The following is a 47,264-nucleotide window of genomic DNA, read 5'->3' as shown; positions in this document are numbered from 1 at the left end:
TATAACACCCAAGCAATTTGACTACTCGAAAGAGCATCAGATTGCGGTGTGTGAAGACGCAATGAACCGAAAGTTCGATGCTCACAAAACACCGACAGCTGTCACATACCCAATTTGCTGAAGCGAGGCCAACTGGCCGCGACTCAGTACCCGAATTTCTTGACGACCATAGAGCATTGGAACCACCTGATCCCATCCCGAACTCAGCAGTGAAACGATGCATCGCCGATGGTAGTGTGGGGTTTCCCCATGTGAGAGTAGGTCATCGTCAAGATTAAATTCCGAAACCCCATTTGCGAAAGCAGATGGGGTTTTGTTTTGCGCGGTCGAAAAGTGCCCTAAAATTTCTGGGTGATTTCATGAATGTTCTCAGCGATAAATTTGCTGCAGCCGCCTCATTTTTTCCTACTCGTAAGACGTCGGTTTCTCCAGGGCCTGCATCGCATCAATAAATGCGCTGACACGCTTCTGAATCCTGAAGAGTTCTGGCGCGGGCGCATTCGTCCATCACGTGAAGCAGTGTCCCGCTCGAAGCTCGAGCGGTGCCTTGGGTGGGCTCTTTGATAATCAGAAGGGGTGGTTGTAGCGGCTTTGCAAGGCCTCTGAGTGGGCTCGCTGGACTTTATAGTGGGTAGGGAGGCGGATGGTGCTAACTCGCTCTCTGGGCGCCGTTGCGGCCTCAGGGCGCTTTTCTACAGGCGAAAAAAAAGACCTTGAAATTCAAGGTCTTTCTTTAAGATGGTGCCCCGAGGGAGACTCGAACTCCCACTCCTTTCGAAAACGGATTTTGAATCCGCCGCGTCTACCAATTCCGCCATCAGGGCTCAATGGCGGCGAAGTATAGAGATGAGATTACCGTTGGTCAATCACGTTTCATGGTCTATTTTCACTATTTCCGCTAGACTTCCCGGCCCTGCTAGACGAACCCCATCATGCGCGTTGCTGACTTTACTTTTGAACTCCCTGATTCGCTGATTGCTCGCCACCCTTTGGCCGAGCGTCGCGCCAGTCGACTGCTGACCCTGGACGGGGCCAGCGGTACCCTCGCACACCGTCAATTCACTGATTTGCTTGAGCATTTGCGTCCGGGCGATCTGATGGTGTTCAACAATACCCGGGTAATCCCGGCGCGCCTGTTTGGCCAGAAAGCATCCGGCGGCAAGTTGGAAATTCTGGTGGAGCGAGTGTTGGACAGCCATCGTGTGCTGGCCCACGTACGCTCCAGCAAGTCGCCGAAACCGGGTTCGAGCATCCTTATCGAGGGTGGCGGTGAAGCCGAGATGGTGGCGCGTCATGATGCGCTGTTCGAACTCCGGTTCGCCGAAGAGGTTTTGCCGTTGCTGGAGCGCGTCGGCCATATGCCGTTGCCTCCTTATATCGACCGCCCGGACGAAGACTCGGACCGTGAACGCTATCAAACGGTCTACTCCCAGCGCCTCGGTGCGGTTGCCGCGCCGACTGCCGGGCTGCATTTTGACCAGTTGCTGCTGGATGCGATCACTGCCAAAGGCGTCGAGACAGCCTATGTGACCCTGCACGTGGGGGCCGGCACGTTTCAGCCGGTGCGTGTGGATAACATCGAAGACCACCATATGCACAGCGAATGGCTGGAAGTCAGCCAGGACGTCGTGGACGCGGTTAACGCCTGCAAGGCGCGCGGCGGGCGGGTGGTTGCGGTGGGCACCACCAGCGTGCGCTCCCTTGAGAGCGCGGCGCGTGATGGCGTGCTCAAACCGTTCAGTGGCGACACCGATATCTTTATTTATCCAGGCCGGCCGTTCCATGTGGTCGATTGCCTGGTCACCAACTTCCATTTGCCCGAATCCACGCTCTTGATGCTGGTGTCGGCCTTCGCGGGTTATCCCGAAACAATGGCGGCGTATAAAGCAGCCATCGACAATGGATACCGTTTTTTCAGCTACGGTGATGCGATGTTTATCACCCGTAATCCGGCGCCGCGCGGCCCAGAGGAACAACTATGAGTCGTATGTCGTTTGAATTGCTCGCCACCGACGGCAAAGCCCGTCGCGGCCGCCTGACGTTTCCGCGCGGTACGGTAGAGACCCCGGCATTCATGCCGGTGGGCACCTACGGCACCGTCAAAGGCATGCTGCCGCGTGACATCGTCGCCACCGGTGCCGAGATCATCCTCGGCAACACCTTTCACCTGTGGCTGCGCCCGGGCACAGAGGTGATCAAGAAGCATGGCGACCTGCATGACTTCATGAAGTGGCAAGGCCCGATCCTTACGGACTCGGGTGGTTTCCAGGTGTTCAGCCTGGGTGCCATGCGCAAGATCAAGGAGGAGGGCGTGACCTTCGCCTCACCCGTGGACGGTTCCAAAGTGTTCATGGGCCCGGAAGAGTCGATGCAGGTGCAACGCGACCTGGGTTCTGACATCGTGATGATTTTCGACGAGTGCACACCGTACCCTGCTGATGAGGACGTTGCGCGGATTTCCATGGAGCTGTCGCTGCGTTGGGCCCAGCGCTCGAAGAACGCACACGGTGATAACACCGCTGCGCTGTTCGGTATCGTGCAGGGCGGCATGCATGAAAACCTGCGCAAACGCTCGCTGGAAGGCCTCGACAAAATCGGCTTTGACGGCCTGGCCATCGGCGGTTTGTCGGTGGGCGAACCCAAGCACGAGATGATCAAGGTACTGGACTACCTGCCAGGCCTGATGCCCGCTGACAAACCTCGTTACCTTATGGGCGTTGGCAAACCCGAAGATCTCGTAGAGGGTGTGCGCCGCGGTGTGGACATGTTCGATTGCGTGATGCCAACCCGTAATGCCCGCAATGGGCATCTGTTCATCGATACAGGCGTGCTCAAGATCCGTAACGCGTTCCATCGCCATGATGATTCGCCGCTGGATCCCACCTGTGATTGCTACACCTGCCAGAACTTCTCCCGTGCTTATCTGCACCATCTGGACAAATGCGGGGAAATGCTGGGTAGCATGTTGAATACCATCCACAATTTGCGTCACTACCAAGTCCTGATGGCTGGTTTGCGCGAGGCTATTCAACAGGGTACATTGGCCGCCTTCGTCGATGCCTTCTATGCCAAGCGCGGGCTCCCTGTGCCGCCCTTGGACTAAGTTTTCCGACCCTAAGATTCACTATTTGCAACTGGAGTGCTAAATGAGCTTTTTTATCTCTAACGCCATGGCTGACGCCGCTGCGCCTGCTGCTGCCGGCCCTATGGGCGGTGGTTTCGAGTGGATTTTCCTGGTCGGCTTCCTGGTCATCTTCTACCTGATGATCTGGCGTCCACAGGCCAAGCGTGCCAAAGAGCAGAAGAACCTGCTGGGCAGCCTGCAGAAAGGTGACGAAGTTGTGACCACCGGCGGTATCGCGGGCAAGATCACCAAGGTTTCCGATGCTTTCGTGGTTCTGGAAGTCTCCGACACCGTGGAAATGAAGTTCCAGAAGGGCGCCATCGCCGCCACGCTGCCAAAAGGCACGCTCAAAGCGATCTAAGTTCCAACCTTTACCAATCGACGGGGCGCGCAAGGCGCCCCGCGTTATAAGCGGGCGGCGTGATGCTGAACAAATACCCTCTGTGGAAATACCTACTGATCCTGGCGGTGCTGGCGATCGGTTTTATTTATTCCGCTCCCAATCTTTACCCTGATGACCCGGCGATCCAGATCACTGGCGCCAGCACTTCCCTGCAGGTCAACCAGGCTGATCTGGAACGCGCGAGCAAGGCACTGACCGACGCGGGTATCCAGGTTAAAGCGGCAACATTGGCAGCTGGTGCGAAGGGCGGGTTGTTGCGCCTGACCAAGCAAGAAGACCAATTGCCGGCAAAAGATGTCGTACGCAAGGCCATGGGTGACGACTATGTCGTTGCGCTGAACCTGGCGCAGACCACCCCACAGTGGTTGCGCAACATTGGCGCGCATCCGATGAAGCTGGGTCTGGACTTGTCCGGTGGTGTGCACTTCCTGCTGGAAGTCGACATGGACAAAGCTCTCGATGCTCGCCTGAAAGTCTACGAAGGCGACGTGAAGAGCTTGCTGCGTAAAGAGAAGCTGCGCTATCGCAGTCTGCCGCAGCTCAACGGTGCCATCCAGCTTGGCTTCTCTGACGAAGCCACCCGCGAACAGGCCCGTGCGCTGATCCGCAAGAACTTCAACGATTTCGACATCGTACCGGCCGACCTGAATGGTCAGGCTGTACTGCGTCTGGCGATGAGCCCGGCCAAAATCGCAGAAATCCGCGAATATTCCATCAAGCAGAACTTGACCACGGTACGTAACCGCGTCAACGAGTTGGGTGTGGCCGAGCCGATCGTTCAGCGTCAGGGCGCCAACCGCATCGTGGTTGAGCTGCCGGGCGTGCAGGACACCGCTGAAGCCAAGCGTATCCTGGGTAAAACCGCCAACCTGGAATTCCGTCTCGCGGCTGAGCCGGGTGCTTCCCGTGCGACTTCCGAAGAGTTTGAGTTCCGTGAAGGCAACCGTCCTCCAGCGCTGATCGAGCGTGGCTTGATCATCACCGGTGACCAGGTAACTGACGCCAAGGCTGGTTTCGACTCGCAGCACGGTAGCCCTGAAGTGAACATCCGTCTGGATGGCCATGGTGGCGAACTGATGAGCCGCGCCACGCGCAGCAACGTTGGTCGCAGCATGGCGGTGATCTTCATCGAGCAGCGCCCGGTGACCACCTACACCAAGCAAATGGTCAACGGCGTCGAGAAAGACGTACCGGTGCAGACCTTCAAGGAAGAGAAGAAGATCATCAGCCTGGCGACCATCCAGTCGCCGCTGGGTGCTCAATTCCGCATCACCGGCCTGAACGGCCAGGGCGAATCCTCGGAGCTGGCTCTGTTGCTGCGTGCCGGTGGCCTGGCCGCGCCGATGTACTTCGCTGAAGAGCGTACCATCGGCCCGAGCCTGGGTGCCGACAACATCACCAAGGGTATCGACGCGGCGTTGTGGGGCATGCTGTTCGTGTCGCTGTTCATCATCGCCATCTACCGCTTCTTCGGCATCATTGCCACCGTGGCCCTGGCGGGCAACATGGTGATGCTGCTGGCCCTGATGTCGCTGCTGGGCGCTACGCTGACCCTGCCAGGTATCGCCGGTATTGTACTCACCATGGGTATGGCGGTAGACGCCAACGTGCTGATCTTCTCGCGGATTCGTGAAGAGATCGCAGCCGGCATGACCGTGCAGCGTGCAATCAACGAAGGCTTCGGCCGGGCATTTACCGCGATTCTCGACTCCAACCTGACCACATTGCTGGTCGGCGGGATTCTCTTTGCCATGGGCACCGGCCCTGTCAAAGGTTTTGCGGTAACCATGTCCCTCGGTATCTTTACCTCGATGTTCACGGCCATCATGGTGACCCGCGCAATGGTCAACCTGATCTTTGGCGGGCGTGACTTCAAGAAGTTGTGGATTTAAGGGGCTGCCATGTTACGTACAATCAACTTCATGGGCGTTCGCAACATTGCGTTCGGCGTCACCGTGCTCCTTACCGTTCTGGCGTTGTTCAGCTGGTTCCATAAGGGCCTGAACTACGGTCTGGACTTCACCGGCGGTACGCTCATTGAGCTGACCTACGAGAAGCCGGCCGACGTCACCCTGGTGCGCACAGAGCTGGTCAAGGCTGGCTATCACGAAGCCATCGTGCAGAGCTTCGGTGCGACCACCGACCTGCTGGTGCGCATGCCTGGCGAAGACCCGCAACTGGGTCACCAGGTAGCTGAAGCCTTGCAGAAGGTGGGGGGCGACAACCCGGCGTCAGTTAAGCGCGTCGAGTTCGTGGGCCCGCAAGTGGGTGAAGAGCTGCGCGACCAGGGCGGCCTCGGCATGCTGATGGCGCTGGTCGGCATCATGATCTACCTGGCTTTCCGCTTTCAGTGGAAGTTCGGTGTCGGCGCCATTGTGTCGCTGATCCACGACGTGATCGTGACCGTGGGTATCCTGGCGTTCTTCCAGATCACCTTCGACCTGACCGTACTGGCGGCCGTGCTGGCGATCATTGGTTACTCCCTCAACGACACCATTGTGGTATTCGACCGGGTTCGTGAGAACTTCCGCGTGCTGCGCAAGGCGTCGCTGATCGAGAACATCAACATCTCCACCACCCAGACCCTGCTGCGGACCATGGCGACGTCGATCTCCACCTTGCTGGCGATCGCGGCACTGATGATCTTCGGTGGTGACAACCTGTGGGGCTTCTCCCTGGCACTGTTCATCGGCGTCCTGGCGGGTACCTACTCGTCGATCTACATCGCCAACGTGGTGCTGATCTGGCTGAACCTCAACAGCGAAGACTTGATCCCTCCTGCTGCTACCGGCAAGGAGGTCGACGACCGCCCTTGATGGACGCTTGTTGATCTGCTGTTACAAAGAAGGCACGAGTATTGAACTCGTGCCTTTTTTTTTGCTCCAAGGCTGGGTATAGCGCGGATCTTTCGGTCCGTTTGTGATGGTCAGGAGGTTCAACGTGAACAAGTCGTTACTGGTTGGTGCGGTATTGGGTGCTGTCGGTGTGACTGCCGGGGGTGCTGTTGCCACCTACAGCCTGGTAAAAAGCGGCCCTGAGTATGCGCAAGTGCTGGCGGTGCAGCCGGTGAAAACCCAGATTAAAACGCCTCGCGAGGTCTGCAAGGACGTCGCTGTAACCCGGCAGAAGCCGGTGCAGGATCAGCATCAGATCGTTGGTACCGTGGTTGGTGCACTTGCTGGTGGCCTGTTGGGTAACCAGGTCGGTGGCGGTAACGGCAAGAAGTTGGCCACCGTAGCCGGTGCGGTCGGTGGTGGTTACGCCGGTAACAAGGTTCAGGAAGGTATGCAGAACCGTGATACCTACACCACCACCCAGACTCGCTGTAACACCGTCAATGACATCAGCGACAAGGTAGTCGGCTACGACGTGCGTTACACCTTGGATGGCAAGGAAGGTTCGGTGCGCATGGATCGTGATCCGGGCGGCCAGATTCCAGTCGACAAGGAAGGGCGTCTCGTTCTGGGCCAGAACCAGCCGTAATTCCAAGGCCTGGTTCAATTCAAAGTGTGGGATGGGGCTTGCTGGTATTTAAGCCCGCATGAAATCCCAGGCATAAAAAAGCACCCCTAAGGGTGCTTTTTTTGCTCGCTCGCTTAACGCTTCAGCGAAGCCGGCAGGTGCGGCTGGATCGCCGTCAGTACTGCCTTGAAGCATTTGGTGTTGCCGGCAACTACGTGGCCTTTTTCCAGGAAATCATGACCGCCGGTGAAGTCGCTCACCAGGCCGCCTGCTTCCTGGATCAACAGGGCGCCCGCAGCCATGTCCCACTCGGACAGGCCCGACTCCCAGAACGCATCAAAACGACCGGCAGCTACGTAAGCCAGGTCCAGGCTTGCTGCGCCAGCGCGACGAATGCCGGCGGTCTGGCCAACCAGGGCGCGGAACATGCCCAGGTAGTTTTCCAGGTTGTCCATCTGGTCGTCACGGAACGGGAAGCCGGTACCCAGCAGGGCGCCGTCCAGGCTGGTGCGACCGCTGACGCGCAGGCGACGACCGTTCAGTTGGGCGCCACGGCCACGGCTGGCGGTGAATTCTTCCTGGCGAACCGGGTCCAGTACAACGGCGTGTTCCAGGCGGCCACGGTATTTGCAGGCAATGCTGACAGCAAAGTGTGGGATGCCACGCAGGAAGTTGGTGGTGCCGTCCAGTGGGTCGATGATCCACAGGTAGTCTTCGCCTTCGCCGCTGCCTTTGTGCAGGCCGGTTTCTTCTCCGAGGATGCCGTGGGTAGGGTAGGCCTTGCGCAGCGCGTCGATGATTTTCTGTTCGGCGGCGCGATCCACCTCGGATACATAATCCTTGGCGTCTTTTTCGTCGACCTTGATGGTATCCAGGCGCTCGATGGAGCGGAAGATCAATTCACTGGCGCTGCGGGCGGCGCGCAGCGCGATATTCAGCATGGGCTGCATGGATGTGTCACCTAAGGTTGTTAAAGAAAGCCGAGCATTCTAGCAGAAACTTTCTTCAGGTGAAGGACGACGTTAGCTTTCATGGCATAACCTTAGGCTGTTCTGTAAGATTTGCTCCCTTTTCCCATGTCCGAGAGCGCCTCCCTTGCTGCAAAACATTCGTGTCGTCTTGGTCAATACCAGTCATCCCGGCAATATCGGCGGGGTGGCGCGAGCCATGAAAAACATGGGGCTGACGCGCCTGGTGCTGGTCGAGCCGCGCGTGTTCCCGCACCACGAGGCCGATGCCCGGGCGTCCGGTGCCAATGACATCCTCGAAAAAGCCCAGGTCGTCGCCACTCTGGAGGACGCCTTGGTCGGCTGCAACCTGGTGCTTGGCACCAGTGCCCGTGACCGCCGCATCCCCTGGCCGCTGCTGGATCCGCGTGAGTGCGGTACCAAAGTAGTGGAGGAGGCGGCAGGAGGCGCTGAAATCGCCTTGGTGTTTGGCCGTGAAGATTCCGGCCTGACCAACGAAGAGCTGCAGCGATGTCATTACCACGTGCACATTCCATCAGACCCTGAGTTCAGCTCGCTGAACCTCGGGGCAGCGGTGCAGGTGTTGAGTTACGAAGTACGCATGGCCTGGCTGGCCGCTGAAGGTCAGCCGAGCAAGGTAGAGAAGGATGAAGTGGCGTCGACCAAAAGTGGTGAGTTGGCCACCATGGACGAGCTGGAGCGGTTCTATGAGCACCTGGAGCAAACCCTGGTGGCCATCGAATTCCTCGATCCGGAAAAACCGCGGCACTTGATGGCGCGCCTGCGCCGCCTGTACGGGCGCAGCTCGGTCAGCCGGGCGGAAATGAATATATTGCGTGGCATCCTCACGGAAACCCAGAAAGCGGCCCGTGGCGAGCTTCTTAAGCGGAAGGATTAAAAATGTTCGAGCGTTTGCGAGAAGATATCCAGAGTGTTTTCCATCGTGACCCGGCGGCGCGCAACGCCTTTGAAGTGCTGACCTGCTACCCGGGCATGCATGCGATCTGGATCCATCGCCTGTCTGGTGCCTTGTGGAATATGGGCTGGAAATGGCTGGCGCGGCTGGTGTCGAACTTCGGTCGCTGGTTGACCGGGATCGAGATTCATCCGGGTGCCAAGGTGGGGCGTCGCTTCTTTATCGATCACGGCATGGGCATCGTCATTGGCGAGACTGCCGAAATTGGTGATGACGTGACCCTGTACCAGGGTGTGACCCTGGGTGGTACCAGCTGGAACAAGGGGAAGCGCCACCCGACGCTGGAGAATGGCGTGGTGGTGGGCGCGGGTGCCAAGGTGCTTGGTCCGTTCACGGTAGGCGCTGGCGCCAAAGTCGGCTCCAACGCCGTGGTGACCAAGGCCGTGCCGGCCGGCGCCACCGTGGTGGGTATTCCGGGGCGGATCATCGTCAAGCCGGAAGTGGGCGATGAGCAGGAAGCCAAGCGCAAGGCCATGGCCGAGAAAATCGGCTTCGATGCCTACGGTGTCAGCGAAGACATGCCCGACCCTGTGGCGCGCGCCATCGGCCAGTTGCTTGACCACCTGCAGGCGGTGGATGGCAAGTTGGACGGTATGTGCGGCGCGCTGAAGGAGCTGGGCAGCAGCTACTGTGCGAAAGATTTGCCTGAGCTGCGCGAAGAGGACTTTGCCGAGATCAAGAGTGAGCCCGCCACCAAAGCTGGCTGAGATCTTACATTCGCTGCAAAGCCCATGTGGAAGGGGAGTTGCCCCCCGATGGCCATCTGTCAGTCACCCAATATATTGACTGATCCACCGTTATCGGAGGCAAGCCCCCTCCCACATTTTGATCTCCATTGGTCTCGGAATTTCTGCTCGGCCTTGTTCCCGCTGTTCGTCCCCACCCCATCCTGCTATGATTCGCGCGCCCTTTTTGCGGGTAATCCTGACTAAAGTACTAGGTCTTATAGTTGACTTAAATACTCGGGAATCGCATACTTGCTCCCATTCTGAAACACCTTGGTACTTGTCCATGAGACTGACTACAAAAGGCCGATACGCGGTGACCGCCATGCTTGACCTGGCCTTGCACGCGCAAACTGGGCCGGTGTCCCTGGCCGATATCTCCGAGCGCCAAGGCATTTCCCTGTCCTACCTTGAGCAGTTGTTCGCCAAATTGCGCCGCAGCAATCTGGTCTCCAGCGTACGTGGGCCAGGCGGCGGCTATCAGCTGTCCCGCGACATGCAGGGCATCCAGGTAGCCCAGGTGATCGACGCGGTCAACGAGTCCGTCGATGCGACCAAATGCCAGGGCCTGGGTGATTGCCACGCTGGCGACACCTGCCTGACGCACCACTTGTGGTGTGACTTGAGCCTGCAGATCCATGAGTTTTTGAGTGGTATCAGCTTGGCTGATCTTGTGACTCGCCGTGAGGTGCAAGAAGTAGCCCAGCGTCAGGACCAGCGCCGTTGCAATACCAAGGCGCCGCGTCTGGACAAGATCGAAGCGTCCGCCGTCGAGTGACAGCCGAAGAGCTAACGGCACGCCAGCCAGCCTGATTTAGGAGAAAGTCCATGAAATTGCCGATTTACCTTGATTACTCAGCGACCACCCCGGTTGATCCGCGTGTCGCGCAAAAGATGAGCGAATGCCTGTTGGTCGACGGAAACTTCGGCAACCCGGCCTCCCGTTCCCATGTGTTCGGCTGGAAAGCCGAGGAAGCGGTCGAGAACGCTCGTCGCCAGGTCGCTGACCTGGTTGGCGCTGACCCGCGTGAAATCGTCTGGACTTCCGGTGCTACCGAATCCGACAACCTGGCTATCAAGGGCGCGGCGCATTTCTACGCGACCAAAGGCAAGCACCTGATCACCACCAAGATTGAGCACAAGGCTGTCCTCGACACCATGCGCCAACTGGAGCGTGAAGGTTTCGAGGTCACTTACCTCGAGCCAACCACCGACGGTATCGTCACCCCGGCCATGATCGAAGCCGCGTTGCGTGAAGACACCATCCTGGTTTCCGTGATCCACGTGAACAACGAAATCGGCACCATCAACGACATCGCGGCCATCGGCGAGCTGACTCGCTCCAAGGGTATCCTGCTGCACGTCGACGCTGCTCAGTCCACCGGCAAGGTTGATATCGACCTGTCGAAACTGAAAGTCGACCTGATGTCGTTCTCGGCCCACAAGACCTACGGCCCTAAAGGCATCGGCGCCCTGTACGTGAGCCGCAAGCCACGTGTGCGCATCGAAGCGACCATGCACGGCGGCGGTCACGAGCGCGGCATGCGTTCGGGCACCCTGGCGACTCACCAGATCGTCGGCATGGGCGAAGCCTTCCGCGTAGCCAAGGAAGACATGGCTGCCGAAAACGTACGTATCAAGGCCCTGAGCGATCGCTTCTACAAGCAGGTCGAGAACCTTGAAGAGCTGTACATCAACGGCAGCATGACCGCCCGTGTACCGCACAACCTGAATTTGAGCTTCAACTACGTCGAAGGCGAGTCGCTGATCATGGCGCTCAAGGACCTGGCGGTTTCGTCCGGTTCGGCCTGCACCTCGGCATCCCTTGAGCCTTCGTATGTACTGCGCGCCCTGGGCCGCAACGACGAACTGGCGCACAGCTCGATCCGCTTTACGTTCGGCCGCTTCACCACCGAAGAGCAAGTCGACTACGCCGCGCAGAAAGTCTGCGAAGCCGTCAACAAGCTGCGCGTCCTGTCGCCGCTGTGGGACATGTACAAAGACGGTGTCGATATTTCCAAGATCGAGTGGGCGGCACACTAACTATAGAAGCCGCCACCCAAGCTCTGTAGGAACGTGGCGGAAAACGCAGGCGTTTCTACAGGGTTCCAGAGCGGCCCTGATGAGTGAGGATTCAGTACCATGGCTTACAGCGAAAAGGTCATCGACCACTACGAAAACCCGCGCAACGTCGGCAAGATGGACGCGGAAGACCCTGATGTCGGCACCGGCATGGTTGGCGCTCCGGCGTGCGGCGATGTGATGCGCCTGCAGATCAAGGTCAACGACGCTGGCGTTATCGAAGACGCCAAGTTCAAGACTTACGGCTGCGGTTCGGCCATCGCCTCCAGCTCCCTGGCGACCGAATGGATGAAAGGCAAGACCCTGGATGAGGCTGTGACTATCAGCAACACCCAACTGGCCGAAGAACTGGCCCTGCCGCCAGTGAAAATCCACTGCTCCGTGCTTGCTGAAGACGCCATCAAGGCGGCCGTTCGCGACTACAAGCAGAAGAAAGGCTTGATCTAAGCATTTGGCGACGAGTAAGGAGTCAACGATGGCTATCAGCATGACAGAAGCGGCTGCGCGGCACGTGCGACGCTCCCTGGATGGGCGCGGTAAAGGTGAGGGGATTCGTCTGGGTGTTCGCACCACGGGCTGTTCCGGCCTTGCCTATGTGCTGGAGTTCGTCGACGAGGTGGTTGAGGAAGATCAGGTGTTCGAAAGTCACGGCGAGAAAGTGATCATCGACCCTAAAAGCCTGACCTACCTGGACGGCACCGAGCTTGATTTCGTCAAGGAAGGGTTGAACGAAGGCTTCAAGTTCAACAACCCCAACGTACGCGGTGAATGTGGCTGCGGCGAAAGCTTCAACATCTGAGGCTATTTGTGGGCACTCCTTGTCATTTCGCTTTATTCGAGCTGCAGCCGAGCTTTCGGCTGGACCTCGAGCAGCTTGCCACGCGCTATCGAGAATTGGCGCGTGGGGTGCATCCGGACCGCTTCGCTGACGCTTCCGAGCGTGAGCAACGCCTGGCGCTGGAGCAATCGGCCAGCCTCAACGAAGCCTATCAGACGCTCAAGAGTCCTCCTAAACGCGCGCGTTACTTGCTCGCGATGAATGGTGGCGAGTTGCCGCTGGAAGTGACCGTGCACGACCCGGACTTCCTGATGCAGCAGATGCAGTGGCGTGAAGAGCTAGAAGACTTGCAGGACGAAGCCGATGTGGCGGGTGTCGCGGTCTTCAAGCATCGTCTGAAAGTTGCCCAGGATGAGCTCAACGAAAGCTTCGCAGCCTGTTGGGATGATGCAGCGCAACGTGAACAGGCCGAACGCCTGATGCGGCGCATGCAGTTCCTCGACAAGCTCACCTACGAAGTGCGCCAGCTAGAAGAGCGCCTCGACGATTAACCCAGTGCTGTCCGTGATGCACGCCTGATAGACAGATAAGACCTGATTACCATGGCCCTACTGCAAATCGCCGAACCCGGTCTAAGCCCTCAACCGCACCAGCGTCGCCTGGCGGTGGGGATTGACTTGGGCACCACCAATTCCCTGGTTGCTGCCTTGCGCAGCGGCCTGTCCGAGCCGCTGCCCGACGCTGATGGCCAGGTGATCCTGCCGTCCGCCGTGCGCTATCACGCTGATCGCACCGAAGTGGGCGAGTCGGCCAAGCTGGCGGCGTCTACCGACCCTTTGAACACCGTGCTGTCAGTCAAGCGCTTGATGGGGCGTGGTCTGTCCGACGTCAAGCAATTGGGCGACCAACTGCCGTACCGCTTTGTCGGTGGCGAATCCCATATGCCGTTCATCGACACCGTCCAGGGTCTGAAAAGCCCGGTGGAAGTGTCGGCGGATATCCTCAAGGTGTTGCGCCAGCGCGCGGAAACCACGTTAGGCGGCGAGCTGGTCGGTGCGGTGATTACGGTTCCGGCCTATTTCGACGATGCGCAGCGCCAAGCCACCAAGGACGCGGCGAAGCTCGCTGGCCTGAATGTATTGCGCCTGCTCAACGAGCCGACTGCTGCGGCCGTGGCCTATGGCCTGGACCAGCACGCTGAAGGCCTGGTCGCTATTTACGACCTGGGTGGTGGCACTTTTGATATTTCGATTCTGCGCCTGACTGGCGGTGTGTTCGAAGTACTCGCAACCGGTGGCGATACAGCACTGGGTGGCGATGACTTCGACCACGCCATCGCGGGTTGGATCATCAGTAGCGCCGGCTTGTCCGCTGACCTGGATCCGGGCGAGCAGCGAAACTTGCTGCAAACTGCCTGTGCCGCTAAAGAGGCGCTGACTGATGCTGCTTCTGTTGACGTTTCCTACGGCAGTTGGTGCGCCAGGCTGACTCGCGAAGCCTTCGATTCGTTGATCGAACCGATGGTCGCTCGCAGCTTGAAAGCCTGCCGTCGCGCCGTGCGTGACTCCGGTATCGAGCTGGAAGATGTCGGTGCCGTGGTCATGGTCGGCGGTTCCACCCGTGTGCCAAGGGTTCGCGAAGCCGTTGCCGAAGCCTTTGGCCGCCAGCCGCTGACAGAGATCGACCCGGACCAGGTGGTTGCCATTGGTGCCGCCATCCAGGCCGATACCCTGGCCGGCAATAAGCGCGATGGCGGCGAACTGCTGCTGCTTGACGTGATCCCGCTGTCCCTGGGGCTGGAAACCATGGGCGGGCTGATGGAGAAGGTGATTCCACGGAACACCACCATCCCCGTCGCCCGTGCCCAGGACTTCACCACCTACAAAGATGGCCAGACGGCCATGATGATTCATGTGCTGCAAGGCGAGCGCGAACTGATCAGCGACTGCCGCTCCCTGGCACGCTTTGAATTGCGCGGCATCCCGGCCATGGTTGCGGGTGCGGCGAAGATTCGCGTGACCTTCCAGGTCGATGCCGACGGCCTGCTCAGCGTAGCCGCGCGTGAGTTGGGTTCGGGCGTTGAAGCGAGCATCCAGGTCAAGCCGTCCTACGGCCTGACTGACGGCGAAATCGCCAAGATGCTCAAGGACTCGTTCCAATACGCCGGTGACGACAAGGTCGCGCGCGTACTGCGTGAGCAACAAGTGGATGCCCAACGCCTGCTCGAAGCAGTGCAGGGCGCCCTTGACGCCGACGGTGAGCGCCTGCTGGATGCCGAAGAGCGCATGGTCATCGACCTGCAGATGCAGGAACTGGCCGAACTGATGAAAGGCAACGATGGTTACGCCATCGAGCAACAGACCAAGCGCTTGTCGCAGGTCACTGACGCCTTTGCCGCCCGCCGCATGGATCAGACGGTGAAAGCCGCACTGGCCGGGCGCAACCTGAATGAAATCGAGGAATAATTAATGCCGCAGGTCATTTTTCTGCCACACGCCGAGCATTGCCCGGACGGTATGGTTGTTGAGGCTGAGACCGGCAAGTCCATCCTCGAAGTAGCTCATGACAACCACATCGAGATCGAAAGTGCCTGTGGTGGTGTGTGCGCCTGCACCACCTGCCACTGCATCATTCGCGAAGGCTTCAATAGCCTGGAAGAGGCCGATGAGCTGGAAGAGGACTTTCTTGATCGCGCCTGGGGCCTGGAAGCCACTTCTCGCCTAAGCTGTCAGGCTAAGGTTGGGACTGAAGACATCACCGTCGAAATTCCGAAATATTCGCTCAATCATGCTGCCGAAGCGCCGCACTGATTCAAGGAAGTGTCATGAGTCTTAAATGGGTTGATGTACAAGAGATCGCTATCCTGTTGGCCGACGGCAACCCGGATATGGATCCCTATTCCCTGAATTTTGTTGCTTTGCGTGACATGGTCATGGCCTTGCCAGGCTTTGATGATGAGCGCGATCGCGGTGGCGAAAAGGTTCTGGAAGCTATCCAGACGGCCTGGAAAGAAGAACAGGACTGACGCCTCCCTTACGCAGTTAGGCAATACCTAAGAACCCGCGTATAATTCGCGGGTTTAATTTTTCGTAAATTACCGTTTCTGGAGTTACACCATGGCTGTTCAACGTACTTTCTCCATCATCAAGCCTGACGCTGTTGCAAAAAACGTCATCGGCGAGATCACCACTCGTTTCGAAAAAGCCGGCCTGAAGGTTGTAGCTTCGAAACTCAAGCAACTGTCCAAGGCAGAAGCCGAAGGCTTCTACGCTGAGCACAGCGCTCGTGGTTTCTTCGGCGACCTGGTTGCCTTCATGATCTCCGGTCCTGTTGTTGTTCAGGTTCTGGAAGGCGAAAACGCCATCGCTCTGAACCGTGAGCTGATGGGCGCTACCAACCCTAAAGAAGCAGCTGCCGGCACCATCCGTGCTGATTTCGCTGACTCCATCGACGCCAACGCTGTACACGGTTCGGACTCCGAAGCCGCTGCTGCTCGCGAAATCTCGTACTTCTTCGCAGCTACTGAAGTAACCACTCGCTAAGCATCGGCTTAAAGAGTGAGGGTGAATCCATGACGACATCGACTGTAAAAACCAACCTGCTGGGTCTGACTCAACAGGAAATGGAAAAATTCTTCGACTCAATCGGGGAGAAGCGTTTCCGTGCCGGTCAGGTAATGAAATGGATTCACCACTTTGGCGTCGACGATTTCGACGCCATGACGAACGTCAGCAAGGCCCTGCGCGACAAGCTCAAGACCATTGCTGAAGTGCGTGGCCCCGAAGTGGTCAGCGAGGACATCTCCAGCGACGGCACCCGTAAATGGGTGGTGCGCGTGGCGTCCGGCAGCTGCGTCGAGACCGTGTATATTCCCCAGGGCAAGCGCGGCACCTTGTGCGTTTCGTCCCAGGCAGGTTGTGCCCTGGATTGCAGTTTCTGCTCCACCGGCAAGCAAGGCTTCAATAGCAACCTCACCGCCGCCGAAGTGATCGGCCAGGTGTGGATTGCCAACAAATCCTTTGGCAGCGTCCCGGCGACCGTCGACCGTGCCATCACCAACGTGGTGATGATGGGCATGGGTGAGCCGCTGCTGAACTTCGACAACGTCATTTCGGCCATGCACCTGATGATGGACGACCTGGGCTACGGCATCTCCAAGCGCCGCGTGACCTTGTCGACCTCCGGCGTGGTACCGATGATCGATGAGCTGGCCAAGCACATCGACGTCTCCCTGGCGTTGTCGCTGCACGCACCCAATGACGCATTGCGTAACCAATTGGTGCCGATCAACAAGAAGTATCCGCTTAAGATGCTGCTCGAATCTTGCCAGCGTTATATGGCGACCTTGGGCGAGAAGCGCGTTCTGACCATTGAGTACACCATGCTCAAGGACATCAACGACAAGGTCGAGCACGCGGTCGAGATGATCGAACTGCTCAAGAACACCCCGTGCAAGATCAACCTGATTCCGTTCAACCCGTTTCCACATTCTGGTTACGAGCGGCCGAGCAACAACGCCATCCGCCGTTTCCAGGATCAACTGCACCAGGCTGGCTACAACGTGACCGTTCGCACCACCCGTGGTGAAGACATCGACGCCGCCTGTGGCCAATTGGTAGGACAGGTGCTGGACCGCACCCGTCGCAGCGAACGTTATATTGCGGTGCGCGAACTGAGCGCTGCCGACGATATGCCGCAAAGCGCTGTGAATCGAACCTGAGAGAGGATCTCTATGCCCTTGCGCCTTGCGCTGCTTCTGCTTGTTACCGGTCTCGTGGCCGGTTGTGTTTCATCGGGCCATGACAGCCCGTTGCAAACCGGCAAGGGCCGTGACGAGGCGCGAGTTGCCTATGTGCAACTGGGGTTGGGTTACCTGCGACAAGGCATGAGCGAACAGGCCAAGGTGCCGTTGAAAAAGGCCCTTGAGCTGGACAGCGACGATGCCGATGCCAATGCCGCACTGGCCCTGGTGTTCCAGGCCCAGGCCGAGCCTCAACTGGCTGACCGGTATTTCAACAAAGCCCTGGCCGCAAGGCCTGCCGACCCGCGGCTGCTGAACAATTACGGCAGCTTCCTGTTCGAGCAAAAGCGGTATGACCAGGCAGCCCTTTATTTCCAGCAAGCCAGTACTGATACCCTCTATCCTGAGCGCTCGCGGGTGTTCGAGAACCTTGGGGTGACCTCAATGCGCCTCGGCCAGCGCGACAGCGCACGCCAGCAGTTGAAAAAAGCCCTGCACTTGAACGGCCATCAGCCACGAGCGCTGCTCGAAATGGCTGAGTTGTCTTACGAAGACAGGCATTATGTGCCGGCACGTGACTATTACGAGCGTTTTAGCCTGCTCAGCGGGCAAAATGCACGTAGTCTATTGCTCGGTGTGCGCCTGGCGACGGTTCATGAAGAACGCGACACGGCCGCACGTTTTGGCCAGCAACTCGAACGACTCTATCCCGGTACGCCGGAATATCAGCAATACCTGTCGGAGCAATGATGAAAGCGGCGCACCCGGAAGTTGTAGCAGCTAATCGCGTAAACCCAGGCGACACTTTGCGTCAGGCCCGCGAAAGCAATGGTTGGTCGCTGGCGGAAGTGGCCCTCAAGCTCAATTTGACCACCACCTCCCTGGGGAACCTTGAGGCCGGCGCATTCGACAAGCTGCCTGGGCATACCTTCGCCCGCGGCTATATCCGCGCCTATGCCAAGCTGTTGGGCATTGACCAGGCCGTATTGGTCCAGCAATTCGATCAATTCACCGGTACCGACTCCCAGGGCAGCAATGTGCATGGCTTGGGTCGCATCGAAGAGCCGGTGCGGGTTTCCCACACGATTTTGCGAATTGTCAGCCTGTTGTTGCTGATCGCCGTGATCGGCGGCGGTTTTGTCTGGTGGCAAGACCAGGCGTCCCAACGCAGCAAAGACATGACCAGCAACGCCATGGAGCACGTCGAAGTCGAGAGCGCCGACGGCACCACCCAGATTCATCCGCTGGATGAGCCGGAAGACCAGGCCGTTGCCCAAGGCCAGGCTGCCCCTGAAACCCCGGCCACCGTCGAGCAGTCCGAACCGGAAACTGCCCAGGCCCCGACAGTTGCCGTACCGACCCCAGTCACACCGGCCGAGCCAGCTCACACGCCAGCAGCCCCGGTTGCCCAGGCCCATACACCGGCCGCTCCAGCCCAGGCGCCAGCGACTACGGCGCCAGCCGCTCCGGCAGCCCCGGCGATTTCACCACCCACCACCCCAGCGTTGATCGCCGGTGACGGGCGTGTACAAATTACCTTCGTTGCTGACTGCTGGACGCAAGTCACCGACGGCAATGGCAAAGTGCTGGCCAGTGGTCTCAAGCGTAAGGGAGATACGCTCGACCTTGGCGGCAAGCCTCCTTTGACGCTGCGTCTGGGCTTTGCCCGTGGCGCGCAAGTGGCCTACAACGGCCAGCCTGTAGACGTAGCGCCGTTCACCACTGGCGAGACCGCTCGCCTGAAGTTGGGACAATAGTCATGCACGGCGAATCTCCAATCAAACGTCGCGTATCGCGCAAGATCTGGGTTGGCTCGGTGCCAGTGGGTGGCGATGCCCCCATCGCGGTACAGAGCATGACCAACAGCGACACCAATGATGTTGCCGCCACCGTTGCCCAGATCAACCGTCTGGAAGCGGCCGGGGTAGACATCGTGCGGGTATCCGTCCCGGACATGGACGCTGCCGAGGCGTTCGGTCGCATCAAGCAGCTGGTCAAGGTGCCGCTGGTTGCCGACATTCACTTCGACTACAAGATCGCCCTGCGCGTGGCCGAGTTGGGCGTCGATTGCCTGCGCATCAACCCGGGCAACATCGGTCGTGAAGACCGCGTGCGCGCCGTGGTGGACGCTGCCCGTGATCGCGGGATCCCGATCCGCATCGGCGTCAACGCCGGCTCCCTGGAAAAAGACCTGCAAAAGAAGTACGGCGAGCCCACCCCTGCAGCGCTGGTCGAGTCTGCACTGCGCCACGTTGAACACCTGGAACGCCTGAACTTCCAGGACTTCAAGGTCAGCGTAAAGGCCTCCGACGTGTTCATGGCGGTCGAAGCCTATCGCCTGCTGGCCAAGGAAATCGTGCAACCGTTGCACCTGGGCATCACCGAAGCCGGCGGTTTGCGCTCAGGCACAGTGAAATCTGCGGTGGGTCTCGGTATGCTGCTCGCCGAAGGGATTGGCGATACTATCCGCATCTCGTTGGCGGCAGACCCGGTAGAGGAAGTGAAAGTCGGCTACGACATTCTCAAATCCCTGCGTTTGCGTTCCCGCGGCATCAACTTCATTGCCTGCCCGAGCTGCTCGCGGCAGAACTTCGACGTGGTGAAAACCATGAACGACCTGGAGTTGCGCCTCGAAGACCTGCTGGTCCCGCTGGATGTTGCAGTGATCGGTTGTGTGGTCAACGGCCCGGGTGAAGCCAAGGAAGCCCATGTGGGCTTGACCGGCGGCACACCGAACCTGATTTACATCGACGGCAAGCCGTCGCAGAAGTTAACGAATGACAATCTGGTGGATCAGCTGGAAAAGTTGATCCGCGAGAAAGCGGCCGAAAAGGTCGCCGCTGACGCAGCGCTGATCGCACGCGGCTAAGAACGAATTTAAGGATTTGATGTGAGCAAGTCTCTGCAAGCCATTCGTGGCATGAACGACATCCTGCCGGAGCAAACGCCGCTGTGGCGCTACTTCGAGAGCACTGTCGCGCGCCTGCTGGATAACTACGGTTACAAGCAGATCCGCATGCCGATCGTTGAGTTCACCGAGCTGTTCAAGCGCTCCATCGGTGAAGTGACCGACATCGTCGAAAAAGAGATGTACACCTTTGAAGACCGTAACGGCGACTCCCTGACTTTGCGTCCGGAAGGTACCGCCGCGTGCGTGCGCGCCGTGCTCGAACATGGCCTCACCGGTGGCGGCCAGCCGCAGAAGCTGTGGTACATCGGTCCGATGTTCCGCCACGAGCGCCCACAGAAAGGCCGTTATCGCCAGTTCCACCAGATCGGCCTGGAAGTCTTCAATCTCGACGGCCCGGACATCGATGCCGAGCTGATCGTGCTGACCTGGCGCCTGTGGGGCATGCTGGGTATCCGCGATGCGGTCAAGCTTGAGCTCAACAGCCTGGGCACCAGCGAATCCCGGGGCCGCTACCGCGAAGCCCTGGTGGAATTCCTGTCCGCCCACCTGGACAAGTTGGACGAAGACAGCCAGCGCCGTCTGAAAACCAACCCGTTGCGTGTGTTGGACACCAAGAACGCCGACACGCAAGCCGTACTGGTCGACGCGCCGAAAATGGCCGACTACCTGGACGACGAGTCCCGCACGCACTTCGAGGGCCTCAAGGCTCGTCTGGATGCGGCCGGTATTCCCTACGTGATCAACCCGAAGCTGGTGCGTGGCCTCGATTACTACAGCAAGACCGTGTTCGAGTGGGTCACCGACAAGCTCGGCGCCCAGGGCACCGTGTGTGCGGGCGGCCGTTATGACGGCCTGGTCGAGCAGATGGGCGGCAAGCCGACCACCGGCGTAGGTTTTGCCATGGGCATCGAGCGGCTGATCCTGCTGCTGGAAACCCTGGAACAGGTTCCGGAAGAAATATCCCGACAGGTGGACGTGTACCTGTGCGCCTTTGGCGAGGCCGCCGAACTGGCCGCCCTGGCCTTGAGCGAAAAAGTACGTGACCAGTTGCCGAACCTGCGCCTGCAGATCAATGCCGGCGCCGGCAGCTTCAAGAGCCAGTTCAAGAAGGCCGACAAGAGCGGTGCACTGTACGCACTGATCCTTGGCGATGACGAGTTGGCCCAGCAAGTGATAGGTTTCAAACCCCTGCGTGGCCAGGGCGAGCAACAGAACATTGCCTTTGATGCGCTCGCCGCGCACTTGGCCACCTGCGTCGTGCAGGGTTGAAGCTGTCGAACAGCCGAATTTAGCGATTAAGGAGTATTGGGGTGTCGAGTACTGATGATGAGCAGTTGGCCGAGTTCAAGGACTGGTGGCAGCGTAACGGCAAGCCCCTGGTTACTGGCGGTCTGCTGGCTTTAGTGGTGGTGTTCGGCTGGCAAGCCTGGACAAAGTATCAGGCCAACCAATCCCAGGGCGCCTCGATCCTCTATCAGCAATTGCTGGAAACCACCCTGACGCCGGACGGCAAGCCCGACCCAGCGCAAGTGGCGGACCTGGCCGGCAAGCTGAAGAGCGAATTCGGCGGTAGCACCTACGCCCAATACGGCAGCCTGTTCGTCGCGAAAGTCGCGGTCGACACCGGCAAGCTGGATGACGCCGCCGCAGAACTCAAGGCCATCGCCGACAAGCCGACCAACCCGACCCTGGGTGAAATCGCACGTCAGCGCCTGGCCCAGGTATTGGCGGCACAGAACAAGGCTGACGAAGCACTCAAACTGCTCGACGGCGATGCGGACAAGGCATTTGTAGCCACTCGCGAAGAGCTCAAGGGCGACCTGTTGGTCCAATTGGGTCGTACCGACGAAGCCAATGCTGCGTACAAGAAAGCCAAGGCGGCGCTGTCTGATGAAGCGGCGGTCGGTGGCTTACAAATCAAGCTGGACGACTTGGCCAAAGGGGATGCGTGACGTGATCCGTTGGAAACATGCAGCATTGCTGGCTCTGGCCGTTCTGGCCGCGGGTTGCAGCAGCAACAGTAAAAAAGAACTGCCTCCGGCCGAGCTGACCAGCTTCAAGGAAGAAGTCGTCCTGCAAAAGCAATGGAGCCGCTCCATCGGTGACGGCCAGGGCGAGACCTACAACATGCTGGTGCCGGCAATCGACGGTGACAACATTGTGGCCGCTGACGTGACCGGCGTGGTGATCTCCATGGATCGCATGAACGGCGACGTGAAGTGGAAGAAAGACCTCGAATTGCCCGTGTCCGGCGCCGTAGGCGTGGGTTACGGCATGGTCATGCTCGGCACGCTCAAGGGCGAAGTCGTGGCGCTGGACTCCAGCACCGGTGAAGAGAAATGGCGCGCTCGCGTGACCAGTGAAGTCCTCGCACCGCCTGCCACCAACGGCGATATCGTCGTGGTGCAAACCCAGGACGACCGTGTGATCGGCCTGGACGCCAGCACCGGCGAGCAGCGTTGGCTGTACGACAGCACCCCGGCGGTGTTGACCCTTCGCGGTACCAGTGGTCCGGTTGTGACCAACAATCTGGCCGTTGCAGGCCTGTCGACCGGTAAAGTAGTCGCCCTGGACACCAGGAACGGCGTGCCGGCCTGGGAAACCCGCGTGGCCATCCCCCAAGGTCGTTCCGAGCTGGATCGCGTAGTGGACATCGACGGTGGCTTGCTGCTGTCGGGTGAAACCCTCTACGTTGCCACTTACCAGGGCCGCGTTGCCGCGCTGGACCTGCAGAGCGGCCGTGTTAACTGGCAGCGTGATGCTTCCAGCTACGCCGGTGTCGCCCAGGGGTTTGGCAGCGTCTACGTAAGCCTGTCGTCCGGCACCGTTGAAAGTGTCGACGAGCGTTCCACCACTGCACTGTGGAGCAATGACTCCCTGGCCCGTCGTCAACTGTCGGCCCCGGAAGTGTTCTCCAGCTACGTAGCGGTCGGCGACTTCGAAGGCTACCTGCACCTGCTTAGCCAGGTGGATGGTCGTTTTGTAGGTCGTGAGCGTATCGACAGCGATGGCCTGCGTGCCCGTCCGCTGGTCGTGGGCAACATGCTTTATGTGTTTGGTAACAGCGGCAAGCTGGAAGCCCTGACCATCAAGTAAAGGTTTGACTATGCTTGGGGTAAAACCCAGGCGGCCCCGCTTCGGCGGGGCATGCGGCATTTGAATATGCTGCCCCGAGCACCAGCCGCTGCCTTGCAGCGGCTTTTGTATTTTCTGAAATAACGAAGTGGAGAGCCGCATGGTTCCCGTAATCGCCCTGGTGGGCCGACCTAACGTCGGCAAGTCCACCTTGTTCAACCGCCTGACCAGGACTCGTGACGCCATCGTCGGCGACTTGTCCGGTCTGACCCGTGATCGCCAATACGGTGAGGCAAAGTGGCAAGGGCGCTCCTACATTATTGTCGACACCGGTGGTATCTCCGGTGATGAGCATGGCATGGACGAAAAGATGGCCGAGCAGTCGCTGCTGGCCATTGAAGAAGCCGATGTCGTGTTGTTCCTGGTGGACGCCCGCGCGGGCTACACCGCTGCCGACCAGATGATTGGCGAGCACCTGCGCAAGCGCAATAAGCGTTCCTATCTGGTCGCCAACAAGATCGATAACATCGATCCTGAGGCGGCCCGTGCCGAATTCAGTCCGATGGGCCTTGGCGACGCGATCCCGGTCGCCGGTGCCCACGGTCGTGGTATCACCCAGATGCTGGAAATCGCCCTGCGCGACTTCCCCAAGGATGACGCCGAGGAAGAAGAAGGCGAGGAAGAGATCGTTGCCGAAGGCGAGGAAGCCAAGCGCATCCCTGGCCCAAGCGAAAAAGACGGTATCAAGATTGCGATCATCGGTCGCCCGAACGTGGGCAAGTCGACCCTGGTCAACCGCATGCTCGGTGAAGACCGGGTAATCGTCTACGACCAGCCCGGCACCACCCGCGACAGTATCTACATCCCGTTCGAGCGTAACGACGAGAAGTACACGCTGATCGACACCGCCGGTGTGCGTAAGCGCGGCAAGATCCACGAGGAAGTTGAAAAGTTCTCCGTGGTGAAAACCCTGCAGGCAATCAAAGACGCCAACGTGGTGATCTTCGTGATGGACGCCCGCGAAGGCGTGGTAGACCACGACCTCAACCTGCTGGGCTTTGCCCTTGAAGCCGGTCGGGCCTTGGTCATCGCGATCAACAAGTGGGACGGCATGACGCCGAGCGAGCGCGATTTCGTCAAGATCGAGCTGCAGCGCCGCCTGTTCTTCGTCGAGTTCGCCGATATTCACTTCATCTCGGCCCTGCACGGCACGGGTGTGGGTAACCTCTACGCTTCCGTACAGAACTCGTTCAAGTCCGCGGTCACCCGCTGGCCGACCAACCGTCTGACCCAGATCCTCGAAGACGCAGTCGGCGAGCACGCACCGCCGATGGTCAACAACCGCCGGATCAAACTGCGTTACGCCCACTTGGGTGGTGCCAACCCGCCGATTATCGTGATCCACGGTAACCAGATCGAGAAGGTGCCCAAGTCCTACGTGCGTTACCTGGAAAACACCTATCGCCGTGTCTTGAAACTGGTCGGTACGCCGATCCGTATCGAGTTCAAGGGTGGCGAGAACCCATACGAAGGCAACAAGAACACACTGACTGACCGTCAGGTGAACAAGAAGCGTCGTTTGATGACTCACCACAAGAAGGCCGACAAGAAGCGCCGCGACAAGAAATAGCCGCCGCTTCACGTTGTAAGCTACAGGCTGCAAGAGAGGGCTCCTTTGGAGCCCTTTTTTGTGCCTGGCGGTTTGTCGCTTGACCTGCTTGCAGCTTGCAGCTTAAAACTTGCAGCTCACCCGAAGGGGGCTCCCATGATCACCAGCAAGCTGCCAAACGTCGGCACGACCATTTTCACCACCATGTCGCAACTCGCTGCCGAAACCGGCGCAATTAACCTGTCCCAGGGGTTTCCCGACTTTAATGGGCCTCAGGGCTTGCTTGATGGGGTGGGCAAACATATCGCCCTCGGTCATAACCAATATGCGCCGATGACCGGCCTGCCCGTGCTGCGTCAGCAAGTGGCGGCTAAGATCGCTCGCAGTTATGGCGCCACGGTGAATGCCGACAGCGAAGTGACCATCACTCCTGGTGCCACAGAGGCGATCTTCTGCGCGATCCAGGCAGTGATTCGCAATGGTGATGAAGTCATTGTGTTTGACCCCTGCTACGACAGCTATGAGCCCTCGGTCGAGTTGGCCGGTGGCCGCTGCGTGCATGTGCAATTGAGCCTGCAAGGCTTTGCATTGGACTTCGAGAAGATCAAGGCCGCGCTGTCGCCACGCACGCGCATGATCATCCTTAACACCCCGCACAACCCCACCGGCGCGCTGATCAGCCGTGCCGAGCTGGACCAGTTGGCCGAACTGATCCGTGACCGCGATATCTACCTGGTCAGCGACGAGGTCTACGAACACCTGGTATTCGACGGCGTGCCCCACGTCAGCGTGCTGGCCCATGAAGAGCTCTACCCGCGTGCGTTCGTGGTCAGCTCCTTTGGCAAGACCTACCACGTCACCGGCTGGAAAACCGGCTACGTGGTCGCGCCACCGGCCCTGACGGCTGAATTGCGCAAGGTGCATCAATACGTCAACTTCTGTGGCGTAACCCCGTTGCAGTTCGCCTTGGCCGATTTCATGGCCGAACACCCGGAGCACGTCGACGAACTGCCGGCGTTCTACCAGGCCAAGCGCGATCTGTTCTGCGACCTGCTTGCGCCGTCGCGCTTCAGCTTTACCCGGGTGGCCGGAACCTACTTCCAGTTGGTGGATTACTCACAAATACGCCCGGACCTGGATGACGTCGCCATGTCCCTGTGGATGACCCGCGAACACGGGGTGGCGACCATCCCTGTCTCGGTGTTCTACCAGAGCCCACCGCAAGGCCAGCGCCTGGTGCGCCTGTGTTTTGCCAAGCGCGAGGAGACGCTGCGACAAGCGGCTGAAAAACTATGCGTGATCTGACTGCATTGCCTGACTTGAATATCGCCCTGGTCCAGACCACCCTAGCCTGGCACGACCGCCAAGCCAATCTCGAGCATTTCGAGGGGCTGCTGGAGCAGGCCCGCGGCGCCGACCTGATCGTGCTCCCGGAGATGTTCACCACCGGTTTCTCCATGGACTCGCAAACCCTCGCCGAGCCGGAAAACGGCCCGACCCATCATTGGCTCCAGGCCCAGGCTGCGAAGTACAACGCGGTGATCACCGGCAGCGTGATCATCCAGGCCGCCGACGGCAGCCACCGCAACCGCCTGTTGTGGGCGCGGCCGGATGGCGAGGTGTTGCACTACGACAAGCGTCATCTTTTTCGTATGGCCGGTGAACACAATCACTACACCCCCGGCGAGCGCCAGGTGCAGTTCGAGTTGAAAGGCTGGCGTGTTCGGCCGCTGATTTGCTACGACCTGCGCTTTCCGGTGTGGAGTCGGGATGCCCAGGACACTGACTTGCTGCTGTACACCGCCAATTGGCCGGGGGCGCGGCGCCAGCATTGGAACCGGTTATTGCCGGCGCGGGCTATCGAGAATCTGTGCTACGTGGCTGCAGTGAATCGAGTAGGCACCGACGGCAAGGGCTTTGCCTACACCGGCGATAGCCAGGTGCTGGATTTCCAGGGCGAGAGCCTGCTGAGTGCGGGGGAGGCGGACGGGGTCTTCCAAGTGTGCCTGGACGCGGCTGAACTGGCGGCGTATCGCACGCGGTTTCCGGCGAACCTGGATGCCGATAGCTTTCAGTTTGTCTGAAGGACCGCTATCGGGGGGCTTGCCCCGAAGAGTCCCTGACAGGCAACCCAAATCTGAAACTCAATAAAAAGGCCCCTGGGTTCTCACCCAGGGGCCTTCTGTATTGCGGCGATAAAGATTACGCCGCTTTCGCTTCCTGCTGGCTCAGCGACCGGTTCAGCGCACTGAACAGCGCCTTGAAGCTCGCCGTGGTGATGTTTTCATCAATGCCCACGCCATGCACCGGACGTTCACCGTTCACACGCAGTTCGATATAGGCCGCTGCCTTGGCGTTGGTGCCCGCGCCGATCGCATGTTCGTTGTAGTCCATGATCTCCACGCCAATCGGCAAACCAGCCACCAGGGCTTCCAGTGCGCCGTTGCCCTTGCCCTTCCAGTGCAGGTTGGTTTCGCCCTGGCCCTTGCCCGAGACTTCCACTTCGACAAAGCTGTTGCCGTTCTCTTCCTGCAGGCGATGGCTGACCAGCGCGTACGGGGTGTTGGCTTGCAGGTATTCACGCTGCAGCAAGGCGTAGATCTGCGGTGCGGTCATCTCCAGGCCCACGCGGTCGGTTTCGGCCTGGACCACCTGGCTGAATTCGATCTGCATGCGGCGTGGCAAGCTGATGTCGTATTCCTGTTCCAGCAGGTAGGCGATACCGCCTTTGCCCGACTGGCTGTTCACGCGGATCACCGCCTCATAGCTGCGACCGATATCGGCCGGGTCGATCGGCAAGTACGGCACTTCCCACAGCGCATCATCTTTCTGCTGGGTAAAGCCCTTACGGATCGCGTCCTGGTGAGAACCGGAGAAGGCGGTATGCACTAGATCGCCGACGTACGGATGACGTGGGTGTACCTGGATCTGGTTGCACTCCTCGACTACTTTACGTACGCCGTCGATGTCGGAGAAGTCCAGCTGCGGATCGAGGCCCTGGGTGTACATGTTCAACGCCACGGTGACGAGGTCGACGTTACCGGTACGCTCGCCGTTACCGAACAGGCAGCCTTCGACGCGGTCCGCGCCGGCCATCAGGCCCAGCTCGGTGGCGGCTACGCCGGTGCCGCGGTCGTTGTGGGTGTGCAGGCTGATGATCACACTGTCGCGACGGTTGATATGGCGACCGAACCACTCGATCTGGTCGGCATAGATGTTCGGCGTGGCGCACTCGACGGTGGCCGGCAGGTTGAGGATCATCTTGTGCTCAGGCGTCGGGTTCCAGACCTCGATCACCGCATCACAGACTTCCTTGGCGAACTCCAGTTCAGTGGCACTGAAGGTCTCCGGCGAGTATTCAAAGGTCCACTGGGTTTCCGGCTGCTGGGCGGCGTATTTGACGAACAGCTTGGCCGCGTTGACCGCGATGGCCTTGATACCGTCCTTGTCCTGGTTGAACACGATGCGGCGGAACGACGGCGACGTGGCGTTGTACAGGTGGACGATGGCCTTTTTGGCGCCGCGCAGGGATTCGAAGGTGCGTGCGATCAAGTCTTCACGGCCCTGGGTCAGCACCTGGATGGTGGTGTCCTCGGGGATGTGGTTGTCTTCGATCAGGGTGCGCACGAAGTCGAAGTCGGTTTGCGACGCGGCAGGGAACGAAGCCTCGATTTCCTTCACGCCGACGGCGACCAGGGTCTTCCAGAAGCGCAGCTTTTTCACCGCGTCCATTGGCTCGATCAGCGACTGGTTGCCATCACGCAGGTCGGAGCTGCACCAGATCGGCGCGCTGGTGATGGTTTTGGAAGGCCAGGTGCGATCCGGGATATCGATGGTCGGAAACGCGCGGTACTTCGAAGACGGGTCTTTGAGCATGCTCATCGGGAAATCCTTTGTTGTAGGGGCCGAGAAAAGGCGGCCTGCCGTAGAACTGTTATTGGGGATACAGCTTTAAAGACGAGGCAGATCGATTCAGCCTGGCAGTCGTGCGCTGACAAGGCACAGGCTGCGGTGCTGGCGGAGCTGAATGAGGGTGTGAGAGGTTTTCATAAGCTCAACCCTAACCGCCGGGGTGAAAGATGGCAAGCAGTCGCTAAAAATTGAGAGAAGTTCTTTTATCTGCGTATGAAACGGGATTTTATGGTTGGGAATGACGCCGAGGCTAGATTAAATTGCGCGACCGTTATCGGGCGCGCAATCGGTTTATTCACGGTTGGAAGGCCCCGATGAAAATCGCCGGGTCGACTCGCGCATCGTTCAGGCTGACATTCCAATGCATATGCGGCCCGGTCGCGCGGCCGGTCGAACCGACTTTGCCCACTACTGCGCCGCGCACCAGTTGCTGGCCGACCTTCACGTCGATCTTCGACATGTGGCAGAACATGCTGATAAAGCCCTGGCCGTGGTCGACGAACACGGTGTTGCCGTTGAAGAAATAGTTGCCGACCAGAATTACCTTACCGTTTGCCGGCGTCTTGATCGGCGTACCGGCCGGCACCGCGAAGTCCAGGCCCGAATGGGGATTGCGCTCTTCACCGTTGAAGAAGCGGCGCACGCCAAACTTGCTCGACAGCGGACCGTTCACCGGTTTGTCCAGCACCAGGTTGCTCGGCAGGTTCGGGCTGAAACTGCGATAGGCCTTGAGCTGTACGGCCAACTCGCCCTCGATGCGCTTGAGTTGCGCCGGGTCGGGGTTGACCTGGCTTTTGTTCTTCAAGGTGATGCGTTGTTCGGGGTACTTCTTGTAACCAACGATAAACGGCAGGTTGCGCCCGCCGCTGCTGATGCGCTCGTTGCCCGGCTTGACCGTCAGCGGGATGCCGACAATCGCCAGCCAGTTGTCCTGCTCCTTCACCACCAGCACCGGTTTGCCTTGGTACGTGGCTTTCGGCGCGGCGGCCGAAGGGCCCAGCTCAACCACCGCGACGCCGCCCGGCACCGGCTTGTTCAGTGTACGGCTGATATAGCTGTCGGCATGGGCGTTAACGGTGAGGCATAGCAGCAACAACACACTAAAGAGACGAGGCATCAATCAATCCAATAACGAAAGGGTGACGGGTGTCAGGTGGTTATCTTCCACCCGCACTTGCAATTGACCTTCACCGAGGCGCGCGGTGAGACGTTGGCCGGTTTGGGTTTGCGCGGCGTTGCGGATGGCCTGGCCGCGCTCGTCGAGCAAGATGCTGTAGCCACGACCCAGCGTCGCCAGCGGGCTGACCACGTGCAGCGTCTGCACCTGGCTTTGCAGTTGCAGGCGACGCGCCTTGAGGCCTTCGCGCATGGCACGCGGCAGGCGTTCGGCGAGGCTGTCCAGGCGCTGGCGCAGCAGGGCCAACTGGCGGCCCGGATGCTGGCCGGCGAGGCGGGTTTCCAGGCGGATCAGGCGTTCGCGACGGGTATTGAGGCTGCGCTCGAAGGCGCGGCGCAGGCGCATATCCAGGTCATCCAGGCGCTGGGCTTGCTGGCGCAGACGTTCGCCGGGGTGACGCAGGCGCCGGGCCATGCCTTCCAGGCGCAGGCGGTCGTGGGTCAGGCGATTGCGCATCAGCATCACCAGGCGGCGATGCAGGTTTTCCACCTGGCGCACCAGATGGCTGGCGTCCGGTGCCAGCAACTCGGCAGCGGCGGACGGGGTAGGCGCGCGCACGTCCGCCACAAAGTCGCTGATGGACACATCGGTCTCATGGCCGACGGCGCTGACGATCGGTGTCACGCAAGCGTCCACCGCACGGGCCACGGCCTCTTCGTTGAAGCACCACAGGTCTTCCAGCGAACCGCCGCCACGGGCCAGGATCAGCGCGTCAAAGCCTCGGGCGTCCGCCAGCTTCAACGCCCGCACAATCTGCGGGATCGCTTCGCGGCCTTGCACGGCCGTCGGGATCAAGGTCAGTTCGACGTTCGGCGCGCGACGGCGGAACACACTGATGATGTCGCGTATCACCGCACCGGTAGGCGAGCTGATAATGCCAATGCGCCTAGGGTGTGCCGGCAGCGGCACCTTGCGTTCGGCACTGAACAGGCCTTCGGCGCTGAGTTTTTCCTTCAGGGCATCGAAGGCCAGGCGCAGCGCACCATCGCCGGCGGGCTCGACGGTATCGAGGATCAACTGGTAGTCGCCACGGCCCTCGAACAGCGAGACCTTGCCGCGTACCTTGACCGCCAGGCCATCCTTCAACGCCTGGCGGACCCGCGCGGCGTTATTGCGAAACAGCGCGCAACGCACCTGGGCGCCGCTGTCCTTGAGGGTGAAGTACACATGGCCGGAGGCCGGGCGGGCGAGGTTGGAGATCTCGCCTTCGACCCAGATATTGGTGAACACGTCTTCCAGCAACACCCGCGCGCGGCCGTTGAGTTGGCTGACAGTCAGGACTTCGCGGTCCAGGCCCAAGCGGGCAAAAGGATCTTTAATCATGGGCGGCAGTTTATAGGCATTCGTGCAACGTTTGACAGAATTGCTCCACCAACGCGCTCGGTGACTGCTGGCTGGCCAGGGCCACGGTGCTCAGGCAGTCCGGGTCGGCCAGGGGCAAGAAGTGCACGTTGGCCGGTGAGATGTCTTTCATGGATTTTGGTAACAGGGCAATACCGAAACCGGCTTGGATCAGTTGCAACTGGGTGGTCTTGCGTGACATCACCCGCGCAGCCTTGGGGAAAAATCCCGCACGCATGCACAACTCGGCTGACAGATAACTCAAGCCGCCACGCTGGGGATGGGGGATAGAGATAAACGCTTCATCCTTCAATTGCTCCAGTTCGATGGGGGCCTGGCTGCGCGACAGCTTATGGTTCGCAGGCACGGCCAGCAGCAATTGCTCGCTGTATAAAGGCATGACCCGCACACCTTCGCGCTGGCGCAACACGGGCAAACGCAGCACCCCGACGTCCAAGCGACCGTCGGCGATGTCTTCCAGTTGCGCGTCGGACGACAGTTTGACGATATCCATCGACACGCCGGGGCAGCGGTCCAGCCAGGTGCTGATGCCTTGCAGCAACACGCCGCTCATCGGCACAGTGCTCGAATGGCTGAGGCGCAGGGTGCCGAGTTGGCCATTGCCGACCTGCGTCGCCATTTCACTGGCCTTGTGCAGCTCACCCAGCAGGTTGCGCGCCCGTGGATAAAAGGCTTCGCCGGCAGCGGTCAGCCGGGGCTGGCGCGCGGTGCGTTCAAACAGCGGGGTTTGCAGTTGGGTTTCCAGTTCCTTGATCTGCCGGCTCAGGGCCGATTGCGCGACAAACAAACGTTCGGCGGCAGCACTGAAGCTGCCGCTGTCGGCTATTTCGACGAAGTAACGCAGTTGGCGGGTGGAAATCACGCGTCATGCCTTTTCGAGATGGGTGGAGGACTTTGAAGATATTAGTCGCAACCCTCGCCGCTGGCTAAAGTGATGGCTATCTCCTACAAGGAATACCCCATGAGCCCGGTTGAGCTGATGAATCAGTGGTCGTTTAGTGGTTTCGATTGGCTGGTGATCGGCCTGGGCATCGTCGTGGCCTATATCGTGTTTGGCATCGCGGGATTCGGCACGGCGCTGGTGGCGGGGCCGGTCCTGCTTGTGTTTATGCCACTGTCGAAGATCATCCCGTTGCTGGTGCTGCTGGATTTTGTCGCGGCCTTCGGCGGCCTGCTGCAAACGCGACGGGACGTGAACAAGCCGGAGCTGCTGCGATTGCTGCCGTGCATGGCGATTGGCTGCACCCTGGGTGTGGTGTTTCTGCTCAATTTGCATTCGGATCTGTTGCTGCTGTTGATGGGGCTGTTTATCAGCGCCTATGCGATTTACAGCCTGGCGGTGAAAACCCGGCCCACGCAATTGGCGGCGGGGTGGTCGATCCCGATGGGCACCGTGGGCGGGCTGTTTGGGGCGTTGTTCGGCAGTGGTGGCTTTTTATATGCAATCTATCTGAACAGCCGTTTGCCCAAGGACGCGGCACGCGCCACCCAAAGCGCGTTGATCAGTTGCAGCACGGTGGTGCGCCTGAGCCTGTTCCTGATCGCCGGGGTGTATGCTGATTGGCCGCTGCTGATGTTGGCACTGTGCCTGCTGCCCGCGATGGCCCTGGGGCTCTGGTGTGGGCGCAGGCTGACGATGCGCATGTCCCGTGAGGCCTTCGTCCGGTTGGTGACCTGGCTGGTGTTGGCCAGTGGCGTTGCATTGATTGGGCGGTACTTGAGCACTTGACCTGATTTCTTCAGGGATTAAGCTGCCGTCCTCCCGGGCGTCATCGCGGGCGAGCCCGGCTCCCACAGTTGAGTGCATTCCAATGTGGGAGCCGGGCTTGCCCGCGATGACGCCAGAAGCCACACCGCAGGACTCCCATGAATTCCCAAAGCATCCTTGTCCCGAAAATCTCCACCTTGCCCGTCCACGAGCCCCGCGCCCGGGCCATCGTGCGCTGGCTGGTGCGCAAGAACATCATCAAGGAAGAACTGACCACCTGTGGCCGTACCGGCAACCGCATGGCCTACGCCCTGGCCGACGGCGCCCGCGCCGTGGTGCTGCACCCCGAAGCGCTGCCGTTCAACGAGCCGGTCAACGGCTTGGAGATCATCTACAAGCGCTGCATCTACACCCCGGCCAAGGGTTTTCTCGAAGAAGCCGGGTGCCCGGAATGCCTCAAGGAAGTCGGCGAGGCGCTGTTCGAAAGCCTGGAAGACTGGATGCCTGGCCACACCGACAACTTCACCTGCCCGCTGTGTGGGCATGAAGATGACATCAACGGTTTCCTGTTTCTGCAGGCGTGCGGGTTTTCCAACCTGGGGTTCATCTTCAACAACTGGGCGGAGGCGGGGTTCAAGCAGAGCTTTATCGACGAATTCGCCGATTGGCTGGACCAGAAGATCAGTTGGGTCAAAGTCGAGCTGTAGTCCTTCTATCACTATTCCCAAATATGTCAGAGTTTTACATTGAGACCTGGGGGGTGTCTGAGTATAATGGCGCGCTTCCATTTTCCCGCTCGGGAGCCCCCGCGATGCTGCGTATCAGCCAAGAAGCTCTGACATTCGACGACATTCTCCTAGTGCCCGGTTATTCCGAGGTGCTTCCTAACGAAGTCAGTCTCAAGACCCGCCTAACCCGTGGCATCGAGCTGAATATTCCCCTGGTTTCCGCTGCCATGGACACCGTCACCGAAGCCCGTTTGGCAATCGCCATGGCTCAGGAAGGCGGCATCGGCATCATCCACAAGAACATGACCATCGAGCAGCAAGCTGCCGAAGTGCGCAAGGTCAAGCGTTACGAAGCCGGTGTGGTGAAAGATCCGATCACCATCGAAGCCGACGCTACCGTGCGTGATCTGTTCGACCTGACCCGCCTGCACAACATCTCCGGCGTTCCGGTACTGCACGATGGCGACCTGGTCGGCATCGTCACTTCCCGTGACGTGCGTTTCGAGAACCGTCTTGAAGTCACCGTCCGCGAAGTGATGACGCCTAAAGAGCGCCTCGTGACTGTCATGGAAGGCGCCGACAAGAACGATGTGCGCGAACTGCTGCACAAGCACCGCATTGAGCGCGTGCTGATCGTCGACGACAAATTCGCCCTCAAAGGCATGATGACCGTCAACGACATCGAGAAAGCCAAGGCTTACCCGCTGGCCAGCAAGGACGATCAAGGTCGTCTGCGCGTCGGCGCTGCGGTCGGTACCGGTAAAGACACCGGTGACCGTGTAGCGGCCCTGGTTGCGGCCGGTGTTGACGTGGTGGTGGTCGACACCGCCCACGGTCACTCCAAAGGCGTGATCGACCGCGTTCGCTGGGTCAAGCAGAACTTCCCTGACGTGCAGGTGATCGGCGGCAACATTGCTACCGGCGCTGCCGCCAAGGCCCTGGCCGAAGCCGGCGCTGATGCGGTCAAGGTCGGTATCGGCCCCGGCTCGATCTGCACCACGCGTATCGTCGCTGGTGTGGGCGTGCCGCAAATCAGCGCCATCGCCAACGTCGCCGCCGCCCTTGAAGGCACCGGCGTGCCGTTGATCGCCGACGGCGGCATCCGTTTCTCCGGTGACCTGTCCAAGGCCATCGTTGCCGGTGCTTCCTGCGTGATGATGGGCTCGATGTTCGCCGGTACTGAAGAAGCGCCGGGCGAGATCGAACTGTTCCAGGGCCGTTCCTACAAGGCTTACCGCGGCATGGGTTCGCTGGGCGCCATGTCCCAGGCACAAGGCTCCTCCGACCGTTACTTCCAGGACTCCTCGGCAGGCGCCGAGAAGCTCGTACCGGAAGGCATCGAAGGCCGTGTGCCGTACAAGGGCACCCTGAGCGCCATCATCCATCAACTGATGGGCGGCCTGCGTTCCTCGATGGGCTACACCGGCAGCGCCGACATCGAAGAAATGCGCACCAAGCCAGAGTTCGTACGGATCACCGGCGCCGGCATGGCTGAATCCCATGTCCACGACGTGCAGATCACCAAGGAAGCGCCAAACTACCGCGTAGGTTGAGGCTTCCAGCAAAACGTTAAGTAACCGGGGCTGTTCTTTCAGCCCCGAGTTGTTTCTGATTCATTAGACGAGACTGATTTCATGGCCCTCGACATTCACGCCCACCGCATCCTGATCCTCGACTTCGGTTCCCAGTACACCCAGCTGATCGCCCGCCGCGTGCGTGAAATCGGCGTGTACTGCGAACTGCACCCGTTCGACATGGATGACGAAGCGATCCGCGAATTCGCACCGAAAGGCGTCATCCTCGCCGGTGGCCCCGAGTCCGTGCACGAAGCCAACAGCCCGCGTTGCCCGCAAGCCGTGTTTGACCTGGGCGTGCCGGTCTTCGGTATCTGCTACGGCATGCAGACCATGGCCGAGCAACTGGGCGGCAAGGTTGAAGGTTCCGAGCTGCGTGAATTCGGTTATGCCCGTGTCGACGTGGTCGGCAAAAGCCGCCTGCTGGACGGCATCGAAGACCACATCGACGCCGACGGCCTGTTCGGTCTCGATGTATGGATGAGCCACGGTGACAAGGTCACCAAGATGCCGGAAGACTTCCACATCCTGGCCAGCACGCCAAGCTGCCCGATCGCCGGCATGTTCAACGATGAGCGCGGCTACTACGGCGTGCAGTTCCACCCGGAAGTGACCCACACCAAGCAAGGCGGGCGCATTCTGTCGCGCTTCATCCTCGACATCTGCGAGTGTGAAGCCCTGTGGACCCCATCGAAAATCGCTGAAGACGCCATCGCCAACGTGCGCGCCCAGGTCGGCACCGACAACGTGCTGCTCGGCCTGTCCGGCGGCGTTGACTCCTCCGTGGTCGCGGCACTGCTGCACAAGGCCATCGGCGACCAACTGACCTGCGTTTTCGTCGACAACGGCCTGCTGCGCCTGCACGAAGGCGAGCAAGTGATGGCCATGTTCGCCGAGAACATGGGCGTTAAGGTGATCCGCGCCAACGCCGAAGAGCAGTTCCTGAACAACCTGGCCGGCGAGTCCGACCCGGAGAAGAAGCGCAAGATCATCGGTCGCACTTTCATCGACGTATTCGATGCCCAGTCCAACAAACTGGACAACATCAAGTACCTCGCCCAAGGCACCATCTACCCCGACGTGATCGAGTCGGCCGGCGCCAAGAGCGGCAAGGCCCACGTGATCAAGTCCCACCACAACGTGGGTGGTCTGCCTGAGGAAATGAACCTCAAGCTGGTAGAACCACTGCGCGAACTGTTCAAGGACGAAGTCCGCCGCCTTGGCCTGGAACTCGGCCTGCCGTACGACATGGTCTACCGCCACCCATTCCCAGGCCCGGGCCTGGGCGTGCGCATCCTCGGTGAAGTGAAGAAGGAATACGCCGACCTGCTGCGTCGTGCCGACCACATCTTCATCGAAGAACTGCGCAAGGCCGACTGGTACCACAAGGTCAGCCAGGCCTTCGTGGTGTTCCAGCCGGTGAAATCGGTTGGCGTGGTCGGCGATGGCCGTCGTTACGCCTGGGTCGTGGCCCTGCGTGCCGTGGAAACCATCGACTTCATGACCGCCCGTTGGGCGCACCTGCCGTACGAACTGCTGGAAACCGTCAGCGGCCGTATCATCAATGAAATCGAAGGTATTTCGCGCGTTACTTATGACGTGTCGAGCAAGCCGCCGGCGACGATTGAGTGGGAGTAGGATTGGTCCGCAACTATCTGTTTTAAAAAATTCAGAGTGTTTGCGACTTTTCCACGTCATCAATGGTATTGGCGATATTCAGTTAGTCAGGTGACATCGCCAGACGCTTATTGGTTTTACCATCAGCCTCAAACAACAAAGCCCGCATTAGCGGGCTTTGTTGTTTCAGACGAACACGTTGATCAGAAGTCGTAACGCACATTCGCGGTGAAGGTGTCGGCGTCGAAACCACTGCTGGTCAGGTAGTTGTACATCCCTCCCACGCTCCACGCGCCCACGCGGTAGTTCGCGCCCAGTCCCAGCTCGTAGCTGTCGCGCGCCGGTGTCGCGCCGGTGGTGGTGAACGGGGTACCGCCGAGCACGAAGGTGGAGGTGGTACCGGCCTTGTCGCCGATGAAATCGTGCCAGGCCATCAGCTTGGCTTCCGGTTCCAGGCTGCCCGCACCTACGTCAAAAGCGGCCGCCAGGCGAGCGCCCAGGCCCATTTCGCCGATTTCATAACGCTGGCTGCCGACGTTGAGGGCGGCTGAGCTGCCTTTTTCACGGTACGAATCAATCGATACGTTGGCATAGCGCGCACCGACCTGTGGTTCCAGCAACCACTGCTTGTCGAGCTGGAACGTGTAGCCTGCCAGTGCGTTGACGCCGAAGATCTCACTGTCGTAGTCGGCCTTGGCGCGGGTGCCGGCGATATAGCGTTTGGACTCGTTGTCGTTCCAGCCATACATCAGCGAGGTGTCGACAAAGAAGTTGTCACGGGTCCAGTTGCCGTACAGGGTCAGTGCATGGCCGCTGACGTCGGTTTTGTTGCCCAGGTCGGATTTGACGTCGCTGGTCAGGTAGCTGTAAGCCAGGCCCACGGTGGTATCGGTGTTGAGTTTGCCGTCGGCACCCACGGCGATGCCATTGGTGTTGGCGTCGTAGCCGTCGATACCGTGGCGGCTGTCTTGGTTGGCATCGCTGGACAGCGCTTGCAGCCATACGCCTTGTTCTGCCAGGACGTCACCGGAGGACAGACCGCTACGCGCTTTGCTGGCACGGCGGTTGATGGCACTGGCGACCAGGTTTTGGCTGTTGGTGGCGGCGTTGATCGCCCCACGGCTGACGTCCGGGGTCAGGGTTTCGGCAAGCTTGGCCAGCTCTTCACTGGTGGCGGCGTTGGCGAAACGCTGGAATACCGGGTCGCTTTCGTCCATCTGGCCCAGGACCGTGTTCTTGAGCGGCGTGATGGCGTTCACCGCGTTGCGCGAACCGCGGGCACCCAGCAGGTCTTGCGTGATCACCTCATCACTGCGGGTGGCAACCAGGGCTTTCACGTCCTGGCCTTCGATGCCGAAGTTCCTTACCTCAAGCAGCGCCGAGGAGGAAACCACGGACAGGTTCTGCGGGTCTTCCCACGTGCCAGAGTTAATGAGGGTGTAGCGGGTGCCCTGGGTCGACGTGCGGAAGTCGTCGGAGCGAGCCTGCAGTTCGATCTGGCTGCCTGGAGAGAAGAAGGTATTGCCGGTGACTTTCAGGATCGGCGTGTTGGGCTGCGTGTTGTTATCCAGCAGCAGGCGCAGGCGCGCAGTGTCGCTGTCCATGTCGAGGTCGCCCACGATCGTGGTCTGCGGGCGAAGCAGAGTCAGGCGGCCACCATCGATATCGACGAAACCGGCGCGGATGGTCGAGCCATCGAACATCGCGTCCCCTTGCACCAGCACGCCACTCAGGCCCAGCAGGTCACCCTTGACCTGACCACCTTGCCAGTAGAAATACGAAGGGGAGGCATTGTCGTCCGCCAGAATGGCTGCGGTGCCGCCTTCGATCAGGCCACCTGTTTGCCTGATGGAGAGGGTGTCGAAACCGCCGGAGGTGTCGAGGCTGCGAAAGCGGATACCGACCCCGTCAGCGGAGATAGTCCCGCTGTTGTTGATATCACTCTTGAAGGGAGCGCCTGTCATCTGACCCGTAAAGCGTGCCTTCTCGATGTCGATACCCGCAGAGTCGATGCCACGCGCGGTGATAGTGCCCGAGTTATTGATGCGCGCCTGGGTCGAGGTGATCACCATGCCTTCGGAATTTGCGCCAGTCACAGTGATGTTGCCGTTGTTGTTCACTTCACCTGCGATATTTGCCAGATACAGGTCCAGCCCGAGGACGGCGTTGCCGCTCACCGTAATGTCGCCATTATTTACCAAGTCGCCACCGACGTTGGAACTGAGGGTCATGGCGATACCGGACGGGAAGTCGGTGGGGGTCGCAGCCGTCAGGTTGATGTTGCCCTGGTTGATCAGGTTGCCCGCCAGGGTCACATTCATCAGATCTACACCTGCGTTTTGCGACGTCCCGGTGAAGGTGGCGTTATTGAAAACATCACCGGAGCTGCTGTATGCCCCTGTGCTCAGGTCGTGATTCAGGTCGGGTGCGGGTGCGGCATGGACCGTGGCAGTGGTAGCCGCGACGGACAGCGCCAACAACGAGCGGCGCAGGTGGGAAATGTTCAAGGCAGTATCCTTACAAGGCAGAAACTGACAGGGAGCAACCCACGCGTCAGCGTCTGTTTTAGGCATCCCTGCCAGCTTGTCAGTGAAGTGCTGATTCAAGCGCGTGCAAATCTACACGATGCTTGTAGGGCAATTCATCATAAAAAGAACCAATCACGAAAAAAAAGCTAAAAAATGCGACGTTACAGACGTTTTTTGAGGATTTTTTCGGTTATTCAGCAATAGGCGGAACTTTAGGGGTGCCGTTGCGGTCACGCCCGGATCAGTCACTAGGGGGGATAGTATGTGGATGTTTTTAAACGGACCTGCCCGCCCTGAATTTCAGGATTCTAATGTGCCAACGGTGTTTTAACCCATCGGCTCCATATCGCTTCCCACCCCCTATCATGGCTCACTCCTGGTACATGGACACATCGAGAGAGAGGCGAGCCAAGTGCCTGTTGGTACCTATCAGCTAATCCACCTGGAATAATCAGGTCTGCTTCTCCGATGAGATGACGCTGGGGTAATAAGGCGAGTCGATTACGATAGTCCAGCGGATCCAGTGAACCGTCGAGTGGCGACAGTCCTTTCATCTTCGCCCACAGACGTGGACTGAGATTGCCAGCCAGGGTTTGCACCTGGGTAACATCATTGCGCTGCGCCGCTAACAATAATGCGAGAGCGGCTCCTCCCGAATACCCCACCAGTTCGAACTCACTATTGCCATATCGCTGTTTTAATTGGTCCAGCGCCTGGCCGAGGCGGGTGACCACTTCCTGAGAGAATCGTCGATTGGTCCAGAGTGCTGATTGACAGGCTGCGGTCATGATGAACTGGCAGGGGCGTGCCAGGTACGCATTCGGTGTCGGATCATCGACTGCCAGCCGTGGCACTAACAGATTGTGCGGGCTCGGATCCAGGCTGGGTTGAGTGGCCGTCGCCCAGGAATGGCCATCGCCTTCCAGGTAGACACGCAGTCGAGTCATGTTGTCTGCAGTGCGCGGCGCAAGTATGACGAGGGGGAAGGCGTGTCCCGGCAGGACCACCAATTGTCGGCCGTGCTCTTCAGCCAGTTGTTGCAGTGCCTCGCGTGGCGATTGGCAGGCGATGAGAAGCGCACTGATCATCACCATGCAGGCTTTATAGAAGCCGGCCAATATCCGACGACAGGGAAAGTGTCTACTCATCATGTGTCATAACACAGCTTGGCAATGGAGGCGTCGGTAGGTTGTTTATCAGTATGCTGACTGGCAAATTGTTTTTGGGTAGAAAGTTTCGAAGCAAGAGCTGTCGTTTTCAATGAACGGCAAAGGCTGGCATAGGTATTAGAGAAACTGTGATCGAATCAAATCCGTATCGAACGGTGTTATCCCTTGATCAGGCGCAAACACCGCCTGTGCCTGCTGCGGTGAGGTCACTCGTTCTCCCCGTGCTCGAACATGTAAATCGAACAGAGTCTCCAGATCCGGCTTTGGTGTATGTACCAAAGCTCGCAGCATCAACGATACACCACTGAGGTTGTTCTGGACGTTGTTCCACCGAGGAACTGAAGTGAGCCCCAGATCGGCCCAAATCATGCGTCGTTCCTGCAAGTCCATCACGAAAGGCAGGCAGATCCCTGTGTTGGATGCGATATCGATACGGTCGAATACGGAGCGCGGCTCGAATACTTCACCCGACGCCACGTCGACGCGGGCCATCCAGCCGGCGAAGCATTCTGGAAGATCACAGTACGGTTGCTGGGTGAATGAGTTGATAGAGGTGACGATATAGCGCACACCCTTCTCGACAAGGACATCGAGGTCTAGGTCGATGAACTCCGAAGCCCCTTCGGGCGCGTCTACGATGTCGCCACTGTGGTAGCCGCCGAAACCCTTCAAGTTGTAGTACGCGACCGTTTGTTTGAACACGAAGTTGGCGTCGAAAAATGCTGCGGACAAGTCGATGTCCGTGCGTTCACGGCCGTTCTTCCACCACAGGAACAGGCGAATGAAACGTGTGTCAGGCATCGGCAAGCGACTGCCCCGCACCAGCGTACGTAGCGACTTCGATGAGGCACGCTGTGCCAGCGGCACTCTGTATTCGCGTAATGCTGGATCGATGAAACAGCGGCCTAGTGGTGGTAGCGACGCAAAACGCGTTACGAGTGCGCCCTCGCAGATTCTGGCTGCACGAGTCAGTACGTCGTGAGCGAGAGGTTCGCGTCGATCCTTGATGCCATAGATTTTGGCGAATGCACCTTTCGGTGTGAAGGCTCGCAGGGGGAGGGGGCGCGGCGCACGTACCTGGGCCAGCAGCTGCAGCAGCACGGGTGACGACACCTGTGCCGCTACCGCCTCGAACGCGTCAAGAACCGATTCTGGTTCAGTGGCGCGCCGCAGCGTCGCGTCCAGCCGTCGTGCGAATTCACCAGGATGGCCCTGCAGTATGGGCGTAAGCGTGGCGATGTGACGCTGGGCAAGTAATGTTTCGACACGTGATCCAAATGAGTCAGGCGCTTCGTTGCGACGTGCTGCCGTGATGGCGGCCAGCGCTCGTGGGTACTTATCGGCGTAGTCGCCCGGATGAAGTACTTCAGCCAGGCGTTTCCATCGCTCAGCATGCCGCATCACGTCTTCTGCAGCGTTGGGTATGTGGTCGAGCAGGCGCAACAACAGGCGGCGCATTGAGCGCTTCATCGCGGTGAAACGTGTCGACGCTGTCGTCAGTGACACGTCTCCCCCCGTCAGCGCGACCGCGAGTCGCAGCACGTCAGTCGCCGTTTCGACGTTTCGCTCCAGGAATGCGTCCACCCGAGCATCGCCGGCTACATGCAGGATAAGTGCGCCGCCAACCTGTGCACGGATCTCCCGGAACGGGACGGTCTCAGGCAGCAGACGGAACACATCGCTTTTGTAGTTTCGGATAAACCAGACGACGTCGGCAGTTTCCTCCTCAGAGAGCGAGGTGCGCGATGAAACCAGCGGTTCGAGCAGTGACTCGAACTCAGAGATGCTTCCCGGTTCGATAACGCGGGATATGAAGTTGCCTTCAAGCATCGCAGGTCGAGGGTGATCAGTCGGTGGTAAACGCCGAAGCGTGAGGTAGTGCCTGACGGCGTTAAGGTACAACTCCGCTTCTGATGCCGTCAGAACCTGTTCTGGAAAGTCAGGATAAAACGGCCTGTGGTGTACATGAGCGCCAGTTTCCCGCCGAAGGACTCCGACAATTTCGCGCAGCCAGTACTTGAGCTCTGTCGCTGACAACAGGCCGATTTGTTCAATCAAAGGCTCTGACAGTACGTATCGGAACGCCGTGACTTCACGAACAGCCGACGCGACCTGAGCGCGCGTGGCACCGCCAGTGCCCATCGGGACGTGAACTTTGCTACGGCGACGCAGGAACAGCGCCTGATTCATGCTTGATTTTCTCCCTGGGCCGCTGTCTTGGACGAGCTGCTGCATTGTTCTACAACTGATGTAAAAACGCCTGCAAGAAGCAGGCGCGGTGTGGAGAGCGAAACCCCTAGGTCATCAGAGGTTAGAAGGAAGGTGTTCCATAGCCACGGGGGGCATTCTACGTAAGGTTGAATCTGTTTGTCAGGTCGCTGCGTAGCTCAACGGTAACAAGCTGCTTCGCCAGACTTATCAAGCTGGAAGCCGGCTTTGCAGACTCATGCCCATATTGGTAAGGGCGCTGGACAGCTTTTCCAGCGTGGGGAACCCTATGTCATGCACGCCTGCCCAGGCCGGTCGGTCGATGTAAAAGCTGCCATCGGCCAGCCGATGGATGGGGGTCGCAACGATGCCCTTGTCTCTGCTGTGATGCCGCAAGGTGTAGTTGCCCTGGTTCTCGTCGATCAAGTACATGCCTTTGCGAAACAGCAGTCGCTGCTGTTGCTCCAGCGTCCTGAGCACCGGCGGCGCTTCCACTTGTACTCGCAGGTCGGCATGCAAGGTGTCGAAGCTATCCCCGACGCTTTCAGGGGAGGGGGCATTGTCGCGATCAATGTCGATGCCGGGGTCAAGGCGCACGTCGTTACCTTGCCCGGGAAGCACCTCTTCGATACGCAGCCCGATGCCACCTTCCAGTTCACTGACACCCGCGAAGCCATTGAAGGTGTTGATGTTTCTCGCGTTGGTCAGGACCAGCCATTTACCGCCGCTGTTCAAGGTTCTATCGGCTTGGATAAGGGTGTGCGCGAGGTAATTGCTCGTCACTTGCTCGGTAAGATCGGCGATGGGGTTGGGGTATTTGTAATGGGCTGCGCAGTCGATAGCCTGCACGCGTATGCCGTTGGCCCTGGAGGTCTCGACCAGTTCCAGTTCGTTGAATTGCCCGGATGGATCGGTGCCCAGCTTGCCAAGGTAGCTTTCCAGGTCGTCGGACATTTCGCCGGTCTGGAAATAGTGGTTCAGATCATCCTGTGCGAAGTCGTTGAGCAGGCGACGCATATACAGGGTTTTCACGCCCTTGCGCGTAAAGAGCGGCATGTTGTGGATCACCAGGCGGGTGCTGGTGATGCGGTCCAGGGTTTCGCCGATGACGTAGCCCGGTAGGTCTTCGGGCAGGCGTTCGAGGACGTCTTCGAAGGCCGTTGTCGGTTCAAAGGCGGGAATGTCCGGACGAGGTGGCAGGCTGGTCCAGGACAGTTCCTTGTAGAAGTCTTGCGCCGATTGCAGCAGTTTGCGGTGCGTTTCGCCGAAGTAGTAGGTGAAGCGGTCAATGCGGCCGAAGCGGCTGTGAACATGGGTTTCAGTGAGGCCCATTGCCCAGCGTTTCACTTCCGGGCGGGTTGATGGCGGGGTATCGAAGGGGGTGGTCACCCTGCGCAGTGCGTGAGATGGCGTGGCCATCGCTTGCGGCGGTGGTGGGACTCGCGAGGGTGCCGGCCTGCGGGCGCTTTTGCTGGAGTTTCCCCCGCCGCCTTTCAAGCCGTTGCTGTCGGTCACACGCTCCCATTCGTTGAACTCGTTCAGGCGCACCGGCAGCGCGCCGGAAAAGCCATGGGGGTTGTTCGGGTCGACAATCGTCCAATAACCACGGCCGTTGGGGTTGGCTTCGTAGCGCACGTAATAGGCTTGATCATTCATCAGGATGGCTTGCTGTGGCATGCCGTCGGAAGTCCGCAGGCTATAGACCTGCTGGAACTTTCCGGGGGCGGTATCCAGGTGTTCTCCTTCCAGTATCAGGTTGGTCTGGTAGGCGGCGGGTACCGCCGGCGCAGGCATCGGCGCTGCGCTGGTGGGCTCTGTGGCCGGCATTGACCCAATGGGTTCCACCGCGACGGTGTCGGCCGCTTCGGCGATATCGGGCACGACCCCGTCGGCTTTCAACAGTGCGAGGTTAAACAGTGTGTCGATGGCACTCAGAATCGCACCCAGCTCCCCGGCACGGCGTTCGGCCAGGGTTTTGCCGTTGATCGCCTGGTCGATATTCAGGCCCAGATTGGCCACGCTGGCGCCTACCACCACCAAGGCCACCGGCCAGCCCGCCACCGCCATCGGACCGAAGGTTTTGCCAAAGGCGTTCAGGTAGCCGATCCAGAGTTTCTTGCGCAGGTCGCCATTGCTGCGCAGGGAGAAGTCTGCATCGTTGTGCATGCGTGCCTGGCTTGATTGTGCCAGCCACCTAAAGGCGTCGTGTTCGATGGTTTGGTCGGTTTGATTGATCAGGTGGTGATCCCAGGTGCCCCAGTCGATAAACAGCTGGTCGAGCTGGTGGCCCAGGCCCTTGTCCACCCAGTCCGGCGGCAGGGTACCCGCCAGGGCCTGGGCGGTGCGATAGATCAGCACGGGGGTGAGCAGCATCTGCTTCCAGGTTACGGCGTCGGTATCGTCCTGCTGGATCTGGGCTGACAGCGGGAAGTGAGCCATGAAGCGGGCGCGGTTATCCGGGTGGCTGGTCTGGTTCAGCAGCCAGAAATGCAGGTCGGCCGGGGTCTCGAAGCAGTGGAAGGCCTGAGACTCGCCCGGTACATAAAGGATTTGCCGTCCATCGCCGTCGACGATGCGCAGGATATCCGTGGCGATATGTCCGCCGATATCCAGCGCCGCCACGCGCAGCCCGCTGGCTGAAGTGACCTCGGCTTGCAGGTTGGACAGGGTTGGGGGCCAGGACAGATTGCTGGCTAGGGCCTGAAGCACTGTGTGCAACTGCGACTCGGTGAGATGCCCGGCCTGTCGCGCTTGCAGGGCCTGGGCCAGGCAGTTGACCTTGGCCAGGGTGCGGAAGTCGTCGAAGTGAACGCTCCAGAATGTCTCCATGTGTGTGGTGTAGCGGTCGCTGAAATTGATCGCCCAGAAGTCCTTGAGCACCGCGCTGGCGGACAACTGCACTTGGTTATGCTGATCGAACAACCGCGCCTCGGCACCCTCGCGATAAAAACCACCATCACCGTCGAGCAGGTCGGCATTGTCCTGGTCGTGCACCTCGAAGCGGTGAATGACCAACTGCGTCAGCGTCATCGACTCCTGGGGTTTTTCATTGTGGCTCCAGCCCGTAAAGGTTGCCGGGTCACCGACACCACCGTTGAAGCGGTGCCAGTACACCTGATCGGGATCCAGGCCCTCCAGGCCGTGCCTGGCGAGAATTTCACGGGCGGCCTCAATGGCCATCGTCTGCATATTCGGGCAGGCATCCAGCACCACCGGGGCCAGGGCGCGAAGTTTTTGCTGGGCTGCGGGGGATGTGTCGGTCAGCGGCATGCTGCTCTCCTTAAGGGGGAAGAGCCGAGCATGCCAAGCCGTTTAGAGGGGCGGTGGGTAGATAGTTAGCGCCTGGCGATATCGGAGAAGTAAAACTTATCCAACGTATGCCGTGACTCGGTGTACTCGAACTGCCGCCCATCCTGCAGAAACGTCTGGTTGCTCACCACGATCACATGGCTTTGGCCATCGAGGTCGAGGTGGGTCTGGTCATCCTTGCTGCGGGGCAGGGCTTCGATGGTGCGCTGGGCGTAGCTGATTTGCAGTTGCAGGGTCTGTTCGATGAAGGCGTATATCGACAGTTCGGCAATCGCCTGGTCCAGGCCGGGGATCAGGTCGGCGACGAAGTGGTTGATGTCGAGGATCACCCGTTTGCCGCCGATGCGCCGTACCCGTTTGATGCGTGTGATGAGGCTGCCGGGTTCGGCCTCGATGTGTTGCAACAGCGGGCCTTCCAGTGGGAGTTGAGTGAATTCGACCACTTCGGTGCGTACGTCATCGCCCAGGTCGGCGTGGGTTTCGTGGAAGCTGACGATGCCGCCGAGTTGGAACTCAATCGGGTTGGGCGAGAGCACGAAGGTGCCCTTGCCGTGGATCTTTTGCGCAAACCCACGTTCCTGCAACTGCTCGATGGCCCGACGCACGGTGCCTCGGCTGGCCTGGTAGCTGTCCATCAATTCGGTTTCGGAGGGCAGGCGCGTGCCGCGTTGCAGGCGTTCGGTGGTGATGCTGGCAAGCAGATCGGTATAGATCTGGTTGTATTTGCTCATGGATAGGGCTCTATGCCGCGTTGGCGTTCAAGGCAGGAACCTTAGAGGCAGAGAGGGGCTTTGTCCATTAGACCCTTGGATTTGTGCGGCTTGCAGCGACGGGATGTCCTGTACGGAATAAACAAATCCAAACTCGTACAGACGAGTTGTTGCTTTAACTCGTCTGTACGAGTACTTTTGGCTTCGGCGTGCTGCCAATGACTGCCCCCAATAAAAAAAATCAAAGTGGAAACCAAGCATGAGCCACGACTATTCGAACATTGCCCGCGAGATCCTCGAGCACCTCGGGGGCAGCGACAACCTTGAGCAAGCTGCCCATTGCGTGACCCGCCTGCGCCTGGCGCTCAAGGATCCGAGCCTGGTCAACAACAGCGCGTTGAACCAGGT

Annotated in this window: 42 protein-coding genes, 1 tRNA gene and 1 rRNA gene (1 of these 44 only partly in view); 33 read left to right on the top strand and 11 right to left on the bottom strand. The window is 59.5% G+C overall.

Translation table 11 applies throughout. The features are described 5' to 3' along the window. Positions 1 to 158 precede the first annotated feature (158 nt). Positions 159 to 274, top strand: a 5S ribosomal RNA gene (rrf, locus tag HDC32_RS11875). A 465-nt stretch (positions 275 to 739) separates the two neighbouring features. Here rrf and HDC32_RS11870 read toward each other — a convergent pair. Continuing rightward, positions 740 to 824: transfer RNA gene (locus tag HDC32_RS11870), tRNA-Leu, on the bottom strand. Positions 825 to 932: 108 nt separating this feature from the next. On the opposite strand from HDC32_RS11870, the gene queA reads away from it, so the two are divergent. The 6 genes from queA to HDC32_RS11840 all read left to right on the top strand — a co-directional run bounded on the left by queA (position 933) and on the right by HDC32_RS11840 (position 7,010). Beyond that, positions 933 to 1,982, top strand: coding sequence for a tRNA preQ1(34) S-adenosylmethionine ribosyltransferase-isomerase QueA (gene queA / locus HDC32_RS11865; RefSeq protein ID WP_145338384.1), 1,050 nt, complete (start codon positions 933 to 935; stop codon positions 1,980 to 1,982). A gap of 5 nt (positions 1,983 to 1,987) precedes the next feature. After that, complete coding sequence (tgt, locus tag HDC32_RS11860; RefSeq protein WP_167655194.1) at positions 1,988 to 3,103, top strand: tRNA guanosine(34) transglycosylase Tgt; 1,116 nt, start codon at positions 1,988 to 1,990, stop codon at positions 3,101 to 3,103. Between the two features lie 43 nt (positions 3,104 to 3,146). Next, the gene (gene yajC / locus HDC32_RS11855) at positions 3,147 to 3,485 is read left to right on the top strand and encodes a preprotein translocase subunit YajC (protein ID WP_003175975.1); all 339 of its coding nucleotides are present in this window, start codon (positions 3,147 to 3,149) and stop codon (positions 3,483 to 3,485) included. A 62-nt stretch (positions 3,486 to 3,547) separates the two neighbouring features. Beyond that, complete coding sequence (gene secD / locus HDC32_RS11850) at positions 3,548 to 5,419, top strand: protein translocase subunit SecD (protein WP_131697998.1); 1,872 nt, start codon at positions 3,548 to 3,550, stop codon at positions 5,417 to 5,419. Between the two features lie 9 nt (positions 5,420 to 5,428). Further along, entirely contained in the window at positions 5,429 to 6,343 is a 915-nt protein-coding gene (gene secF / locus HDC32_RS11845; RefSeq protein WP_131697997.1) for a protein translocase subunit SecF, read from the top strand. 124 nt (positions 6,344 to 6,467) lie between these two features. After that, entirely contained in the window at positions 6,468 to 7,010 is a 543-nt protein-coding gene (locus tag HDC32_RS11840) for a glycine zipper 2TM domain-containing protein (RefSeq protein WP_131697996.1), read from the top strand. Positions 7,011 to 7,123: 113 nt separating this feature from the next. Here the strand turns inward: HDC32_RS11840 and suhB are convergent, their stop codons facing one another. Next, positions 7,124 to 7,939 carry an inositol-phosphate phosphatase gene (gene suhB, locus HDC32_RS11835; RefSeq protein WP_003175971.1) on the bottom strand — a complete coding sequence of 272 codons (816 nt, stop codon included), beginning with the start codon at positions 7,937 to 7,939 and terminating at the stop codon, positions 7,124 to 7,126. Positions 7,940 to 8,084: 145 nt separating this feature from the next. On the opposite strand from suhB, the gene trmJ reads away from it, so the two are divergent. The 21 genes from trmJ to HDC32_RS11730 all read left to right on the top strand — a co-directional run bounded on the left by trmJ (position 8,085) and on the right by HDC32_RS11730 (position 26,938). Further along, positions 8,085 to 8,855, top strand: coding sequence for a tRNA (cytosine(32)/uridine(32)-2'-O)-methyltransferase TrmJ (trmJ, locus tag HDC32_RS11830; protein WP_003210307.1), 771 nt, complete (start codon positions 8,085 to 8,087; stop codon positions 8,853 to 8,855). Positions 8,856 to 8,857: 2 nt separating this feature from the next. Then, positions 8,858 to 9,640, top strand: coding sequence for a serine O-acetyltransferase (gene cysE, locus HDC32_RS11825; RefSeq protein WP_131697995.1), 783 nt, complete (start codon positions 8,858 to 8,860; stop codon positions 9,638 to 9,640). Positions 9,641 to 9,944: 304 nt separating this feature from the next. Next, entirely contained in the window at positions 9,945 to 10,436 is a 492-nt protein-coding gene (gene iscR / locus HDC32_RS11820) for a Fe-S cluster assembly transcriptional regulator IscR (protein ID WP_003194020.1), read from the top strand. Between the two features lie 50 nt (positions 10,437 to 10,486). Further along, positions 10,487 to 11,701: an IscS subfamily cysteine desulfurase gene (locus tag HDC32_RS11815; RefSeq protein WP_017530022.1), complete on the top strand. Its 1,215-nt coding sequence runs from the start codon at positions 10,487 to 10,489 to the stop codon at positions 11,699 to 11,701. 99 nt (positions 11,702 to 11,800) lie between these two features. Continuing rightward, on the top strand, positions 11,801 to 12,187 hold the full coding sequence (iscU, locus tag HDC32_RS11810; protein ID WP_028617851.1) for a Fe-S cluster assembly scaffold IscU: 387 nt from the start codon (positions 11,801 to 11,803) through the stop codon (positions 12,185 to 12,187). Positions 12,188 to 12,215: 28 nt separating this feature from the next. After that, entirely contained in the window at positions 12,216 to 12,539 is a 324-nt protein-coding gene (gene iscA / locus HDC32_RS11805) for an iron-sulfur cluster assembly protein IscA (RefSeq protein ID WP_048722793.1), read from the top strand. 8 nt (positions 12,540 to 12,547) lie between these two features. Continuing rightward, positions 12,548 to 13,069: a co-chaperone HscB gene (hscB, locus tag HDC32_RS11800; protein ID WP_184744044.1), complete on the top strand. Its 522-nt coding sequence runs from the start codon at positions 12,548 to 12,550 to the stop codon at positions 13,067 to 13,069. A gap of 51 nt (positions 13,070 to 13,120) precedes the next feature. After that, positions 13,121 to 14,983 carry a Fe-S protein assembly chaperone HscA gene (gene hscA / locus HDC32_RS11795; protein WP_184744041.1) on the top strand — a complete coding sequence of 621 codons (1,863 nt, stop codon included), beginning with the start codon at positions 13,121 to 13,123 and terminating at the stop codon, positions 14,981 to 14,983. 3 nt (positions 14,984 to 14,986) lie between these two features. Next, positions 14,987 to 15,328, top strand: coding sequence for an ISC system 2Fe-2S type ferredoxin (fdx, locus tag HDC32_RS11790; RefSeq protein WP_003175958.1), 342 nt, complete (start codon positions 14,987 to 14,989; stop codon positions 15,326 to 15,328). Between the two features lie 14 nt (positions 15,329 to 15,342). Further along, positions 15,343 to 15,543, top strand: coding sequence for a Fe-S cluster assembly protein IscX (iscX, locus tag HDC32_RS11785; RefSeq protein ID WP_017846180.1), 201 nt, complete (start codon positions 15,343 to 15,345; stop codon positions 15,541 to 15,543). Between the two features lie 91 nt (positions 15,544 to 15,634). Then, positions 15,635 to 16,060: a nucleoside-diphosphate kinase gene (gene ndk / locus HDC32_RS11780; protein ID WP_017846179.1), complete on the top strand. Its 426-nt coding sequence runs from the start codon at positions 15,635 to 15,637 to the stop codon at positions 16,058 to 16,060. Between the two features lie 29 nt (positions 16,061 to 16,089). After that, a complete protein-coding gene (gene rlmN, locus HDC32_RS11775) occupies positions 16,090 to 17,238 on the top strand; it encodes a 23S rRNA (adenine(2503)-C(2))-methyltransferase RlmN (RefSeq protein WP_131697993.1) in 1,149 nt (382 codons plus the stop codon). A 12-nt stretch (positions 17,239 to 17,250) separates the two neighbouring features. Then, positions 17,251 to 18,009: a type IV pilus biogenesis/stability protein PilW gene (gene pilW, locus HDC32_RS11770; RefSeq protein ID WP_184744038.1), complete on the top strand. Its 759-nt coding sequence runs from the start codon at positions 17,251 to 17,253 to the stop codon at positions 18,007 to 18,009. Continuing rightward, a complete protein-coding gene (locus tag HDC32_RS11765) occupies positions 18,009 to 19,016 on the top strand; it encodes a RodZ family helix-turn-helix domain-containing protein (RefSeq protein ID WP_145338387.1) in 1,008 nt (335 codons plus the stop codon). The genes pilW and HDC32_RS11765 overlap by 1 nt, the downstream gene beginning before the upstream one ends. A 2-nt stretch (positions 19,017 to 19,018) precedes the next feature. After that, positions 19,019 to 20,128, top strand: a complete 1,110-nt coding sequence (gene ispG, locus HDC32_RS11760) for a flavodoxin-dependent (E)-4-hydroxy-3-methylbut-2-enyl-diphosphate synthase (RefSeq protein ID WP_034115889.1) — start codon at positions 19,019 to 19,021, stop codon at positions 20,126 to 20,128. Between the two features lie 21 nt (positions 20,129 to 20,149). Continuing rightward, positions 20,150 to 21,439 carry a histidine--tRNA ligase gene (hisS, locus tag HDC32_RS11755; RefSeq protein ID WP_053135507.1) on the top strand — a complete coding sequence of 430 codons (1,290 nt, stop codon included), beginning with the start codon at positions 20,150 to 20,152 and terminating at the stop codon, positions 21,437 to 21,439. A gap of 41 nt (positions 21,440 to 21,480) precedes the next feature. After that, positions 21,481 to 22,122 carry a YfgM family protein gene (locus HDC32_RS11750; RefSeq protein ID WP_131697990.1) on the top strand — a complete coding sequence of 214 codons (642 nt, stop codon included), beginning with the start codon at positions 21,481 to 21,483 and terminating at the stop codon, positions 22,120 to 22,122. Beyond that, complete coding sequence (gene bamB / locus HDC32_RS11745; RefSeq protein ID WP_131697989.1) at positions 22,115 to 23,266, top strand: outer membrane protein assembly factor BamB; 1,152 nt, start codon at positions 22,115 to 22,117, stop codon at positions 23,264 to 23,266. The genes HDC32_RS11750 and bamB overlap by 8 nt, the downstream gene beginning before the upstream one ends. A 139-nt stretch (positions 23,267 to 23,405) precedes the next feature. Continuing rightward, a complete protein-coding gene (gene der, locus HDC32_RS11740) occupies positions 23,406 to 24,875 on the top strand; it encodes a ribosome biogenesis GTPase Der (protein WP_053135513.1) in 1,470 nt (489 codons plus the stop codon). Between the two features lie 135 nt (positions 24,876 to 25,010). Next, positions 25,011 to 26,159 (top strand): pyridoxal phosphate-dependent aminotransferase, encoded by a 1,149-nt coding sequence (locus HDC32_RS11735; protein ID WP_131697988.1) that lies wholly within the window; start codon positions 25,011 to 25,013, stop codon positions 26,157 to 26,159. Continuing rightward, the gene (locus tag HDC32_RS11730) at positions 26,147 to 26,938 is read left to right on the top strand and encodes an amidohydrolase (RefSeq protein WP_184744035.1); all 792 of its coding nucleotides are present in this window, start codon (positions 26,147 to 26,149) and stop codon (positions 26,936 to 26,938) included. The genes HDC32_RS11735 and HDC32_RS11730 overlap by 13 nt, the downstream gene beginning before the upstream one ends. A gap of 118 nt (positions 26,939 to 27,056) precedes the next feature. Here the strand turns inward: HDC32_RS11730 and leuA are convergent, their stop codons facing one another. The 4 genes from leuA to HDC32_RS11710 form a co-directional block, all read right to left on the bottom strand. After that, positions 27,057 to 28,736, bottom strand: a complete 1,680-nt coding sequence (gene leuA / locus HDC32_RS11725; protein ID WP_131697986.1) for a 2-isopropylmalate synthase — start codon at positions 28,734 to 28,736, stop codon at positions 27,057 to 27,059. Between the two features lie 325 nt (positions 28,737 to 29,061). Then, a complete protein-coding gene (locus tag HDC32_RS11720; RefSeq protein ID WP_145338390.1) occupies positions 29,062 to 29,883 on the bottom strand; it encodes a M23 family metallopeptidase in 822 nt (273 codons plus the stop codon). Between the two features lie 3 nt (positions 29,884 to 29,886). Next, positions 29,887 to 31,266: an exodeoxyribonuclease VII large subunit gene (gene xseA / locus HDC32_RS11715; RefSeq protein WP_167655178.1), complete on the bottom strand. Its 1,380-nt coding sequence runs from the start codon at positions 31,264 to 31,266 to the stop codon at positions 29,887 to 29,889. A gap of 10 nt (positions 31,267 to 31,276) precedes the next feature. Continuing rightward, entirely contained in the window at positions 31,277 to 32,167 is an 891-nt protein-coding gene (locus tag HDC32_RS11710; RefSeq protein WP_167655177.1) for a LysR family transcriptional regulator, read from the bottom strand. A 99-nt stretch (positions 32,168 to 32,266) separates the two neighbouring features. Here HDC32_RS11710 and HDC32_RS11705 point away from each other — a divergent pair, with 99 nt between their 5' ends. The 4 genes from HDC32_RS11705 (at position 32,267) to guaA (ending at position 36,953) form a co-directional block, all read left to right on the top strand. After that, positions 32,267 to 33,034: a sulfite exporter TauE/SafE family protein gene (locus HDC32_RS11705; protein ID WP_145338421.1), complete on the top strand. Its 768-nt coding sequence runs from the start codon at positions 32,267 to 32,269 to the stop codon at positions 33,032 to 33,034. A gap of 137 nt (positions 33,035 to 33,171) precedes the next feature. Further along, positions 33,172 to 33,720, top strand: coding sequence for a sugar ABC transporter ATPase (locus HDC32_RS11700; protein WP_065924854.1), 549 nt, complete (start codon positions 33,172 to 33,174; stop codon positions 33,718 to 33,720). Between the two features lie 104 nt (positions 33,721 to 33,824). Next, complete coding sequence (guaB, locus tag HDC32_RS11695; RefSeq protein ID WP_131697981.1) at positions 33,825 to 35,294, top strand: IMP dehydrogenase; 1,470 nt, start codon at positions 33,825 to 33,827, stop codon at positions 35,292 to 35,294. 81 nt (positions 35,295 to 35,375) lie between these two features. Then, positions 35,376 to 36,953 carry a glutamine-hydrolyzing GMP synthase gene (gene guaA / locus HDC32_RS11690; RefSeq protein ID WP_053257860.1) on the top strand — a complete coding sequence of 526 codons (1,578 nt, stop codon included), beginning with the start codon at positions 35,376 to 35,378 and terminating at the stop codon, positions 36,951 to 36,953. A gap of 182 nt (positions 36,954 to 37,135) precedes the next feature. Here the strand turns inward: guaA and HDC32_RS11685 are convergent, their stop codons facing one another. From HDC32_RS11685 to treR, 5 genes are all read right to left on the bottom strand, one after another. Next, entirely contained in the window at positions 37,136 to 39,439 is a 2,304-nt protein-coding gene (locus HDC32_RS11685; protein ID WP_184744032.1) for an autotransporter outer membrane beta-barrel domain-containing protein, read from the bottom strand. A gap of 329 nt (positions 39,440 to 39,768) precedes the next feature. Then, a complete protein-coding gene (locus HDC32_RS11680) occupies positions 39,769 to 40,548 on the bottom strand; it encodes an alpha/beta hydrolase (RefSeq protein WP_260403611.1) in 780 nt (259 codons plus the stop codon). 198 nt (positions 40,549 to 40,746) lie between these two features. After that, a complete protein-coding gene (locus tag HDC32_RS11675) occupies positions 40,747 to 42,819 on the bottom strand; it encodes a TerD family protein (protein WP_184744029.1) in 2,073 nt (690 codons plus the stop codon). Between the two features lie 228 nt (positions 42,820 to 43,047). After that, on the bottom strand, positions 43,048 to 46,107 hold the full coding sequence (locus HDC32_RS11670) for a membrane-targeted effector domain-containing toxin (protein ID WP_184744027.1): 3,060 nt from the start codon (positions 46,105 to 46,107) through the stop codon (positions 43,048 to 43,050). 65 nt (positions 46,108 to 46,172) lie between these two features. Next, positions 46,173 to 46,877, bottom strand: coding sequence for a trehalose operon repressor (gene treR / locus HDC32_RS11665; RefSeq protein WP_184744024.1), 705 nt, complete (start codon positions 46,875 to 46,877; stop codon positions 46,173 to 46,175). Between the two features lie 238 nt (positions 46,878 to 47,115). Here treR and treP point away from each other — a divergent pair, with 238 nt between their 5' ends. After that, positions 47,116 to 47,264 carry the 5' portion of a PTS system trehalose-specific EIIBC component gene (treP, locus tag HDC32_RS11660; protein WP_131697971.1) on the top strand. It continues 1,294 nt past the right edge of the window, so the window shows 149 of its 1,443 coding nt (coding positions 1-149); the start codon lies at positions 47,116 to 47,118; its stop codon lies off the right edge, out of view.

The sequence above is a fragment of the Pseudomonas sp. JAI120 genome, assembly GCF_014207255.1.
GTDB lineage: Bacteria > Pseudomonadota > Gammaproteobacteria > Pseudomonadales > Pseudomonadaceae > Aquipseudomonas.
Note: the sequence above shows the minus strand (reverse complement) of the source record. Positions and strands in the feature narration are given on the sequence as shown.

What these genes read in the sequence shown, in the direction of transcription:
- queA (WP_145338384.1), top strand. Translation starts at nt 933, where the DNA reads ATGCGCGTTGCTGACTTTACTTTTGAACTCCCTGATTCGCTGATTGCT.
- tgt (WP_167655194.1), top strand. Translation starts at nt 1,988, where the DNA reads ATGTCGTTTGAATTGCTCGCCACCGACGGCAAAGCCCGTCGCGGCCGC.
- yajC (WP_003175975.1), top strand. Translation starts at nt 3,147, where the DNA reads ATGAGCTTTTTTATCTCTAACGCCATGGCTGACGCCGCTGCGCCTGCT.
- secD (WP_131697998.1), top strand. Translation starts at nt 3,548, where the DNA reads ATGCTGAACAAATACCCTCTGTGGAAATACCTACTGATCCTGGCGGTG.
- secF (WP_131697997.1), top strand. Translation starts at nt 5,429, where the DNA reads ATGTTACGTACAATCAACTTCATGGGCGTTCGCAACATTGCGTTCGGC.
- suhB (WP_003175971.1), bottom strand. Translation starts at nt 7,939, where the DNA reads ATGCAGCCCATGCTGAATATCGCGCTGCGCGCCGCCCGCAGCGCCAGT.
- cysE (WP_131697995.1), top strand. Translation starts at nt 8,858, where the DNA reads ATGTTCGAGCGTTTGCGAGAAGATATCCAGAGTGTTTTCCATCGTGAC.
- iscR (WP_003194020.1), top strand. Translation starts at nt 9,945, where the DNA reads ATGAGACTGACTACAAAAGGCCGATACGCGGTGACCGCCATGCTTGAC.
- HDC32_RS11815 (WP_017530022.1), top strand. Translation starts at nt 10,487, where the DNA reads ATGAAATTGCCGATTTACCTTGATTACTCAGCGACCACCCCGGTTGAT.
- iscU (WP_028617851.1), top strand. Translation starts at nt 11,801, where the DNA reads ATGGCTTACAGCGAAAAGGTCATCGACCACTACGAAAACCCGCGCAAC.
- iscA (WP_048722793.1), top strand. Translation starts at nt 12,216, where the DNA reads ATGGCTATCAGCATGACAGAAGCGGCTGCGCGGCACGTGCGACGCTCC.
- hscA (WP_184744041.1), top strand. Translation starts at nt 13,121, where the DNA reads ATGGCCCTACTGCAAATCGCCGAACCCGGTCTAAGCCCTCAACCGCAC.
- fdx (WP_003175958.1), top strand. Translation starts at nt 14,987, where the DNA reads ATGCCGCAGGTCATTTTTCTGCCACACGCCGAGCATTGCCCGGACGGT.
- iscX (WP_017846180.1), top strand. Translation starts at nt 15,343, where the DNA reads ATGAGTCTTAAATGGGTTGATGTACAAGAGATCGCTATCCTGTTGGCC.
- ndk (WP_017846179.1), top strand. Translation starts at nt 15,635, where the DNA reads ATGGCTGTTCAACGTACTTTCTCCATCATCAAGCCTGACGCTGTTGCA.
- rlmN (WP_131697993.1), top strand. Translation starts at nt 16,090, where the DNA reads ATGACGACATCGACTGTAAAAACCAACCTGCTGGGTCTGACTCAACAG.
- pilW (WP_184744038.1), top strand. Translation starts at nt 17,251, where the DNA reads ATGCCCTTGCGCCTTGCGCTGCTTCTGCTTGTTACCGGTCTCGTGGCC.
- HDC32_RS11765 (WP_145338387.1), top strand. Translation starts at nt 18,009, where the DNA reads ATGAAAGCGGCGCACCCGGAAGTTGTAGCAGCTAATCGCGTAAACCCA.
- ispG (WP_034115889.1), top strand. Translation starts at nt 19,019, where the DNA reads ATGCACGGCGAATCTCCAATCAAACGTCGCGTATCGCGCAAGATCTGG.
- bamB (WP_131697989.1), top strand. Translation starts at nt 22,115, where the DNA reads ATGCGTGACGTGATCCGTTGGAAACATGCAGCATTGCTGGCTCTGGCC.
- der (WP_053135513.1), top strand. Translation starts at nt 23,406, where the DNA reads ATGGTTCCCGTAATCGCCCTGGTGGGCCGACCTAACGTCGGCAAGTCC.
- HDC32_RS11735 (WP_131697988.1), top strand. Translation starts at nt 25,011, where the DNA reads ATGATCACCAGCAAGCTGCCAAACGTCGGCACGACCATTTTCACCACC.
- HDC32_RS11730 (WP_184744035.1), top strand. Translation starts at nt 26,147, where the DNA reads ATGCGTGATCTGACTGCATTGCCTGACTTGAATATCGCCCTGGTCCAG.
- leuA (WP_131697986.1), bottom strand. Translation starts at nt 28,736, where the DNA reads ATGAGCATGCTCAAAGACCCGTCTTCGAAGTACCGCGCGTTTCCGACC.
- HDC32_RS11720 (WP_145338390.1), bottom strand. Translation starts at nt 29,883, where the DNA reads ATGCCTCGTCTCTTTAGTGTGTTGTTGCTGCTATGCCTCACCGTTAAC.
- xseA (WP_167655178.1), bottom strand. Translation starts at nt 31,266, where the DNA reads ATGATTAAAGATCCTTTTGCCCGCTTGGGCCTGGACCGCGAAGTCCTG.
- HDC32_RS11705 (WP_145338421.1), top strand. Translation starts at nt 32,267, where the DNA reads ATGAGCCCGGTTGAGCTGATGAATCAGTGGTCGTTTAGTGGTTTCGAT.
- HDC32_RS11700 (WP_065924854.1), top strand. Translation starts at nt 33,172, where the DNA reads ATGAATTCCCAAAGCATCCTTGTCCCGAAAATCTCCACCTTGCCCGTC.
- guaB (WP_131697981.1), top strand. Translation starts at nt 33,825, where the DNA reads ATGCTGCGTATCAGCCAAGAAGCTCTGACATTCGACGACATTCTCCTA.
- guaA (WP_053257860.1), top strand. Translation starts at nt 35,376, where the DNA reads ATGGCCCTCGACATTCACGCCCACCGCATCCTGATCCTCGACTTCGGT.
- HDC32_RS11680 (WP_260403611.1), bottom strand. Translation starts at nt 40,548, where the DNA reads ATGATCAGTGCGCTTCTCATCGCCTGCCAATCGCCACGCGAGGCACTG.
- HDC32_RS11675 (WP_184744029.1), bottom strand. Translation starts at nt 42,819, where the DNA reads ATGAATCAGGCGCTGTTCCTGCGTCGCCGTAGCAAAGTTCACGTCCCG.
- HDC32_RS11670 (WP_184744027.1), bottom strand. Translation starts at nt 46,107, where the DNA reads ATGCCGCTGACCGACACATCCCCCGCAGCCCAGCAAAAACTTCGCGCC.
- treR (WP_184744024.1), bottom strand. Translation starts at nt 46,877, where the DNA reads ATGAGCAAATACAACCAGATCTATACCGATCTGCTTGCCAGCATCACC.